The organism is Pseudomonas sp. NFPP04 (genome assembly GCF_900113815.1).
GTDB lineage: Bacteria > Pseudomonadota > Gammaproteobacteria > Pseudomonadales > Pseudomonadaceae > Aquipseudomonas > Aquipseudomonas extremorientalis.
Map to the genome: position 1 here is coordinate 1 of NZ_FOQS01000012.1, position 57671 is coordinate 57671.

Below are 57671 nucleotides of genomic sequence, written 5' to 3' on the forward strand. Positions count from 1 at the left end.
AACTGGAACCGACTGGAGCGCTATGTCGAAGCGGGTTATTTACCCATCGACAACAACGCCGCTGAAAGAGCGATCAAGCCGTTTGTGATCGGACGCAAAGCTTGGTTGTTCAGTGATACCGTCAACGGCGCCGCCGCCAGCGCAAAGATTTACAGCTTGGTCGAGACCGCCAAGGTCAACGGCCAGGAGCCCTATACGTGGCTGCGCCACGTACTGGAGCGGTTGCCATATGCCTCGACGGTCGAAGACTACGAAGCCTTGCTGCCGTGGAACTGCTCACCGGAGATGCCACGGTAAACCGTTGACTCACCTTGGGATAGGTGGGTTTATGGATCGCTTACAATCTTCTGACTCACAGAAACCATCTGGATCTGTAGTCCCTTCGAAAAGTGATCCACCGGTGGCGACATCTAATCTCACGCTGTCAGCCAACGAAAATAGGGGTCAGAGCATGGTTTCAATAATGGTGGTCTGACCCCTTTTTCCCCGTCGGACCCCTTTTTCCTCCAAAGAAAGGCCTGCGTTTCCCAAGACACCAAAAACGCAGCGACCTCAACCAAACAGCATCCTTTGCCAATGATCCTCACCCACAATGGCAATCGAAGCTCCTGCCTCCCGCAACTCCACTGCCTTCATGATCTTCGTCCCATAGGTACTATGGCGCCACTGCTCATTACCCACGCTTCCGACCACTAGGTAGTGCACCTTCTTGCTCACACCGCCCCCAATCAAACCGCCTCGTTCTTCGACCAGCGCCTGACAATCCTTGCGCGGCCCAAAGCTCATGACACCCGTAAATACAAACATCCGGCCATCCCACACCAAATCAGGGGCTGGTGAATTGAAGGGCAGGTCCGTAGGAGTAACGGCAACTGTGCCGCCGACCTTCGCTCTCTCAATGTCCACTCCAGAAAAACCACGCAGAATGTTAAGCAACTCCTGGGACTCATCCACGTCTAGCGCATCGTCCTGAAGCATGCACGCCAAACGCGAATACAGCAGATTGATCACCGGATCGTTCAGATGCGCGAGATTGTGTTCCAGCCATTGCTTTAGAAAAACCGCTTCCGATATGTTCACCACACCATCCGCAGTAATTCCAGCGGCCAACCCCACCAAGGCGTCGGCGGCGCGACGATCGATACGGGCACGGTTGAAGAATTTACTGTTTTCGAACTCGTGGTATAGATCCATTACGGGTTTTCCTTGGGGTGGGAACTGGCTTGATATCGACGCTTTAGTAAGTCGACGTGGTATTCAACGCTAGCACCACTGCGCGCACATATCCCATATTGAATCTGGAAAATAGATCTGCCCCCTTTCCAGTTGACTCGCTGAATATGACGATTTTTTGCGATTGACAGCCCTGAATTTATGGTGGCCTTATGCCAACATTGATGTATTGTTGCTCCTAGACAACGCGCCTCAAGGAGTGAAACGCCATGCCAAAAAAAACAAAAGAAAGAAAAGAAAAGCTTTCAATTTATCTAGCAAAGAATGGCAAGAGCGATGATTTAGAACTGCTCAAGATTGAGAATGCAAAACCAGCAATTTCCTTAGAAATACAAGGCATAGAGAAAGCAAATCTATATATAAAAAAAGAGCCACCAATACACTCTCCGCCTTGGACTCAAATTTTTACTTCCCGGCAGGAAGTTTCGGCCGATGATTTCGGTAACAGCAGTAGTGTCGGCGCAGCCTTAGTTATAAGTATTTCTCAGCAGAAATTTATAATTACGTTCGGCACTGGCTTTCATCTTTTAAACGAGGAGACTATAGAGAGAGACTTTGGCCTTAGAGTGACCCTAAACTCCGTAGATCCAGACAAACTTAGAAGCCTAGACAAATCAAGTTACGACCACAACCCGTTAAACTCAAGGACACAAAGTACAAAAGAGGTGGATATATTCGACCTGCGAATGGACTCTGAGATAGAAATACTGTCTACAGTTACGGGCAGTTCAACAGTAGAAATTTTCGGAAGCCACATCACTGGCAGAGATGCTTTTACAGTTATAACACCCTTAGATCTTGACCATTTGAGCCTGATTTTGCAAGAAGCTCTAATTAGGTATAAGCAAAAACTGCCTGAAATTTTCGAATGGGTCGAAAACATAAACCGTGTCCGAGATATCGACGATGTAGAAATTCTAGATATAGAACTTGAGACCCTACTAAACGGGCCAAGCCTTGATAATTTTTGGTTAGGCGAACCAGAGATTGTCGATTGGGAAACCCAGATAGGTTATTCATTTGACCTTTATCCTAGGACCGAACGACATGTCGTACTCGAACTGAAGCATCTACTAGACCACCTGAAATCCAAATCCTTGCCACTATCTATCGAATCACTGAAACACACTCAAGTCCACATAAACGATAATTTATACAAACCCGTAAAGAGCTGGCCCGCCTACAAATGTCTTTATGCAGAGATATCGTATAGCGGTGAAAGCTACATATTACGCAATGCTACTTGGTACAAAGTGAATGCCAGCTTTGTAAAAACAATAGATAACCACTTGTCATCTTTAACCATATACAGTGACCCGCTTCCTCGCTATGAAGAGGATAGAGAGGAGGATTATAATTTAAAACTGGCTTCAGATCCTGCTTTCGAGTTGCTAGACAAGAGAAATATAAAAATTGGTGGCGCCTACGACAAATTGGAATTTTGCGACGTTATAAAAAACGGAAAAGAACTAATACATATAAAATACTATAGAAGCTCTAGCACTTTAAGCCATTTATTTTCGCAAGGCTGCGTATCTGCAGAAGCATTCGTTCGAGACGCTGACTTTAGAAAAAAACTTAACTCAAAACTGCCAAATTCTATAAAGCTGGCAGATCCTGAGCCTCGTCCAGACCCTAGCACTTACAAAATAGTGTATGCCATCGCAACAACAAAAAAACTGCCGTTAGAACTACCATTCTTCTCCAAAGTAACTTTAAAGAACGCATTAAAAATACTAAAAGGGCTTAACTATCAGGTTGAAATAGTTGCTATAGACGTAGATCCAAACTTATTGATAAAGAAAAAATGTAAACCTAGGTAACTAGCAAGATTTACATACATTTTGCTTTCTGTTGCACCTATGAGCCCACCACGCTAATCTACCTCAATCGCTGCCAATTCAGCGATCGGGCCTGAGAACCCGGCAAGATGCAGGCGCACCAAGCGCCCCAAAACCCGATTTGCAGGCGTTTTTTTTCGCCCACCATTTCGTGCAATGGCGGCTGTGCGTGGGAGACCTTCGGGTCTGCCGGGTTCCTGTATCTCCGGTTTCTCAGCCTGCGCACAGCTGCCACCCATTCGCCTGAGAACGAACGTGGTAGCTCTCACCAGATATGGGAGTTTTACCAATGACCGCTACAAGTCCGTCTGCGTTAACCACCCTCGGCGTCACCCCCTTCTCCTTTCACTCCGACCAACCTCTGTTCCGCGTCAATAGCGGTGTTTCCCTGCATGAAGCCTTGCACCATGTTTCCGACCTGCTCCATGTCGCCAAGCTGCTCGCAGAAGAGGCGGCGATGACGCGGGAGACGGACCGTTATGCCTGGGCTTCGCATTATTTGCAGGAGATGAGCAAGGCGGTGATTGATGACGTGGTGAAGGTGTTGGAGTCACCCGGCAATAGCGCGCAGTAGACCTCACTGAAAAGGCCTGTCCTCGCCATGGTGCAGTCCAACTTGTGGCGAGGTTCGTTATCGCTCTCTATAAAGCCCCATCCAGCCCCCAACAAAAAAGGCACTTGCCGCGAACGCCAAGTGCCTTTCTCACACCACCTGAAACCCAATCACCGCGCCAACATAAACGTCTCATACTCCAGGTCTTCCAGCGCCGACGACAACCGCGCCAGCCCCAGCAATACGCACACCAGCAACGACAACGTAAACCCGTAGCCGAAGAAACTGGGCCCCAGGTGCATGCTGAGCAGGGTCAGGGCTGCGTTGAGTACGGCAAACAGTACGCACAGCTCCAGGACCACGCGGCGTTTGTCGAGGTAGAAGAACACGTTGAGCAACGCCATGAAGACCACCTGGATGCTCACGCCGATCAAGTCGATGTAGAACAGTGGCAGGTAGTAGCTGGAGATGCCGATCCACTCCAGCAGGCGCGGGGCGAAGAGGAACAGCAGCACCACGGTCAGGCCTTGGACTTTGCAGATTTCCAGCAGGCCCTGGCGGATGGAGAGGGTCATCTCGGTTTTCAGCGAGCCGATGTGCTGCAAGGTCTCGCCATCGCGGATGGCACGGAACAAGCGGTCGTACCACTCGGCAAAGTCGGTCTCGATACGCACCAGGAACACGGCCATGCCGGGGATGATCGCCAAGTAAGCGATGAAGATCGGCATGTCGTACAGGATCGAGGCGCGCAGCGGGCCTATGACTTCGTTGGAAGTGCCTGGGTTGAACCAGAACAGGATTTTGTCCACCCAGATGCCGAAGTTGTAGAAGAACCCGGTCACCAGCAGGCTGAGGAACACGTTGCGACGATTGAGAAAATCAAACGCAATCATTTTCTCGGCACGGTACTCGCGCAGGATGTCGTACAGGTACAGGAACAACAGGCTGCCGTGCCCGATCAGCAGCGCCAGCAACAGGCCGGGCATCTTCAGGAAGCTCAGCAGGTAGGCGCACGCGACCATCAGCGAGTAACCCACTACCATCACCAGCAGGATGCGGTTGTATTTCTTCATCCCCGAGAGAAAGATGATCACCAGCCACAGGTTGCACAGCACCACGAAGTTCGACAGCACCAGCACGCGGTAGACCAGCGGTTGATCGAACAGCAGCGCCAGCACGATAACCCCCAGCACCCCGGCACCGACCGTCACCATCAACAATATGCCCAGCAGGTTGGGCAGGATCTGCTCGTAGTTGTGCTCGAACAACTGGTCGGACACGAAGCGGGTGAAGAACAACTGCAGGCCACCGGTCAGGATCAATGAGCTGGCCATCAGGTACGTCACCGTGACCAGAAACTGCCCCACCAATGAGTTGGGCAACAGCAGGCCCAGGCTGATGATGCCCACCAGCATTACGCTGATGATCGACAGCACCCACGGGCCGGAGCTGATCAGGCCTGCATACACATAGGCGTGCAAGGTGGCGGTGTATGAGTCGCGCGAGAGGATCTTGCGCAGTTCGAAGCCAATACCGGCCATTTAACTATTCTCCATGGCGGCCTGGTACAGGTCGCGGTAGCGCTGCAGCATCAGGGCTTCGGTGTAGTAACGGTTGACCCGCAGCAAGCCGGCGGCCTGTGCAGCCTGCCAGCGCTCGGGGCTGCGCAGTAGTTCCAGGATCGCGGCGGACGTCGCCTGTGGGTCGGCAATCGCCACCACCTTGCCCGCCACGCCCAGGTCGCGGTCTTCGGCGCTGCCGCCTTCGATCAGTTCGCGGCATGAGCCGACGTCGCTGCTGACGACCGGCGTACCGGCAGCCCAGGCTTCGAGGATCACCAAGGGTTGTGCTTCGCTGATCGAGGTCAGCACCATCAGGCCAAGCTTGGGCAAGATGTCCTGGATGCGCTGGAAACCCAGGAAGTGCACTTTGCCTTCAAGCCCCAGGCTCGCCATCAAGCTGCGGCATTCACTTACGTATTCCGGGTCTTCTTCCTCGGGGCCGACAATCCAGCCTTCGGCATGCGGCATGGCGCTGATCACGCCGCGCATGGCACGCAGGAATGTTTTCACGTCCTTGATCGGCACCACGCGCCCGATCAACCCAACCACCGGTGCAATGCCCGGCTCACGGGTTTCCATGGCGCGGGACCACTGCGACAGGTCGATGCCATTGGCGATCAACGCCGTGCGGCTCGGATCGGCACCGTCCTTGATCTGACGCTGACGGTTGCCGTCATACAAGGCAATGATCTTGTCGGCGCTGTTGTAGGCCAGTTGGCCGATCCGTTCGAAGTAGCGCACCCACAGGGTCCGGATATACCCCGAGCCCCCGTCGAGGCTGCGGTTGAGCGCCTGCCCGGAGGTTTCGGCAATCCAGGTGGCCTGGGCCAGATCGATCTTGCGCTCCTTGGTATAGATACCGTGTTCGCTCAGCAGATAAGTGCATTTCCAGCGGTGCTTGAGGATGCAGCCCAGCAGCCCGGCGTAACCGGTGGAAATCGAGTGCAGCACCCGCGCGGGCGGCATCTTGCGCGAGGCCTCGGCGAGCATCAGCAACGGCGACTGCAACGAACGCAGCGTCCAGAAATAGTTGACAAAAGACGGGTCGGCGCAGTGCTGGCGGTAGCCTTCGCTGAGGGTTTCCCAACTGGCACGGCTGCGCAGTACATCATCCAGGGTCATATGGCCCTCGGCGATGCAATTGAGCAGGCGCTCACCCAGTTCCCGCTCGGGCGGGTCCGGGTGGTGCAAAAAGCGATACAGGTCGGCCAACTGCTGCGGGTCGGCATCGCGCGGCGTGCCACGGGTATCGGCGGGGTGCGTCGCGTCTTCGAGGAACACCTCTTCGATGTGCACCACGTTCACCGGCACTTCATAACGCCGCGAGGTGTACGCCGAGCGCTGACCACCGATGAACATCACCGAAAAAGTCAGCTCCGGCAGGCCGAGGATCATCTGGTGAATCCAGCTCGATACGCCGCCGCGCACGTAAGGCCAGGTGCCTTCCAGCAGCAGGCAGATGTCGGCCGTCGGGGTGGCTTCCTTATGATTCATTCCAGCTCCTCACCAACTCAGCAAAGGGTGGCCGCTGACGGGTTTCTTCCGGCAGCCTGGCGAGCAGCCCGGGGATTTCGTGATAGCGACCCGCTTCAAACGCCAGCTCGGCATGGAAAGGCAGTAATTGAGCCTCACCCAGACCGTTTCGCTCAGCCTCGTGCAAGAGGGCCTCGGCTCGCTCGTTTTCACCGCGCTCCAGGGCAATACGGCCGGCCAGCAGCAACAGCTCACCGCCCTCACCGGCCGCCAGACCTTGCTCGGCATGCTCGCTGGCCTGGTTCAGCACGTGTTCGAGCACACTGCCTTGGGCCAGGCCGAGGTAGGCCAATTCCCAATACCATCGCGCCAGCATGCTGTGCACCGGGCCGGCAGTTCGGGGGCTGACGCCGGCCAACTGTTCCAACGCCATCTGAATGTGCAGGTTGATGTCACTTTCCTGCTTGTCGAGCATCGAGTACGCCAGGAGACGCACGTCATCACTGGGGTCACCCAAGGCCAGCTTGAGGATGGGTACCGCGTCCTTGCCAGGCATGCGGCGAGTCGCCAGCAAAGCGGCCAGACGCTGATCGGGATCGGGCGCGTGGCGCAGCACGTCCTGCAAACCGCCATCGGCGAAAATCGGCGTGCGTGTCTGGGCCTGCGCACGGAACGGCAGGCTTGGGATACCGACCGATCGCCACGCCTGCTGGTCGCGTTTACGCGGCAGGTACAGCGCCGGGAAGATCGACGCAACCACGCCCAGGGTGCCGATCACCGGCACAAAGAACGCCAGGCTGAAAATGAACAGTGGGCTCCACGGCAAAGGCGCCCGGTAGCGCGCCGGCAACAGCAACCATACGGCGCCGCACAGCATCAGGCAGGCCAAGCCATGGCTGAAGGTGAACACCAGCAGTTGGTGCATCTGCGGCGCATCGAGCCACAGACTGGCCCAACTGCCCGCCTCCAGCAGCACGGCGCCGCTAAACAGCCACTTGCTGATCATTCAGGCCACACTCGTTGTAGAGGAAGTTACGCAGCCCGTTGCGATCACAGCCAGGCTCCAGGTTGAAAGGCATGGCCCGCACACCCAGGCTGTCCAGGTCCGTGTCGATACCAAAGTGCTCGTGCAACAGCATGCCAATCCGCGCCAGGTAACCTTCGGTACCTTCCGGGCTGGTCAACGGCAACAGCACCAGCAGCAGGCGATGTTCGCGGTTGTTGCGCACCGCCAGGTGCAAGTCCAGGCCACGTTGGCTGCGCTCCATCAGACGCGACAGTTCCTCGTTGGCGCGCGTCATCTCGAACGCGAACAACCCGGCGGGCAATGTGTGCTGTTCCACGTCCACCAACGACCGCTTGAGCTGCAACGAAAACTGCTGGGCGTGCGCATCGGGCAGGCTCAGCACTTGCGGATCGCGGCGCAACAGGTCGGCAATGTGGCCGGCCAGCAGCGACAAGAGGCTCAAGGTGCGGTCCTGGAACGCAAAGAACGGCATTTGCCGAACCGCCAGGATCGCCAGCAAGCGGCCTTCGGCATCGATCAACGGGATGCAGGCCTGCAGCGCGGAAAACTGCGCGGCGTTACCGGCGTCGATCAGTTCCTGGCGTACGCTCACCAGTTCGCCGCGTTCCAGGCATAGCCGGATCAAACCGTCATCGGTTTCCAGCGGCCCCATCACGCCGATCATCGCCAAGGCCTGGGGCAGTAGGTTTTTCTCGCTGTCGTCGACGCGGTACAAACCCGCCACACGCAATGCACCGTATTGGCCGAGCATCGCCACGATCGGCTCGGCCAGCTCGCTCAATGCGTCGCCTTCGACCGGCATGCCGCGCAGTTTTTCACGCAGGCCCAGCAACGAGCTGCGCAGGCTCTGGTCACTGCCGGCCACGCGCTGCTCCAGCAGGTCATGGGACACCCGCAGGATCTGGTGGGCACGGGTGAATTCGTCGAGGCGGTACTGACGGTATTCGTTAGCCATCTGCAGACGCTCCAGGCGGCGCACCCACAGGTCGCGAACCTCACCCACCAGCATCCCGCACACCAGCACACCGACGATGAACGAGGGCTCAAGCTGGGTATAACCTGCATGCCCGGTGTAGCGCAGGGCAAACAGCGCCGCCACCAGCAGCACGGCGCTGAACAGGCCGCGCACAAAACCGTAACGCACCCCCAACAGCAGTGGCGCCAGGATTGGCCAGGGGAAACCACCGTGCATTTGCAACGGGTCTTCGGGAGTCAGCCAGAAGCCGAGGCCAATGGCCAAGCCCGTTACCAGGAGTGTTTCCAGCCAAGACACCGGCCCGCTGGCGCGAGGCGCCAGGCTGTAATCCATGTGTGGAGAATTCATTGCGTTCACTCGAATCGAAGGGCGCCAACCAGTTTGTCGATTACCGTCTGAGCATTGCCCGCCAGGCTTTCACGGGACCAACCGGCGCGCGCGCCGCTTTTGCTCCAGAGCACACGACCACTGTTGGCGTCCAGCACACGCAGGCTGATGCCCACCGCCGGCTCGCCATCCAGGCCGTTCTTGTACTGCCACTCTTCGACGCTGCCGGCGATGACGTAATCGAGCTTTTGCTCACGTGCCCATTCCAGGGCACCGGTCAGGCGCTCGTTGTCGTCCATCAGCGCCTGCTCACCCTGGGTGCTGGTCGGATAAACACGCGGTTGCAGGCCATGGCTGCTGAGTACGCTGAGCAGGATCTGCTCGCTGCGCTCACCGGCTTGCGGGGTCTGCGAATAGTTGATCATCGGCACGATGCCCCACTGCGCGTTACGCGGCAGGTCAGGGCTGTTTTCACTGGTGAAGCTGGAGCAGCCGGCGACGAACAGCACTGTCAGGGCCAGGCTCAGGTTACGAATTGCTTGCATAGGTTTTTCTCCCGTAGATTCTGTAATCAGCGCCCGAAACGCACGCCGTAGCTCATGCCCAGTGTGCCGCCGGACTTGCCATCCCCGCCTTGTGGCGCAGATTGGTAGCCGAAGGTGAGGGCCAGTTCGTCGTCACCCAGCACTTCGAAACCAATGCCCGTGTTGACGCCGTAGTTGAAGGTTTGGTCGGTCCACTGCCAACCCGCCGTCATGTCCACCAGCCAGGTGTATTGCGGCTTGCTGCGCACCAGCGCACCGGGGATGCCGCGACGCCAGGACGTACCGACATAGAGTTGGCCGTAGCGGCTTTGCAGGAGGTCGCCCGACGGGATGGTCTGCAACTCGATCGGGTCACCCGGCTCAGGCGGCGCGACATCAGGCACTCGAATCGGGCCTTTGAAGTCGCTGGAGAGGTAATCCAGGTTGCGATCCTTCACGTTGTTCTTCTGGTAATCCACACCACTGCGCACCGTCCAGTTAGGCCCGGCGAATTCCAGCGTGTGGTTAAGCTCCAGCTTCAGCGCATGACCGCTGCCCAACGAGTCGCCGGCACGGGTCGAGAACGAGCGCTGCGCCACTTCCCAGCTCAACTGGTCCCGCGCAGTCAGGCCGTGACGGCCGCCGACCCAGGCGCGGTCCTGCTGGCCGAAAGCCCGCATCAGGCCGCTGTCGTCGCTCTTGCGATGCCAGTCCAGGCCGGTCTCGATCTGGTGGCTGTTGCCCAACTGCCACAGGCGCGACAGGCCCAGGCCGTTACGGTCGTCGTCCTTGCGTTGGCTGGTGTCGGCGAACAGCTTCCAGCTGCCGTTTTCCACCGCGCGCACCAAGGTCAGGGCCGCGTTGCTCTCGTCGCCGATGCGCGAAGAGATGACGTCGTCGCCTTTATAGTTGCCGTGTTCCATCTCGACATCGGCGTACCAGTTGTCACCCAGGTTATGGGCGATTTCCAGGCGCGGCGAGTCAAACGACAAGCCACCGAAATCCTGTTTCTGATACGACAGCAATGCGCCTTGCGGGGTGGCTTCGTGGATCTCCACCGCCTGGCGACGCAGTTGCTCGTTCACCGAATCCGGCTGGTCGTCGCCCAGTGCGGACAGGCTGGTGTCCAGTGCCTCGTTGGTACGCCCCAAACGGCTGAGCGCCTGTGCGCGCTGCGCCGGGTTCAGGTCGCTGCTGGCCAACAGGGTTTCGACCTGGGCTTTATTGCGGCTGCGCAAGGCTTCCTGGATCTGCTCGTAACGGTCGACCTTGAGCCCTTGGGTGCGTGCCCAGGCCAGCCAGTCGTCTTTCTGCGCTGGCTGGTTGGTCGCATCCAGGCGGGCCAGCAGGCGTTCGAACCACAGCTGTTTCATCGACGGCGAACCGTCTTTCCACTTCAGCAATTCTTGCTGGGCCTTCTGCGGCGAGTAGCTGCTCGACATCAAGCGCAGCCAGATCGCATAGCGTTGGGACGAGGGTTGCAGGTTGTCGGCCTCGGGGCTGCGCAGCAACTTCAAGCGCAGGCGCTGGGCGGCGTCCTGGTAGCCGGATGTGTCCAGTGCATCGGCATACGCGGCCTGCACCAGCCAGTCGTTCGGGCTGAGCTTGAGGTACATGCGATACCAGGCCAACGCCTCGGCATCGCGCCCCAACAGCTGGCTGGCGCTGGCGAACGGCAGCCAGAGCAGGCGGTCTGCCCGTGCATAGGCACGCCATTTGACCAGCAGGAGTTTGAGTTTTGCCGTGTCGGCCTGGTCGACATACAGCCAGGTCAAACGCTCGCGGAACAGGTTGTCATCGGGGTAGCGCGACAAGCCCAGCAGATAGAGACGCTCGGCCTCGGAGGGATCGCCCTGCTCCACCGCCAAGGCACCGCGTACCGCCAGGACCTGGGCTTGCTCGTAGGCCTGCGGGTATTGCCTGGCGTCTTCCAACAGGGTAACGACCTGATCCCACTCGTGCAGCTCCTGGGCCAGTTGCAGCGCCTCGACCAACCGTTGCGGATCCTGGGCGCGGTGCCAGCTGTCGACCATCAACTTCAAGGCACGCTGCGGGTCACGGGTGCGATACAGAGTGATCAACTGGCTCTCGTCGCCACTGGTCAGCTTGCCGTTGAGGGACAGCAGTTTTTCCAGGGAGACGCGCAAGTCTTCGTCGCGCTCCAGGTCCCAGGCGAGCGCCGCACGGGTGCGCCAGTATTCCGGGTCATCGATGGATGAGTCGTCCGACTTGACCACTTCCCAGGCCGCCGGCTCATCAAACAGCTTCATTTGCGTGCTGGCCCAATCGACCAATTCGGCGGTGGTCAGCGTGTAGCGTTTTGCATAGTCCTTGTAGAGCTTGCCTTTGGCCGCGAACTGCCCGGTGTTTTCCAGGTTGTGCAGCAAGCGTGTCCAGGCCAGGCGATGGGCCGGGTACTTGCGCAGGTAGGTGCGCAGCCATGCCTCGGCTTCAGCCGGTGTACCACGGGATTCATGAGCGTAGATCAACGCATCCAGCTCGATGTCCGTGAGCGCACGCTGCTGCATGATGTCGGCGAGCAACGGGATCGAGCGGGCGAAGTCGAATTGCAGGCTGGCAAGGCGCCAGGCGTGCTCGCGGGTTTTCGGGTCCTCCTTGAGTTTGAGCAAGCGAATCCAGTAATCCAGCGCGGCTTCGTTATCACCGCGCCACTCACCGAGCTTGGCCATTTGCCCCAGCAACTCGATGTCATCCGGGTAATCGATGACCAGCTCCTGACCGGTTTCCCACGCACCCGCCAGATCATTGATAGACAGGCGCACCTGGAATTCTTTGACCAGGATTTTGCGGTTGCCAGGCTCCAGGTCATGCCACTGCCGGAGCACGCGCTGGGCCAGGTCGAACTGCCTGGTCGCAACGGCGATATCCACGCCTTGCTCCAGCCACGCCACGTCGGTCTGCGGGTTCGTCAGCCGGGGCAGCTCGTCAGCCAGCACTTGCGCGGCCTGCTCGTCACGGCCGGCCGAGAGCAGGCTGTTGAACGCAAGTTGCGCGTACTCCCGTCGTTCGGCCGGTTGTTGGGCGTCACGCTTGAGTTGCAGATAGATGTCTGCCGCGTGCGCAGGCTGCTCACCCGCCAAGTACCACTGCGCGGCTGATTTGAGCGCCTCGGTGCGCTGCGCCGGGTCACGCCCTGCGATCTCTTCGAAGACACTGGCGGCAAACGCCGGCGCCTGCAGGGTCAACGCCAGCTTCGCCAGGCTTTGCAGCTGGGCCACCGGCAGCTTGCGATGATCGAAGCTTTGCAGACGCTCGACCAACGCATGCTGCGCAAACAGGTCGTTGCCACTGGCTGCGATCAGCGCGTCCAGCTCCAGGCGATAGTAGGCCTGGATCTCCGGCTGCGGCTTGGGCCAGGCGTCCACGTGTTGGCGCGCCTTGGTGTAGTCACCCAGGCGAATCAGCAAGTCGACCAATTGCAAACGCAAATGGTCGTCATCCGGGTGCGCCGTCAGCAACAGCTCGGCATAGTTGGCCGACACGGCGTCGGGTTCGCGCCCGTCGGGCTGGAACACTTCTTCACGCTGGAAGGTTGCCCACAGCAGGCCACCCACGGCGACAGCGACCACCGCCAGTGCCCATGGGTTGAGCAGGCGGCTGCTTTTAGTTGCAGAGGAGTTGACCATTACTCACCTGCTTCATGGGAAGTTGAAAAGTCCAAAGGCCAGCCGAAGCCTTGCCAGCGAATCGTTGCCCATCGACTTCCACGCGGCAGGCGGTTGCCGAGCGTACGGTGAAGGTCAGGTCGAACTGACCGGCGAAGGAAAAGCTCACGCGCCGATCGTCCAGGTAACGCCAATCGAGCAACGGCACGTTGGCCTCCTCCAGCGCAGGGCGGGGATCTCTGTCCGCACGCAATGCGAGCAATGCCTTGTCGCTGCTCAGGGCCACATAGCGCCCTTGCGGCAAGTCACGTACACCCGCGACACCTTGGGATTGGAGCAAGTCCGGCCAGCCCATTTGTGCATCCAGGCGCACGGTACGCAGAGCGTCCATCCCGCGAATCTGCCAGGCGCCGTCCGCCGTTCGGGCCAGGCTCGACTGGTAAAGACCATGCAGACGGTCGACGTAGTCGCTCATCCATAACGACATCGGCTGTTGCTCGCGCAAGTAGCCGTAGATCTCGTGCATGGCCTTGATCGAGGCTTGCTTGGTGCTGGAATAGAAGTGGTAGTAGAGGTGCAGCCCGCGCAGGCGACGCGGACTGTCGGTCAGTTCGAACGTCTCGATCAACTCACGGAAGCCGTAGTACGGGCCTTTCCACAGGTTGGTGTAGAGGTTTTCGTTGATGATCGGCGCGTAGTACTGCAACCCCCCAGGCGTCGGCCGCAGCAACGGGTTCAACCCGGTCAGGGACGGGTTGGCCTTGGTCATGATGGTTTCGGCGCCGTTGACGTTTTTCAAGCCCGCGTCATAGGCCAGCTTGATGGTGCTGGCGGATGGCAGCGCATCGCCTGGCCAGAACACCATCTTCACCGGCTTCTGTGGCGTAGTCAGGTTCTGATTGATGTAATCGCGCGAGCCAAAAATCTCCCGACGAAAATCGATTTTTTCGTAGCCGGCGATTTTCATGTTCAAACCGTATTCCGGGTTGAAATTTTCGCGCTTCTCGGCCTTATCCGGCTGCATGAAAAACGGGTGGCTGTAGGTGTGCGTGGCCACTTCGACTTTAGGGTTGGCGAAGATCTCGCGGGCAATCGGCTCCAGCTCGCGGGCCAGGAAGGGGAACGCGCCACGCGGCGAGATCTCGCCCTCGATGATCGACACCGACGTCAGGAACGGGTTGGGCTTGATGTAGTCGTCCAGGGTATGACGACCTGCATAGGGAGTGCCGCGCACTTCGGCGCGGGAGGGAAATCCGTCGCCATCGATATGCACGGTCGCGATGCGCCGGCCATTTTCGGTGGTGGTGTCCGGCCGAGGTTGCGCCGGCAGACGCAGGCTGGCCTGAAGGAACGCGAAAGGGTCGAGAATCCAGCGGCTACGCTCGTTGTTGATTTCGAGCAGGTAAGGCGCCAGCGCAAGTCCCCCCCATTTACCGACCACCACCGGGTTGAAAACGGCGCCATTGGCACCGCTCAAGGACAACGCCGGGGTTGGGCCGTTGGGCAATACGCAGACCGCTGCCAGGTCACGGGAGCGAGGCACCACCGGTGCCTCGAATGCGCCCAGCAGGGCCTTGTCCTGGTGGGTGATGGTCAACACCTGAGTGGCGGGCGGCGCATCCAGCTTGAGGCCCAGGCGCTTGAGCAACAATTTGTCTTCAACCGGCAGACCACTGAAAAACGCCACTGGTACCTGCTCGTCCAGACGGGCATTGATAAAGCGATTGAACGCCGATGCATCCTGCGGCGGGCCGCTGGTCATCCAGGTGACCACACCCGCGTACAAGCCACTGAAACCGTAGAGCGGCAGGTCACTGTCGGCGGGCAGGTAATCGACTCGGTAACCGAGGTACTCCAACAAACCACCCAGGTTGCTATGGCCAGCGGCATCTTCCAGTGCACCTTCACGCGGGTCGTAGATCATCGCGATACGGCGCGGCTGGACCTCGATGCTGCTGATGCCCAGGGTGTTGAGGTCCGGGGTACTGATGTAGGGAATGAACCCCTCTTCGCGCAGACGCTTGGCGAGCGTGCGCGCCTCCTCACGACGCTCGGGTGGCAAGTAGTCGATGGCCACCAGCGGCACGCCCTTGGCGCGCAGCGGTTGCAGGTGGGTTTCGAGCCACTGGCGATCGGACTCGGACACCGGGCGATAGCGTTTGGCGGAAGCATCCCAACCGGCATGGATCGACTCGACCGCCACGGCGGCGGCAACGCCGTCCAGCTCAGGCAACACTTCGAAACCACGGTTGAAGAACAGCTTCAGGTTCGGCTGACGCTTGTGCAGCTCACGCAGCAAGCTGGCCAGGCCGACGCGCTGGTTCTCGCGCGAAGCCTCGGGCATCAGTTGGAAACTGTCGAGGGTGTCGAGGAACAGACCCGCATAGCCTTGCGCTTCCAGAGCCTTGGCACGTCCGAACAGATGCTCGCGCCAGACCGGCGACGTGAGATCCATCACCTGGCTGTTCCAGGCGTGATTACGCACAGGGGAAACCGCGTGGCTCAACCCGGCTTTCTCGACCTCAGCCTTATTGCCGTCAAACTCACCGATGGACAGGTAGGCAAACGGCTGGCTGCCCAACGCCCGCAAGGTTTTCACATCGCCAGGGGTCATGTGGCCCGGTTCGACCACGGCCCAGTCGAACTGCGCCAGTTCCGGCAGCGGTGGTTGCTCGGCATACCAGAAAGCCACGCTGTTCGGTTGGGCCAAGGCAGCAGCGTGCACAGTCGGCCCGCCGACGAATAAGGCAAAAGCAGCCAACAGCCGCTCAGCGATCGCGCGGATACGCGTCCTGCGGAAAACGATTTCCATAATTCACTCTTGAAGATGACTGAGCCAATACTGCGTAGACGTCGGGCGAAGTGACCGGCGAACTACAAGCTGCGCAACAGCTGCGCCAAACCCTGGCCAATGGAGGTCGGTTGCGGGAGTGCAAAGCGCTCCAACAGACGGGCGTTATTCGCGCGCGAATGACGGATGTCGCCTTGACGTGAAGCTTGGTACGTCACGTTCAACGCAGTACCGGTGGCACGGCCCAGCTCAGCGATCAGGTCGTTGAGACTGGTCGAACGGCTGAGCCCTACGTTGATGGCTTCAGGTGCCGGTTCGCGGGTCTCCACCGCCTGGACGAGGATGCTCACCAGGTCCTGCACGTAGACGAAGTCGCGGGTTTGCTCACCGTCACCAAAGACGGTAATCGGCTTACCTGCCAGCGCACGCTCGGTGAAGATGCTGATCACGCCGGAGTACGGCGAAGACGGATCCTGGCGTGGGCCGAAGATATTGAAAAAGCGGAAGATCACTGGCTCCAGGCCGTGCTCGCGACGGTAGAAGTCCAGGTAGTACTCACTGGCCAACTTGTCGCTGGCATAAGGCGTCAGTGGCGACTTGGGCGTGTCTTCGGCGATGGCCGTGCCTTCGCCGTTGTTGCCGTAGGTAGCCGCGCTGGAGGCAAACACCACACGCGCCACACCGGCCTTGAGCATGCTTTGGCACACGTTGAGAGTGCCGACGAAATTGGCCTGGTGAGTGGCGACAGGATCGTCTACCGAGGCCTGCACCGACGCAACCGCAGCCAGATGCACGACTGCGCTGCAATCAACCATGGCTTGCTCGACCACGGCGCTGTCGGCGACATCGCCAACCAGCAGTTCCAGATCAGGATTACCGGCGGGCAGGTTAGCCACCTTACCGGTCGACAAGTTGTCCAATACGCGAATCTTGTAGCCTTTGCCCAGCAACGCATCTACCAGATGTGAACCAATAAAACCTGCACCACCGGTGACCAGAATTCGTCCTACAGCCATGAAGTTTACTTCCTAGAGACTCGAGCGCAGGCACCGACAAACGAGCCTGCTAATTAAAGGTGACAGTGTTTTAGGGCTACCCTGACCAACGTCGCCTGGCCATCCGAGTCCAAGCCGCCTTATCCCTGAATCTTGAAGAACCACAGCATGGGACGAATGCGCGTTACTAATGTCACTTTAATGGCTTAGAGCCATCAACATCGCGGGAATCATGGTGGATCCAAAAGAGACTGTCAACAAATTGTCTAAGATGCCGCCAAACGGCAAACCCGAGTCAAGCTTGCCACTTATTTGACGCTACTAATAGGGCGCAGTCTTTTTTTCACCCTTTCAGGTATCACGTCTACTGCACCCATATTCGTGGCCCAGGCTGGGTGGTCGAGACGACTTACGTGACGATTGCTGGCTCCTACTTCATGGGCGGCTACACGGTGTTAGACGATGAAAGCTGGCAGTTCCTGCCCGGTTTTTCAGCGTTGGGCAGTGCTGAGGCGCGACTGCCTGCGCAGGTACACCATTTGCGCCGTCACGCCGATCACCAGCGCCAGCGCAATGCCCGCCTGCGCACCCAGCAGCACCGGCGATTTCAGGTCAGTGACGAAGGGGTGACCATCGGGAACGCGGCGCAACGTCTCGGACACGGTGGGCACCATCAGGAAAAAAGCCGTCAGGCTCAGCAAGATCGTCTCCACATACACCCGGGCTCGCCCCAGCCAGGCCACGCGCCCTACCCCATAGCCCGCCAACAGCAGCGCAATCGTAATGATGCCGATGGCGTTGCTGACGGGCTGATGCGCGACCAGGAACACGGTGAGGCCACCGATCATCATCGACACGAAATACAACAACCCCGGCACTGACCGAGGCACGATACGGCCATGCCGGATAAACATGTAGGCGGCCAGTGGAATGGCCGGCAGGCTGCCGAGGGTGTGCAGCCAGCCGAGAGCGGAGATTCCGAACATAGTGGGGTTCCCATGTGGTTGGATGATGTGCAAAAACGGTCAGCGCGGGAAAGGCTCATCCCGATGGCGCCGGCGCGCTATGATCTCGGCGGTCAGCTTAGTGAGGGCGGGGTCGAACCGACATGATGAATCCCTTGGAAAACTTGATCATTCATCCGCAATTGCAGCTGGAAGGGCTGGCCAAGGGCGACCTGCTGTCCCAGGTACTGGCGCAGATCCGCCTGACGGGTGATCGGGTTTATTCCTGCACACTGACGGAGGCACAGCCCCTCACGCTGGATGAAAGAAGCGCGCACATCTGCGTGCTCCAGCACGGCCGGTTGCATCTCTACGTTGCTGATCAGCCTCCCGTAGCGCTGGAGCAAGGCGATGTGATCCTGCTGCCCCACGTTCCAACGGGCATCACGCTAACCGCCCTGAATGGGCCGGCAACCGTAGTCATCTGCCGCTTCTGGTTCGACGCGAGCAGTTTCCAGGCCATGCTGTTCGCCCTGCCTCGGCTGATCCACATCCAGCAAGCCGACGCCGCCGCATGGGCGGAAGGCATTCTGCATTTCATGTTGCTCGAAGCCCACGACACGCAACCGGGCGGGGCATTAATGATTTCGCGCCTGATCGACCTGGTGGTGATTCGCATCCTGCGCACCTGGGTGCACCAGGGCGTCGCTTCCGGATGGTTGGGTGGGTTGTCGGACGCGCGTATCGCCCGCGTGCTGAAAGCCATTCACGAAACACCGGGCAGGCAATGGCGCATCGACAACCTGGCTGAGGTGGCGGGCATGTCGCGGTCGAATTTCTGCGAACGGTTCAGCGCCCTGGTCGGCCGCTCGCCGCTTCGGTATCAGAATGAATGGCGGCTGACCCTGGCGAAAACCATGCTGGCCAAACAGGACGGCCGCATCGGAGAAGTGGGTTTTGCGATTGGCTATGAGTCCGAAGCGGCGTTCAGTCGCGCCTATAAAGCTTTTTTCGGCCGCTCGCCTAGGGATGACAACGCCCGGCCGGGCTAGGCCGGGACGTGTGTATCAGTGCCCGGCGCTTTGCCCGCCGTCGACATGCAGAATCTCGCCGGTCACAAAACCGGCGGTTTCCAGGTAGACGATTGCCTGGGCGATGTCACTCACTTCCCCCATGTGCCCGACCGGGTGCAATTGCCCGAGCGCCGCGTGGGTTTCTTCGCCGTGCATCGGCGTCTTGATGATGCCCGGACTCACTGCGTTCACACGGATTCCACGCTTGGCGTATTCAATCGCCAACGATTTGGTTGCCGAATTCAAGCCGCCTTTGGTGAGGTTGGCGAGTACCGACGGCACGCCATCAATGGCGTGGTCAGCCAGGCTGGTGGTGACGTTGACGATGTGGCCGGCGTGGTTCTTTTCCATCTCGGCAATCGCAAGTTGAGTGATGTAGAAGAAGCCATGGAGGTTCACCGCAAGCACGTTGGCGTAGTCCGCCTGGGTGTAGGCGGTGAAGGGTTTGGCGATGAAGATGCCAGCGTTGTTGATCAGGCTGTCGATGCGCCCGAAGGTGGCCAGGGTGTCGCGGATGATGCGCTGGGCCGTGGCCGGATCGGCGATGTCGCCGGCGACGGTGAGGATGTCGGGGTCGGTGGACGGCTGGATCGAGCGCGAGGTGGCGACTACGCGGTAGTCGAGGGCACGGTAGGCCTGGACGACCGCGGCGCCGATACCTTGGGAGGCGCCGGTGATGATGACGACTTTTTTCATGAGGATGCTCCGGTAGGGATTCAGGCTTGGGATTTGCGGTATTCGGTGGTGGTGATGCCGGCGTAGCCCCAGTTATCGGTGTCGACTTCTTCGATGACGATATGGGTCAGGTCCGGGCGTTTGTGCAGGACGCGTTCGAGGGTTTCGGTAAATTCGGCGATGACCTGGGCTTTTTGCTCGGGGGTAACGCCGTCACGGGTGATGCGCAGGCTGACAAAGGGCATGGCGAGGACTCCAGTGGCCGACCATCGGGGTGATGGGCGAGCAGTGGGGCCAATTTAGGCTTGCGCTGGAAGGGGATAAAGGTGGGCCCGGTTACTTCATTAGTGATCCGATGTAACAAGTCCGCCTTGCATAGACGGGCATAAAAAAACCCCGAACCAGTCGGGGTTTTTTCGCCTGACACTCAGGCGCGACACAGGATCAATTAAAAAACGTTGATCGGGTAGTCGGCGAACAGACGGATTTCGTTACCGCCTACGTTGTAGTTGCTGGCGTTGTTGGAAACGCGCAACCAGGACGCACGCGCACGCAGGCTCAGGTCTTTGGCCGGGCCGCTCTGGACCACGTACTTGAACTGGTTCCAGATTTCACGCTCGGTGCCGTCGCCGCGGTTGGTACCGTCGTCGATGTTGGTACCCCGTACGTAGGCAACGTTGTAGGTCAGGCCCGGCACGCCGAAGGTGGCGAAATCGATGCCGTAGCCCACTTGCCACGAACGTTCGTCCTTGCCGTTGAAGTCGGACCAGTAGGAGTTGGCCAGCAGGATGGTGTTGCCACCGTCGCCGATGCCGCCAGCATTGCGGTAGCCGCCGTACAGGTAGCCGGTGTCGCCGGTGCTGCGCTGGTGAGCCACGGTGAAGCTGTGCGGGCCAACGGCCCAGGTCGCGCCCAGGCTCCAGATTTTGTTGTCGCGAGCATCTTCACTGCCTTGGTTTTCCAGGGCGAAGCTCTTGTCCAGCTTGGTTTTGTAGCCGTTGAAGTCAAAAGTCAGGGACTGCTTCTCTGGCAGCGCCAGCACGTAGTTGACGTTGACGTATTGCTTCTTCAGCACGTCCTGCATGTCGGAGGCATACAGCGCAGCGGACAGGCTTTCGGTGAATTTGTAGCTACCGCCGATGTAGTCGATGCTTTTCAGGCGACCGCTGTCGGTGCCTTCCATGCTCTTGCGCGCTTCTTTGGTGAAGTGACCCGCGTCCAGTTGCAGACCGGCGATCTCTTTGGAAACGATCGAGGTACCGGTGTAGGTTTCCGACAACAGACGGGAGTTGTCGTACTGCAGCACAGGCACGGCCGGGAACTGATCACCGTACTTGAGCACAGTGTTGGAAACGCGGAACTTGACGGCAGCGCCGCCCTTGGCCAGGTCGTGTGGTGCCGAGCCAGGGTTGTCGGCAGTGCCATTACCCGGTTTGAAGAAGTCGATACCGCCCGCGCCGGCGCGACCTTTACCACCGTCCAGGCGGATAGCGTATTGGCCGATCACGTCCACACCCACACCGACGGTGCCCTGGGTGAAACCGGACTCCAGCTTGCCGATGAAGCCTTGGCCCCACTCGGCTTTGTCTTGCTTGCCGTTTTTGTAGTCGCGGCTGATGTAGGCGTTACGTGCGGCGATGTTCAGGTGGCTGTCTTCGATAAAACCCTTGGACTGGTCCTGGTCGTTTGCCATTGCTGTCGATGCGCTCAAAATCCCCAGAGCGATCAGACTCATCCGTTGCTTCAACATTTTCTTGTATTCCTTATTCCTGGTTGAGTACGCGCTGTGACACCAGGCTCCGTAATGCTTTTTCTGGTGTCGACTGAATCCGGAAAAAAGAAGGCCCGCGGACGACTGAACATGCCGCGGGCCTTTTTTATTGGATGAGTCATGGCGGTTAGCCACAGGCGTTGGGCGCAATCCTAGTCGCGCCCGGAACTATGTGTCAATTTCGCGAATCGTCTGTATTTAGGCGAAATAATTCTAAGCCAGGGCTTACAGCCACATCGAAAGCGACAAAAAATCACATCCGAAACGACAAAAAACACATCTCGTAACACATTTAAAAGCCGATACGTTTGGCAATGGATAACGCACGCAAATGCAAAGCATTACCATTAACGTGCTGTTTTTCTCCTAAACCATTCGGATACATTCCTTAATGCCTGCCCCTCGCCTGACGCCCATCACCCTTGGGCTTTCCGTTCTGCTGTCTGCCGGTTTTGCCTGCGCGGCCACCACGTTGCCCGAAACCTCGATCAGCGCCGAAGCTGACGAAGACGACCCACGGGTCAAGGAAACCAGCACCGCCACCCGCACCGCTACGCCGGTGCGTTATGTGCCCCAGGCCATCGACTCGGTAAAGACCGAAAGCCTGCGCGCCTACGGCACCAATGACCTGGGCCAGGCGTTGAGCGGCATTCCCAACGTCAGCAGCGGCGCCGATACGCGCTTCGACAGCCTGCGCATCCGCGGTTTCGACGCGAGCAACGACTTCTACCTGGATGGCATCCGCGATGACAGCCAGTACGTGCGCGACCTGCATAACATCGAGCGCATCGAAGTGCTCAAGGGGCCGGCAGCCGTACTCTACGGGCGAGGCGGTCAGGGAGGGATCGTCAACCGTGTGAGCAAACTGCCTGGCGCCGGCCACAAGTCGAGTATCGAGGCCCAAGGCGGCAGCAACGATTTGCGCAGTCTGTATGCCGACCTCAGCACCGACCCCACCGATGACATCAGCCTGCGCCTGAACATGGGCAACCAGGACAACAACAGCTGGCGCGATGGCGTCAGCGGCAATCGCCAGCTGCTTGCACCGTCCATGAGCTGGCAGCTCACGCCGGACCTGAATTGGCTGGTGCAATACGAATACAGCCGCTACAACCGCACGCCGGACCGTGGCGTTCCCGGGGTCAACGGCCGGCCGGCGGATGTGAGCCGCAGCACCACTTACTTCGACAGCCGCGACTACATCGACGACAAATCCCAGTCCCTGCGCTCCAGGCTGTCCTATGAGCTCAACGACAACTGGCAACTGCGCCAGACCCTGGGCGTATTCAAGCTCGACAGCGATTTCGACAACACCTACCAGACCGCCTACGTGCCTGCGACCAACAGCGTGACACGCCAGCGCTGGCAGCAAGACCTGACCACGCGGAACCTCTTCAACAATGTCGAACTGGAAGGCGGCTTCAGCACCTTCGGCCTGGAGCATCGTTTGCTCACCGGCCTCGAGCTGGGCAGCCAGCGCCGCGATCCCAAGCTCTACACCGCCACCGCCGTCAGCCGTGGTGGCCAGGCCGTGCCGAGCCTGGACCTCAACCAGCCCAACCGCCACCTGAGCCATAACGGGCGGATGAGCGTGTCGAGCAACAACCACACCGAAGTGGAAAGTCGTGCGGTTTATGTACAAGACCAGCTGCGCCTGAATGATCAATGGCAGCTCCTGGCCGGCCTGCGCTACGACCGTTTCGAAGTGGACACCAAGAACAAAATCCTCAACACCCAACAGGCCGTCGACAGCCACAGCACCAGCCCGCGCTTTGGCGTGGTCTGGACGCCGCTGGAACATCACTCGTTCTATGCCTCGTGGAGCAAGACGTTCTCCCCGGCCGGTGGCGGCCTGATCGGCATCACCCCTAACGCCGCCGGCAGCGTCAACGACCTGAGCCCCGAGCTGACCAAACAGAAGGAAATCGGGGTCAAGAGCGATTGGCTCGACGACCGCCTGAGCACCACCCTGGCGGTGTACGAACTGGAGCTCTACAACCGCCGCACCAGCGACCCGCTGGACCGCACCATCACCCTGCTCAGCGGCTTGCAACGCTCACGCGGCGTGGAGCTGACCGCCACCGGCAAGATCGTCGGCAATTGGTACGTTCGCGGGGGAATCGGCCTGCAGGACGCCACGGTCGTGAAGGACAACAACGGCTTTGAAGGCAAGCGCGTCAGTGATGTGGCCAAGCGCAACGGCAGCCTGTTCATCACCTGGAAACCCGAGATGGGCTGGTACGCCGAAACCGGTTTGACGCTGGTGGGGGATCGTTACGCCGACAGTCTCAACACCGTGGTGCTGCCGGGTTATGGCCGTTGGGATGCCTTGGCGGGGTTCCGCCAGAAAGAATGGGACGTGAGGGCGGCGCTGAACAATATCGCGGACAAAACCTACTATGCGTCGGCGACCAGCGTGGCGCAGATCCAGCCGGGAGAACCGCGCAGCGTGGTGGTGACTGGGACCTACAGTTTCTGAATCGAATACATCCAACGGGTGTAGGAAGGGGCTTGCCCCCTCCCACATTTGTGCTCGGTGTTACTCAGTTTTTCAGCAGGTCGCACAACACGTGCACTTCATCCTCGCTGAACAGGCCTGCCGGGTAGCGTTCATTCATCACGCTGCGCAAGTCAGGCTGGCGCCTGATCCGTCGCGAGCCGTTTTCCTTCAACCAGAGCGCCAGTGCGGGAATCGCGTCGCCGCTGACCCGCAAGGGGTGGGCCGCACGCGTGTACATCAGGTTGATATCGGCATTCATTTCAGCGCTCTCTCCTACTGCGTGAGCGGCTAACTTACTCAAGGTTTATGACAGAACTGCGCAGTCATCACCTTGGGCCACTGTGACAGCACCGATACAAGAGCTATGCCAATGCCTCGTGTTTATAGGTATTCGGACACAAAAAAGCCCGCGACCTTGCTGGGCCGCGGGCTTGCTGTGGGCACCGGAACCGGTTGCGCCCGGCTATCGCCTCGATGCTGTTACAACTGCACTCACTCTTTGTGCGGTGCCGGCTGCTGCTGTGTCAGACAGTGGATATTACCGCCACCCAGTAACAGTTCGCGGCCCGGCACCATCACCACTTCGTGCTGCGGGAACAGGTCCTGCAGGATCGCCTTGGCCTGGCTGTCCAGCGGGTCGTCGAAGCTTGGGGCGATGATGCCACCGTTGACGATCATGAAGTTCACGTAGGAACCGGCCAAACGCACTGACGGATTCCGCTCCTGGGAGCCGTCAACCGGGTCGACACCGGCGCATTCTTCCTCCGTGGCGTACAGCGGCCCGGGAATCGGCATTTTATGCACTATGAACGAGCGACCCTGGGCGTCGGTGCTGCTTTGCAGCACGTCCATTGCGGCGTGGCAGCGCGCGTAGTTCGGGTCTTGTTCGTCATCGGTCCAGGCCAGCAACACTTCGCCCGGGCGCACGTAGCAGCAGAAGTTATCCACATGGCCGTCGGTTTCGTCGTTGAACAGGCCATCCGGCAACCAGATGATCTTATCCACAGCCAGGTTGGCGCTCAGCACCGCTTCGATCTCGGCCCGGCCCAGGTGCGGGTTGCGATTGCGGTTGAGCAGGCATTCTTCGGTGGTGATCAGGGTGCCTTCGCCGTCGACATGGATCGAACCGCCTTCCAGCACAAAACCTTCGGTGCGGTAGCGCGGTGCGCGTTCGATCTCGAGGATCTTGCCGCCAACCTGGGAATCGCGGTTCCACGGCGCATACAGGCCACCGTCAAAACCGCCCCAGGCGTTGAAGTCCCAGTTCACGCCGCGCACTTCGCCGCTGTTGTTGATCACGAAGGTCGGGCCGGTGTCGCGCACCCAGGCGTCATCGCTGGACATCTCCACCACGCGGATATTCGGCACATCCAGGCGTGCGCGGGCGTTTTCGTACTGGCCGGCAGATACGGCAACGGTCACCGGTTCAAAGCGTGCGATCGCCTTGGCCACGGCCACATGGGCAGCCTGCGCCGGCTTGCCGCCCAGGCGCCAGTTGTCCGGGCGCTCGGGCCAGATCATCCAGGTTTGCGTCTGTGGCGCCCATTCGGCAGGCATGTAGAAGCCATCGGCGCGAGGGGTGCTGTGCAGGGTGGTCATGGCGATCAGGACTCCGAATGGGGTAAAGGCCGACTTTATAACGGATAAAAATCGGCTTTAAAAGCGACAAAAGATCATAGCTGATGAGTATGACAGTAGTTAACCGATAACAATCGATTAATCACACCTGCTCATCCAGCACCTTCGACAGCATGTCGACAAAGAAGTCCACGCTGCGCCTCGACGTGACCATCGGCGGCTTGATCTTGAGAATGTTCAGATAGTCGCCGGTAGGCTGCATGAAAATCCCCAACTCCCGCAGGCGATCACACAGCAAAGTGGTTTCTTCGGTGGCGGGCTCCAGGGTTTGCCGGTTACGTACCAATTCCAGGCCGAGGTAAAATCCGGAACCGTGGACGGCGCCAACCAACGGATGGCGCTCGATCAGAGCTTCCAGGCGTGCCTTGAAATGCGCGCCAACCACCTGGGCGTTTTCCCACAGTTTTTCTTCTTCCATCACATCCAACACGGCCATGCCGATGCGGCAACTGACCGGGCTGCCCCCCGACGACGAGAAGAAGTAGCCCTCAGCCTCCAGCGCCTCGGCGATTTCACGCCGGGTGATGACCGCACCCAGGGGCTGGCCGTTGCCCATGCCCTTGGCCATGGTGATGATATCGGGCACCACACCCTGCTCTTCAAAGCCCCAGAAGAAATGCCCCATGCGGCCGTAACCCACCTGCACCTCATCAGCGATGCACACGCCGCCCTGGGCGCGGACAAGCTCATACACCCGCTGCAAATAGCCCGGCGGCAACGAGATGCCGCCGGCATTGCCGTACACCGGTTCACAGATGAAACCGGCCAGCTGGCGTTGGCTCGCGGCGATTTTCGCCAGGTTGTGCTCCACACTTCGTACGTAATCGGGCGCACTGTCCTGCCCGCGAAACTCGCCGCGATAGGTATTCGGTGCGGTCACCGGGTGCACCCAGTCCGGGCGGCTGCTCAAGGCCTGGGGGTTGTCAGCAATCGAGGTGGACACCGCATCCGCCGCCACCGACCAGCCGTGGTACGCCTCCAGCACGCTGAGCATGTCGCGCCCGCCGCTGTAGGCCCAGGCCAGGCGTATCGCCAAGTCATTGGCCTCGGTGCCGCTGTTGACCAGGAACACCCGGTCCATGCCTTCTGGTGCCAGCGCGAGCAAGCGCTCGGAAAACTCGGCAATCGCCGCGTAATGAAACCGCGAGTTGGTGTTGAGCAACGACCACTGCCGCGCCGCCACCGCCGCCATGCGCGGGTGGCCATGGCCAAGCACCGCCACGTTGTTGAGCATGTCCAGGTAGGAACGACCCTGCATGTCGATCAGGTGGTTGCGCCAGCCACGCTCGATGCGCGGCGGATCGACGTAATAGTGCTTTTGCGAACGGGCGAAACTGGCGTCGCGGCGGGCCAGCAGGGCCTTGGGGTCCAGCTCGGGCTCGGCGTCGCAAGCCAGCCCCAGCAGCGCGGCCGGCGATGGGCAAAGCGCTTGCCACGCCGCTGCCCGGGACGGTGCGCAGAATAGCGGTGCGGGCAAGTCAACACGGCAAAGCTGCACTGTCAGCGGGCCCTCGGCCTCACCGATCACCTGGCCCTTGAGTACCGCAGCCCCCGGCTGCAACAGCGGCTTTACACCCCATAGCCGCACGGTCGCTTCGCTGTTATGCACATGAAGTTCATCATTGGCTCCTCGTCGTACCACACCGGCAAACGGCGCTTCGACGGAAGTCCCCGATGGCACGTGCAGCTCAACGTGCAACGCAAACGTCTCCGGCTCGGTCGCACTGTCGGGCCGGGTACGCGACAAACGGTATTGCCCATAGCGGCTCGCCGCCAGCCCATGTACCGCCGCCGCATCCTGCAACAGGCGTTGATCGATGCCGGCTTGCTCCCAGTTGCCCGCCTCGAAATGCGGGCTGAGCACACCCAGGTCGATCAGCGCGAACTCGCGGCCTACCAACCCCGGCAACAAGGGCGCAAAACCTTGGCTGAGGATGGGTGCGGGTGCCTGGCCAACACGGCTGAGAATCGCCGCTTCCATCAGCTCAAACGGCACCGAGGTCGCTACATGGAAGATTTCCCACTCATGCTCGGCGTTTTTCAGCAGGTAACTGTTATGCGGATCCAGCCGTTGTTGCTGCTCGCTGCTCAAGACCAGCACCGCCGCCCGGGCGACGATCAGCGGCCATAACGCCTGTAATTCTGCGGGTTGCAAGGGCGTCACCGCATGACAAGCCTGGATTGCCGGCAAAATCGCAAAGGGATCGCCCTCGGCATGGTGCAGCAGGGCGGCGCAGGTCACCGACAGGTCGGCAATGCGCCAGGTGTGCACCAGATCGCCAAAATCGATCACGCCCTGAAGTTGCCAGTGGCGTTGCGCATCACGCTGCCACACCACATTGTCGTCGGTGATATCCATGTGCACGGCTTGCCTCGGCAGGTGGTCGGCCAGGGAGCGCATGCGGTTCCGGACCTGCTCAGCCACTTGTTCCAGTGCTTCGCGGTGGGGCAAATCTTCCAGGGTGGCCAGTAGATGCTTGATCAATTCCAGGGCATGGCGCGGGTCCCATTGCAACGTACGCTCCAGGCCCGGATGTTCGAACGACGCCAGCGCCTGGCTCATCCGACCGCACAGATCGCCGAAGCCTGCGATCACCCTGTGCCCCAAATGCGCTTGATGGGTCAACGGCTGGCCGTCGATGTAATCCAGCACCCGCACATGCAAGGTTTGGCCGTCGAGGGTCAGGGTCAGCAGTTCCTCACCGGTCAGAGCCTTGATGACCCTGGGTGCGCGCACAGCCTGCAAGGTGTTGAGCGCCGCGTGCTGGGCCTGAAGCTCAACGGCAGCGTAGTCGCCCCGGCAGATTTTCAGAACGAACCGGCCACGGGCACTGTCAACTTTGTAGTTGAGATCCTGCTGGCTGCCCAATGACTGCAAGGTGCCCGTGAGGCCATAATGCTGCTCGAGCAGTTGAGCCGCCTGATCGGGGCTTACTTGCGGGCAGGGTAGACTGGCGCGATGGATCAGGGTGGCGAGCAGCATGGGGGTGGCCTCGGTTTTTTAGGGGTGTATATCGCCATTGTTCAGGGGGCTTGCGCAACCCCCTGCGCAAACCACGCTTGCACCGCCCGGCGGCACAACTCAAGCTATGCTCCATTCACTTAATGTCCGTCTAAGGAAAAGGCCCTCCGACATGCGCATTCTCATCACCGGTGGCGCCGGTTTTATTGGCTCCGCCTTGATCCGCCACCTGATTCAGCACACCGAGCACGAAGTGCTCAACCTGGACAAACTCACGTATGCCGGCAACCTGGAATCGCTGACCAGCATCGCGTCCAACAGCCGCTACGAGTTCGTCCAGGCCGATATTGTCGACCAGGCCACTGTCAGTGCCGTACTGAAGCGCTTCGAGCCCCAGGCGATCATGCACCTGGCGGCCGAGTCCCATGTAGACCGCTCGATCGATGGCCCGTCGGACTTCATTCAGACCAATATCGTAGGCACCTACAGCTTGCTGGAAGCCACCCGCGCCTATTGGCAGACGCTCGACGAGCCCGCCAAGCGTGCGTTCCGCTTCCATCACATCTCCACCGATGAGGTGTACGGCGACCTGCATGGCGTGGACGACCTGTTCACTGAAACCACACCCTATGCACCCAGCTCACCGTATTCGGCCAGCAAGGCGGCGTCCGATCACCTGGTCCGCGCCTGGCAGCGCACCTACGGCTTGCCGGTGCTGCTGACCAACTGCTCGAACAACTACGGGCCATTCCACTTCCCCGAGAAGCTGATCCCGCTGGTGATACTCAATGCCCTCGCGGGCAAGCCACTGCCCGTCTACGGTGACGGTTTGCAGGTGCGCGACTGGCTGTTCGTCGAAGACCACGCCCGCGCATTGCTCAAAGTGGTCACCGAAGGTGTGGTCGGCGAGACCTACAACATCGGCGGACACAACGAGCAGAAGAATATCGACGTGGTACGCGGCATCTGCGCCCTGCTCGAAGAACTGGCGCCACAGCGCCCGGCCGGTGTCGAGCAGTACACCGACCTGATTACCTTCGTGAAGGATCGCCCGGGCCATGACCAGCGCTATGCCATCGATGCTGGCAAGATCGAGCGAGAGCTGGGTTGGACCCCCGAAGAAACCTTTGAAACAGGGCTGCGCAAAACCGTGCAGTGGTACCTGGATAACCTGGAATGGTGCCGCAGGGTCCAGGACGGCAGTTACCAGGGTGAACGTTTGGGCAACACCGACCTTAAGGATCTGATTGCATGATGAAGGGAATCGTATTGGCCGGCGGCTCCGGCACGCGTTTGCACCCCATTACCCTGGGCGTGTCCAAGCAGCTGCTGCCGGTGTATGACAAACCGATGATCTACTACCCGATCTCGGTACTGATGCTGGCGGGGATCAAAGATATTCTGGTGATATCCACACCGGTGGACTTGCCGCAGTATCGCAACCTACTGGGTGATGGCAGCCAGTTTGGCGTACATTTCAGTTATGCCGAACAGCCAACCCCGGATGGCCTGGCCCAGGCCTTCATCATTGGCGAGGAATTCATCGGCGATGACCCTGTGTGCCTGATCCTGGGTGACAACATCTTTCATGGTCAGCACTTCGGCGAGCAATTGCTCCGCGCCGCCAAGCGGCCGACGGGCGCTACTGTCTTCGGCTACTGGGTCAAGGACCCGGAGCGCTTCGGCGTGATCGACTTCGACAGCGAAGGCCGTGCGCTGTCCATCGAAGAAAAGCCCGCGAAGCCCAAGTCCAGCTACGCAGTGACCGGCCTGTACTTCTACGACAACGACGTGATCAAGATCGCCAAGGCAGTCAAGCCGTCGCCTCGAGGGGAGCTTGAGATTACCGACGTCAACAACGCCTACCTCAAGCGCGGCGACCTGCAGGTTGAGCGCTTTGGCCGTGGCTTTGCCTGGCTGGATACGGGGACGCACGACAGCTTGCTGGAAGCCTCGCAGTACGTGCAGACCATCGAACACCGCCAGGGTTTGAAAGTGGCCTGCCTGGAAGAAATCGCCTACGAAAATGGCTGGATCGACCGCGACCACCTGCTGGAACGCGCCAAGTATTTCGGCAAGACCGGCTATGGCCAGTACCTGTTCTCGCTGGCCGGAGAGAACAAGTGAACGTTGTTGAAACCACTTTGCCCGGCGTACTGATCCTCGAACCCAAAGTGTTCGGCGATGAACGCGGCTTTTTCTACGAAAGTTTCAATGCCCGCGCCTTTGAAGCGGCCACTGGGCTCAAGCGTGACTTCGTGCAGGACAATCATTCGCGCTCACAAAAAGGCGTGCTGCGGGGCCTGCACTACCAGCTCGAACACACCCAGGGCAAACTGGTGCGCGTCATCGCCGGGGAAGTGTTGGACGTGACCGTGGACATCCGCCGCAGCTCGCCGAACTTCGGCCAATGGGTCGGCGTGCGGCTGTCAGCACAGAACAATCGCCAGCTGTGGGTGCCGGAAGGTTTCGCCCATGGTTTCGTGGTAGTGAGCGATCACGCCGAGTTCCTGTACAAAACCACCGATTACTACCAGCCCAGCGCCGAACGCAGCATCCTGTGGAATGACCCGACGCTGGCCATCGATTGGCAGCTGACCGAAGCGCCACAGTTGTCCGCCAAGGACCAGGCAGCTAAACCCTTGATGGAAGCCGACCTGTTCCCATGAAGATCCTGATCTGTGGCCAGCACGGCCAAGTCTCCCGCGAACTGCAACAACGCCTCCAGGGCTTGGGCGAACTCATCGTCCTGGGCCGCGACCAGCTTGACCTGGCCAATGCAGAACAGATCCGTCAGCAAGTGCGCGCCCACCGCCCCAGCCTGATTATCAACGCAGCGGCTCACACCGCTGTCGATCAGGCCGAAAGCGAACCGGACGCCGCATTTGCCATCAACGCCATCGCCCCCGGCATTCTCGCCGAGGAAGCCAAGGCCCTGGGCATCCCGCTGATCCATTACTCAACCGACTACGTGTTCGACGGCAGCAAACCGGCGCCTTACACCGAAGCCGACACGCCCAACCCGCTGGGCGTCTATGGCCAGAGCAAGCTGGCCGGCGAGCAGGCGATTGCAGCCGTAGGGGGTCAGTACCTGGTTCTGCGCACCAGTTGGGTCTACTCCAACCACGGCAAGAACTTCCTGCTGACCATGCAACGCCTGCTGCAGGAAAAACCGCAGATGCGCATCGTCGCCGATCAGATCGGCGCACCGACCTGGGCCGGTAGCATCGCCGACAGTACGCTTGCGTTGATCGAGCGCTGGCAAGCCGGCACAGCGGGGGAATGGGGGGTGTATCACCTGACCGCCCAAGGTGAAACGTCGTGGTTCGGTTTTGCCGAGGCCATCGTCGAGCATCTGCGCAAGCAGGGCAAAGCCTGTGCCGAGCTGGAAGCCATCCCGTCCAGCGCCTACCCGACGCCCGCCCAGCGTCCCTTGAACTCACGCCTCGATTGCAGCCGCTTGCAACAACAATGGCACGTCAGCCAGCCGCAGTGGCAAGACGCATTGCGCGAGTGTCTTGCACAGCAGCACTAGGCATAATGCGCCTGTACCCACAGGCGCACGACTCCCATGACTCCACCCCTCCCGCACAGACCCCGCTGGCGCAGCCTCGCCCTCCTGGCGCTTTGCCTGGCGCCGCTATTGTGGCCGCTGGAGCATCTGGCCGAGCGTTATTACCGCAGCGAACTGGCCGGCCAGAACCGCCAGACCCTCGACCTGTACGTCGCCAACCTGCTCGGCACCCTGCACCGCTATGAAGTGCTGCCGCAAATCCTCGGCGACCTGCCGGCCCTGCGCACTGCATTGGACGCGCCCAACGTCAGCACCAACCTGGTCAACGCCAACCTGCTGCTCAAGGAGGTCGCCGCCCAGGCCGGGGTGGAAGTGATGTACCTGATGGACACCACCGGCAAGACCCTCGCGGCGTCCAATTGGGATAAACAAGACAGCTTTGTCGGGCGCAACTTCTCGTTCCGCCCGTATTTCAGCGAAGCCATGGCCGGGCGCCTGGGGCGGTTTTTCGGCCTGGGCACTACATCGGCCAAGCGCGGTTATTTCTTCGCCGCCGCCGTACGTGATGGCGATAAGATCATCGGTGTACTGGTGGTCAAGGTCGACCTGGACCACACCGAAAGCCTGTGGGGCAACACCCCGGAACAACTGCTGGTCACCGACCATAACGGCGTGGTGATCCTGACCTCGCGCCCGCAATGGCGATTCCGCGCAACCCGTCCGCTGACCGCTGAAGAACGCCAGGCCATCATCGCCATCCAGCCCTACCCGACCCGCGACCCGCAGCCGTTGAGCCTGAGCAGCACCGCGTGGCTGCGCCAATCCACCGCCATCGCCGAAACGGGCTGGAATGTGGAAATCCTTGCGCCACGCTCGTTGATCAACCGCCCGGTGCGCACCGTGGTTGCCGTCGGCGGCGCGACGCTGCTGGTGCTGATGTTGCTGCTGGGCCTGATGATGCAACGTCGCCGTCACTACCTGGAGCGCATTGCGTTCGAAGCCAAGGCCCGCCGCGAGCTGGAAGCGCGGGTAGTCGAGCGTACCAGTGACCTGGAGGGCCTCAACCGGCGCCTGAAACAGGAAGTGCTGGAGCGCGAACACGCCCAGCAGGAGTTGGTACGAGCCCAGGACGACCTGGTGCAAGCGGGTAAACTGTCGGCGCTGGGCACCATGTCGGCGAGCATCAGTCACGAACTTAATCAGCCCCTGGCCGCCATCCGCAGCTACGCGGAAAACGCCGAAATCCTGCTCGACCATGAACGCACCGATGACGCCCGCGGCAACCTCAAGCTGATCAGCGAACTGACCGGGCGCATGGCCTCGATCATCGCCCACCTGCGCGCTTTTGCCCGTCGCGACCGCCATGCGCCCGAAAGCGTGGCCCTGCAACCGGCGCTCGACGATGCGCTGGCGTTGCTGGCCAAGCGGCGACGGTCGATGGAGGTGGAACTGATCCGCGACTTGCCGGAGGCCACCCTGTGGGTACAAGCCGGCGAAACCCGCCTGCGCCAGGTGCTGGGCAACCTGCTGGCCAACGCCCTCGACGCCCTCACCGAAAAAGGCCCGCCGCGCAGACTCTGGCTGAGTGCAGAAACCACCGAACAGGGCGTCAACCTGTACATTCGCGACAACGGCCCGGGTTTTTGCATGGAGGCCCTGGGGCGCGCCAGCGAGCCGTTCTACACCACCAAGACACGCACCCAGGGCCTGGGCCTGGGGCTGGCGATCTGCGAGACCCTGATGCGTGCCTTCGGCGGCGAATTGCTGTTTGCCAACCACAAGGAAGGCGGCGCGCTGTTAACCTTGAAATTGCGTGCCGGCTCGCCGGGCGTCAGTCTGCAACCGTCCGAGGACCGCAGTGTATGAGTATCGATAACCAGATTCAGGTGGTGTTGATCGACGACGATCCACACCTGCGTCAGGCGCTGTGCCAGACCCTGGACCTGGCCGGGCTGAAAGTCCTGCCCCTGGGCGAAGCCAGCGGCCTCACCGCACGCCTGTCACGGGACTGGCCGGGGGTGGTGGTCAGTGATATCCGCATGCCCGGCATGGACGGCCTGGAGCTGCTCGCCGAACTGCACGGCCAGGACCCGGACCTGCCGGTGCTGCTGATCACCGGCCATGGCGATGTGCCGCTGGCGGTGCAAGCCATGCGCGCCGGTGCCTATGACTTTCTGGAAAAACCCTTCGCCAGCGACGCCCTGCTCGACAGCGTCCGCCGTGCCCTGGCTCTGCGCCGCCTGGTACTGGACAACCGCAGCCTGCGCCTGGCCCTCAGCGATCGTCAGCAATTGAGCACGCGACTGGTCGGGCATTCGCCGCAAATGCTGCGCCTGCGTGAACAGATCGGCGCCCTGGCTGCGACCAAGGCCGATGTGCTGATCCTCGGCGAAACCGGCGCCGGCAAAGAGGTGGTGGCGCGTGCGCTGCACGACCTGTCGAGCCGCCGCAGCGGGCCGTTCGTGGCGATCAACGCCGGGGCGCTGGCTGAATCGGTGGTCGAAAGCGAGCTGTTCGGCCACGAGCCTGGTGCCTTCACCGGCGCGCAGAAACGCCGCATCGGCAAGTTCGAGTTCGCCAACGGCGGCACCTTGTTCCTCGATGAAATCGAAAGCATGAGCCTGGACGTGCAGGTCAAACTCTTGCGCCTGCTGCAGGAGCGTGTGGTGGAGCGGCTGGGCGGCAATCAACTGATCCCGCTGGATATCCGCATCATCGCCGCCACCAAGGAAGACCTGCGCCAGTCCGCCGACCAGGGTCGCTTCCGTGCCGACTTGTATTACCGACTCAACGTCGCGCCGCTGCGTATTCCGCCGCTGCGTGAGCGGGGTGAGGATGCCTTGATGCTGTTCCAGCACTTCGCCGATGAAGCCAGCAGTCGTCACGGCCTGCCGCTGCACGAACTGCAACCGGGCCAGCGCGCCCTGCTGCTGCGCCATAACTGGCCGGGCAATGTGCGCGAACTGCAAAACGCCGCCGAGCGCTTCGCACTGGGGCTGGAACTGGCACTGGATGCCACGCCGGACAACCCTGCCGCCGGTGTGTTGACGTCCACCTCGGGTGGCCTGAGCGAACAGGTCGAGCAGTTCGAAAAAAGCCTGATCGCCGCTGAGCTGACCCGCCCCCACGGCTCCATGCGCAGCCTCGCCGAAGCCCTCGGCGTACCGCGCAAGACCTTGCACGACAAGCTGCGCAAGCACGGCCTGAATTTCGCCAACCAAAGCGGCGATGACGAATGACCGCTCCCACTCGCCAAGAGGCCCCCATGAACCGCGACAGCCGTTACCTGGAATCCATTCTTCACCACGACATCCCCCTCACCCGGGAAATGGGCCTCAAGGTGCTCGACTGGCAACACGGGCGGCTGGAACTGCATCTGCCCTTGCACGCCAACATCAACCACAAGAGCACCATGTTCGGCGGCAGCCTGTATTGCGGCGCAGTGCTGGGGGGTTGGGGCTGGCTGCACTTGCAACTGCGTGAAGAAGGCATCGAAGACGGGCACATCGTGATTCAGGAAGGGCAGATCAGTTATCCGCTGCCGGTCACGCGGGATGCAACGGTGGTGTGCCAGGCGCCGGAGGAGAAGGTGTGGAAGCGCTTTTTAGCGACGTACCAGCGCTATGGCCGCGCGCGCATCACGCTGGAGACGTGGGTTGTGAATGAAGGCAGCGAGGAGCGTGCAGTGGCCTTTACCGGGCAGTACGTCCTGCACCGCTGACTGCCACCCCCCTCCCACCTTCAGCCTCAGGATCTGGCCAGGGTCAGCAAGCGCTCGCGCCACGCAGCCTTGGCCGGCAACGCCAAAAAGAACGGGTTCAACAACGATGCCCGCGCCGGGTAGCTGAACGGCTCACCGCTCAGCTCCAACACTTCGCCCCCCGCGCCTTCGAGTACGCCCTGGGCTGCCGCCGTGTCCCACTGCGAGGTCGGCGCCAGGCGCGGATAGCAGTCCGCACTGCCCTCGGCCAACAAACAGAACTTCAGCGAGCTGCCGATATTCGTCAGCTTCAACGCGCCCAGGCCTTCGCTCAGCCCGCCCAGCAAGCGCTCCTGCTCCGCGCTGGTATGCCGACGACTTGCAACTACGGTGAACGACTCGCCCGCTGCCGGTGCTTCACGCACCTGGATCTGCTTGGGCGCTTCATTCACATCGGATCGCCAGGCACCCAAGCCGGCGCCACCGAAGTAGCAACGGCCGTTGGTGGGCATCGAGACCACGCCGAACACGACGCGGCCCTGTTCGATCAGGGCGATGTTCACGGTGAATTCTTCGCTGCCGGAGATGAATTCCTTGGTGCCATCCAACGGATCTACCAGCCACCAGCGCTGCCAGCCGGCGCGCACGCTCTGGTCGATATCGGCATCTTCTTCGGACAGCACCGGAATGCTCGGGTCCAGCGCGGTCAGGCCGGCCAGGATCAGGTGATGAGCGGCCAGGTCCGCGGCCGTCACCGGCGAATCATCGGCTTTGGACGTAACGGCCACGTCAGCGCGCCAGTACGGCAAGATCACTTCACCGGCCTGACGGGCCAGCTCGATCACCGGGGCAATAAACGGGTGGCCTAAAAACAGTTCGCTCATGCGTTAAACGCTCCTCGCTGGGTCAACAGGTCTCGTACCAGGTACAGCGCGGCCAGGGCCCGACCTTCGCTGAATTGCTCATTTTGCGCCAGCATCGACAGCTCGCGCAGGTTGACCCGGTCCACACGCATCGGCTCAGGTTCATCGCCTTCCAGGCGTTCTTCATAGAGGTCGGTGGCCAGTACCACCTGGATTTTCTGGCTCATGTAGCCAGGCGACAGCGACAGTTCCGTGAGGTGCTCCAACTGCCGTGCGCCGTAGCCCGCCTCTTCCTTGAGTTCGCGATTGGCCGCCGCCAGTACGTCTTCACCGGGCTCGATCAACCCCTTGGGCAACGACAGCTCATATTCGTCGGTGCCGCCGCAGTATTCTTCCACCAGCAACGCATGGTCTGCGTCGATCATGGCCACAATCATCACCGCGCCGTAGCCGGCACCGCGACCCACCAGGCGCTCGTAGGTCCGCTCAACGCCATTGGAGAAGCGCAATTGCACTTCCTCCACGCGGAACAAACGGCTACTGGCGACTATTTCGCGGGCGAGGACGGTGGGTTTCTGGCGCATGAGCGGCTCCTTGGCGTGATCGGGTTACTATACCGTGGCTTTTCCGATTGTCTGTGTCGGATATCTTTACTTACATGAGACCGCCCCATGCCCTCTTTGCCCTGGCACGCCATCGACACTGTCCTGCTGGACATGGACGGCACCCTGCTCGACTTGCATTACGACAACCACTTCTGGATGGAACACCTGCCCCAGCGCTACGCCGAACTGCATGGCGTGAGCCGCGCCCTGGCCGAGATGGAGTTGCAGCCGCTGTTCGAGCGTAACGCCGGACAGTTGCAATGGTATTGCCTGGACTTCTGGAGTACCGAACTGAAGATCCCGGTGCGCGAACTCAAGCTGGAAACCGCGCACCTGATCGCCCTGCGCCCGGATGCCGACACTTTCCTCGCGGCAATCAAACGGGCCGGCAAGCGCGTGATCCTGATCACAAACGCTCATCGTGATTCCCTGTCATTGAAGCTGGAACGCATTGAACTGGCGCCGTATTTCGAGCGGTTGATCAGCTCCCACGATTACGGTTTCGCCAAGGAGAACCCGCAGTTCTGGGATGCCCTGCAAGCCGATATCGGCTTCGACCCGGCAAGGAGTCTGTTTATCGATGACACCTTGCCGATCCTGCGCAGCGCCCAGGCGTTTGGCGTGGGGCATTTGCTGGCGGTGAAAGAGCCGGACAGCAAGAAGGGGCCGAAGGACACGGCGGAATTCGCGGCGGTCGACGACTACCGAGATCTCATTGCCGGACTCTGACCCCATGTGGGAGGTGGCTTGCCCCCGATTGCTGTGCATCAGAGCCACATTCAGTCACTGACACACCACCATCGGGGGCAAGCCCCATCCCACCTTTCGTCCTGCGTTTTACTCAGGAATACGCAGCGTCTGCCCTGGGTAGATTTTGTCCGGGTGCGACAACAGCGGCTTGTTGGCTTCGAAGATCTTGTTGTACTGGTTGGCGTTGCCATACACCGCCAGGGAAATCGCGCTCAGTGTGTCGCCCTTTTTCACCACGACGAAACGGGCGGCAGCCACAACAGGCCCGGAAACAGTAATCTGGTCATCCACACTGGCCACACCGGCAATGTTGCCCAGCGCCAGCAGGATCTTCTCTTTCTCTTCCTGGGTGGCGACTTCACCGGTCACGGTCACCTTGTCGCCATCCACCGTGGTCTGCACATTCGGATTACCCAGGCCCACTTTGGCCACGTGCTCCTTCAACTGCTCACTGGCGTTTGCATTACCCGGCGTCAACAGGTCGACAATCTTTTCGCCGGCTTCCTTGATAAAGCTGAAAATGCTCATAGTGCGCGCTCCTTGTTAATTGATTTCCAGATGCCCAAGACTAGACCAGTCCTACCGACTTGGGTTCCAACCCGGCAAAAGACCCAAACGCGCTAGAATCCCCCCGCCATTGGAATAAGCCCAGGAGCGAAGATGGACATCAAACAGTTGAAATTCCTGATCGCCCTCGACGAGACCCGCCACTTCGGCCAGGCGGCCGCGCGTTGCCACATCACTCAACCGACCCTGTCGATGCGCTTGCGCAGCCTTGAAGAAGAGCTGGACCTGCCTTTGGTCAATCGCGGCCAGCGCTTCGAGGGCTTTACCGCCCCCGGTGAGCGCGTGCTGGCCTGGGCACGCACGGTGCTGGCGGCGTATGACGGCTTGCAGGCCGAAGCGGCCGCCTGTCGCGGCAACCTCGTCGGCACATTGCGCCTGGGCGTGGTGCCGTTGTCGAGCTTCGATCCCTTGGCGTTGATGCAGCAACTGCACAAAGAACACCCGAACCTGCGCTTCGAGCTGTCGGCGCTCAGCTCCGAACAGATCCTTGAGCAACTGGCGAGCAATCGCCTGGACCTGGGCGTGTCTTACCTGGAGCGCCTGGACACCGAGCGCTTCGACTCGCTGGCCTTGGGCGAAACCCGCATGGGCCTGCTCTACGACCAACGCTTCTTCAGCTTTGGCGACACGCCGTTGAGCTGGGAAGCCCTGATCGAACTGCCCCTGGGCATGCTCACCAGCGGCATGCACTTTCGCCAATCCATCGACCACAACTTCCATAGCCGTGGGCTCAACCCGCAGCCATTGTTGCAGACCGACGCCGTCCATCAGTTGTTGCAAGCCGTGCATGGCGGCTTGTGCTGCGCCGTGATGCCTTTGGACGGTGGCCTGGATGCACTCACCGAGCATCTGCGCCTGCAGCCGATCGAAGACGCCCATACACTCGCGCGCCTGGGCTTGATCATGCGCCGCAGTGCACCGCGCTCGGCGCTGGCAGAGGCGTGTTTCGCGCTGTATCAGAAATCGCAAAACGAGTCTTGATCGACGTCATCTATCGGAAGATCAGTACTGGCGATTAGACGCGACGCTTTGTCGCGCCTAGTCTAAACACTGATCAATCCGCCGGTGGTACTGCCCCATGAAGGCCAAGCGCCCAGTCTGCGCGGCGCCCGCTCTTGAAACGCCAGCGCCCGCCGCCAGCCAGAGCTACGAGTATTGCAATCTCGAACATACGGAATTCGCCAGCACAGCCCTGGCCGAGGAAGTGGCGTTGGCGATTGCCTACAACGACATCAGCCAAGCGGTAATGCTGGTGACGCCGACAGACCTGGAAGACTTTATCGTCGGCTTCAGCATAGGCAGCGGCATTATCGCCGACGTTAGCGACATTTATGATCTAAAACTCAGCGGATCGGGCTCGGCTCAATACGCTCAGGTGCAGATCTCCAGCCGCGCCTTCTGGAACCTCAAGCAACAGCGCCGGCAACTGGCCGGCACCAGTGGTTGCGGTCTGTGCGGTGTAGAGGCGGTAGAACAAGCATTGCCTGACCTTGATGTACTGCCGGGCGCGCCTTTGCCGCCTGCCGAATGGCTGGATGGCCTGCGCCAACGCATCAGCGCGTTCCAGCCCTTGGGCCAGTACAGCGGCGCCGTGCATGCCGCCGTATTTATGAACGGCCAGGGCGAATTGTTGCTGGGCCGCGAAGACATTGGCCGACATAACGCCCTGGATAAATTGATCGGTGCATTGATCCGCCAAAAAATTCCGACCGAAGGCGGCCTGGCGATTGTTACCAGCCGTTGCAGCCTGGAGTTGATCCAGAAAGTCCTGCGCGCGGGCATCCAGACCCTGGTCAGCCTGTCGTCACCCACCGGCCTCGCCCTGCAATGGGCGCGCCGGCATAACCTCAATCTCATCCACCTGCCGCAGAAAAGTGCGCCGCGGGTCTACAGCCCTGCGATGGAGAACCAGCCATGAGCCAGCACCACCAAGCCGACCAAACCCCGACCCCGCGCTACAAGCCCTACAAAGGCCCGGCCGGCGGCTGGGGCGCACTGATCAGCGTGGCGCAAGCCTGGCTGACCAGCGACAACGCGCTGAAAAACCTGCGCATGATGCTCAAGACCAACCAGAACGGCGGCTTCGACTGCCCGGGCTGCGCCTGGGGTGACTCGCCGGAGAGCGGCATGGTCAAGTTCTGCGAAAACGGCGCCAAGGCGGTCAACTGGGAAGCTACAAAGCGCCGTGTGGATGGTGCATTTTTCGCCAAGCACAGCGTCACCGCCTTGCTGGAACAGAGCGACTACTGGCTGGAATACCAGGGCCGCCTGACCGAGCCGATGCGCTATGACGCCGAAACCGACCGCTACACGCCCATCAGTTGGGAAGCGGCCTTCGACCTGGTCGGCAAGCACCTCAACGCCCTGCCCAGCCCTGACATGGCCGAGTTCTACACCTCGGGTCGCGCCAGCAACGAAGCGGCCTACCTGTACCAATTGTTCGTGCGCGCCTACGGCACCAACAACTTCCCGGACTGTTCGAACATGTGCCACGAAGCCAGCGGCGTTGCCCTGGCGCAAAGCGTGGGCGTCGGCAAAGGCACCGTGACCTTTGATGACTTCGAACATGCCGATGCGATCTTCGTCTGGGGCCAGAACCCCGGCACCAACCACCCGCGCATGCTCGAACCGCTGCGTGAAGCGGTTAAACGCGGCGCTCAGGTGGTGTGCATCAACCCACTCAAAGAGCGCGGCCTGGAACGCTTCCAGCACCCGCAACACCCGCTGGAAATGCTCACCAACGGCGACAAGCCAACCAACACCGCCTACTTCCGCCCGGCGCTGGGTGGCGACATGGCCATCCTGCGCGGCATGGCCAAGTTCCTGCTCCTGTGGGAGCGCCAGGCCCAGGCCGAAGGCAAGGAGGCCGTGTTCGACCACGACTTCCTCAACGAGCACACCGCCAACGTGCTGGAATACCTGGGCAAGATCGACGATACCTCCTGGGATGAGATCGTCGAACAGTCCGGCCTGACCCTGGTCGAGATCGAGCAAGCCGCGCGCATGTACGCCAAAGGCAAGAACGTGATCATGTGCTGGGCGATGGGCATCACCCAGCACCGCCATTCGGTGCCGACCATCCAGGAAATCGCCAACCTGATGCTGCTGCGCGGCAATATCGGCCGCCCAGGCGCCGGCCTGTGCCCGGTGCGTGGCCACAGTAACGTGCAGGGCGACCGCACCATGGGCATCAACGAACGCCCTCCGGTGGCGTTCCTCGATTCCCTGGAGCGTCGCTTCCAATTCCAGGTGCCGCGTGAAAACGGGCACAACGTAGTGGAAGCCATCCACGCCATGCTCGAAGGCCGCTCCAAGGTGTTTATCGGCCTGGGCGGCAACTTCGCTCAAGCCACGCCGGACAGCCTGCGTACCTTCGAAGCCCTGCGCAATTGCGACCTTACCGTGCAGATCAGCACCAAGCTCAACCGTAGCCATTTGATGCACGGCAAAGATGCACTGATCCTGCCGTGCCTGGGCCGTACCGACATCGATATCCAGGCCGAAGGCCCGCAAGCGGTGACGGTGGAAGACTCGTTCAGCATGGTCCACGGTTCCAATGGCCAGTTGCAGCCGCTGTCGAAACTCATGAAATCCGAACCGGCAATCCTGGCCGGTATCGCTGCCGCGACCCTGGGCAGCAAGCCGGTGGACTGGAACTGGCTGGTGGCCGACTACAGCCGCATCCGCGACCTGATTGCCGACACCATTCCCGGCTTCAAGGACTTCAACGAGAAGATCAAGCATCCAGGCGGTTTCTATCTGGGCAACTCCGCGGGCGCGCGCCGCTGGAATACCCCGTCGGGCCGCGCCAACTTCCGCCCGAACATCCTGCCCAAGGACTTGATCCACGAACGCACCCACGCGACCGGCCGCGTACCGGACCTGATCATGCAATCGATGCGCTCCCACGATCAGTACAACACCACCATCTACGGCCTGGACGACCGCTACCGTGGGGTCAAGGGCCAGCGTGACGTGCTGTTCGTCAACGAAGCCGACATCATCCGCCTGGGCTTCAAGCCGGGGCAGAAGGCCGACATCGTGTCATTGTGGGAGGACGGTCGCGAGCGCCGTGTGAAGGGCTTTACCTTGCTGGCGTTCGATATTCCGGCGGGGCAGGCTGCGGCTTACTACCCGGAAGTGAACCCGCTGGTGCCGCTGGAAAGCACCGGGGATGGCAGCCATACACCGACGTCGAAGTTCGTGGCGATCCGGTTGGAAGCGGCGAGTGACAATGGCTTGATCATGGCGCGCTCGGCCTGATCAGGACCGTTGTGGTGGGCAGACTTGTATTGGTCCGCTCGCCACAGGGAATTACCCGCAAAAGGAATTTCGGGCACAAAAAAGGCCGCTTTTGCATAAAAGCGGCCGTTCCGAAGTAGCTAAAGACTCGCAAAACAGACTTAAGTTCCCGAGTAAAAACAGTAACTTATAGAATTGTGTACAACTCGTGCTACTGGTCGGATTTCTATTGTCACAATCCAGATACAGCCTCAGGATCGCGCCGTCATCCTCTTGAGGTCTCCCTAATGAAGTTCTCCTCGATTCTCTTGTTGTCCCTTGGCCTGGTCAGTGGCGCAGCCATGGCCGGTGGCACCACCGAAGCCGGTGTGGGCGGCGCATTGGGCGGGGTTCTGGGTTCGGTCGTTGGCCAGCAGCTAGGCGGCAACACCGGTTCGACCATCGGCGCAGCCTTGGGTGGCGCGGGTGGTAGTGCGGTGGGCGCCGACAAGCGCAGCCGTGGCGAAGCCGCTATTGGCGGCGCATTGGGCGCAGCCGGCGGCAACGTTGTGGGCCGCAGTGTCGGCGGCAGCACCGGCGCACTGATCGGTTCAGCGGCCGGCGGTGGTGCCGGTGGCGCACTGGGCAACTACATGGGCAACAAGAGCGATGACGACGACCGTCGCAGCCGTGGCCGTGATCACCGCCGTTATGACCGTGACGACCACCGTGGGCGCGGTCATGCCTATGGGCATCGCAAGAACAAGCATCACTACCGCGACTGATAGTTGCTGAGTGCAGGAGCCGGCTTGCCGGCTCCTACAGGGTGATCAACCGCTGCAATGCCTCGCGCAGCCGCCCCGGAATCGTCACCGGCTGGTTCGTCCCCCGATCCACGAACACATGCACAAACCGCCCCGCCGCACAGGCGTCTTCTTCGCCCGCCTTGAACACCGCCAACTCGTACTGCACTGAGCTGTTGCCCAGCTTGCCCACCCGCAGGCCGATGTCGATGCGCTCGGGAAAGGCGATCGACGCAAAGTAATCACACGCCGAACTCACCACAAACCCCACCACATCGCCTTCCTGAATATCCAGACCACCTTGCTCGATCAGGTAGGTATTCACTGCCGTGTCAAAGAAGCTGTAGTAGGTCACGTTGTTCACATGGCCATACACATCGTTGTCGTGCCAACGCGTGATGATCGGCTGGAAGTGAGGGAAATCGGCGCGTTGCGGTACGGTATCAGGCATCGGGTCATCTCGTGAAAGTGAGTTACAGGTCATTCAAATGGGCCTGGGCCCACTCGCGTACCTCGGCGTACGGATACTCTTCCAGCACAGCAAAACCCGGAATACCTCGCGCCTTCAGCTTGGTAAACAACGGCACGCTGATGCCCCCGAGGAAACGCGTCAGGCGTTCCGCGCCAGGCAGTTGCCCGGTGTGTTCATGATGCCTGTGGATAAAATCGCCGCACAGCTCCATGAAGTTCTTATCCACAAGTGGCGGCAAGCCCGGCGGCGAAGGAAGGCGCGCAACATGACCGTGGCACACCGAGCAATGCCCACAACGCTGCGGTGCATTTTCATCGCCAAAGTACTGTGCCAGGCGCTGCCCCAGGCAGTGTTCGGTGGCAAACAGATCGAGCATGGCGTGAATCCGCGCGACTTCTGCCACCTCGTGCTGCTTGAAGCCTGTGTATAACTCAGCGCTCAACACCTGTGGATCGAAATCGGTCTCCAGCAGGCTGTAGACCTCGGTCATTTGCTTGCTTTCCAGTTCGATCAGGCCCTGCTCCTGGAAATAATCCAGCGCCTTCACCACCCGATTGCGCTCGGCGTTGTGCTGCTGATACAGCACGTCGAAATCCACTGTCGCCCAGCTCCTCGCGCGCTTGCAAACCTGGATGATCGCCGCGACAAACTGCTGCCGCTCACCGGAGAAACGTGCAAGCAAAGCCTCAGGTTCGACCAGGTATTTGAAACGGTACTCGGCATAAAACGCGTAACGCGGCGCGATCACGCCCTTGAGCTCCAACTGCACCAGCAGCGTCTTCAACGGCAGCTCGCGGATATTGCTGAGGTCCGACAAGGACCTGAGCAAAAACTCCCACTGCCCATCGCCCCGTGCGGCCTGCAACTCTTCCAGCACCCGCCGGATACCTTCCTGCTCTGGCGTATCGCCGTACACGAAATTTTCCAGCACATTGAGGCTGTCGCGATTGGCCAGCACCAGGCAGTCGGATGGCTGCCCATCACGCCCCGCCCGGCCAATCTCCTGGCTATAGTTCTCGATGGATTTGGGCAGGTCAAAGTGCACCACGTTGCGGATATCACTCTTGTCGATGCCCATGCCAAACGCGATGGTGGCGACGATGCAATTGGAGCGTCCACCCATGAAGCGCTGCTGGATGCCCTCGCGTTTATCGTGGGGCAAACCCGCGTGATAGGCCTCGGCCTGGATGCCGTTGCGATTCAGGTGCTCGGCAATCTGCTCGGCGGTTTTCTGCAAGGTAACGTAGACAATGCTCGGCTGGTCGACGCGCTCACTCATCCACTGCACCAGCCGGCGACGCTTGTCCGCACCGCTGACCGGCTCCACCAGCAGGTTGAGGTTGGGCCGGTAGAAGCCCGTGGTGACCACATCGTCCGGGGCAATGGCGAACTTGGCCTGCATGTCGGCAATCACCTTGGGCGTGGCTGTCGCCGTCAGCAGCAGTGCTTGTGGGATATTGAACTGACGCTGGTAGTCCGGCAGTTTCAGATAGTCCGGACGGAAGTTGTGGCCCCATTCGGAAATACAGTGGGCCTCGTCCACCACCAACAACGAGATCCGCACACTTTGCAGGAAGTTACGGAAGCGCTCGTTCTTCAAGCGCTCCACCGAAATCATCAGGATCTTGAGTTCGCCCGACCGCGCACGGGCCATGACCTCATTGGCCTCATCGCGGTTCTGGGCCGAGTCGATACTGCCCGCCGCAATGCCATGGCGCTGCAGGAAACCCAGCTGATCCTGCATCAACGCCAACAGCGGCGATACCACCAGCGTCAGGTGCGGCAGCAATACCGCCGACAGCTGGTAACACAGGGACTTGCCCGACCCGGTAGGGAAAATAGCGGCCGCCGAACGCCCGGCCAGTATGGCGCTGACCGTTTCTTCCTGGCCCGGACGAAACTGTGGATAACCAAAGACCTGTTGGAGGGTGTCGTGCATAGGCTGTCACTCCATTGACCGCTGAGGGAGTCAAAAACATAGATCAGCGATCGAGAATAGGTCGGGGATAAACGCTACAAACTGATACAGAGAAAACCAGCAGGCCGACGCAAAAACGAAGACATTAACATGCCTGATCACAAGCGCCCGACCCGGAGTCGTGAATGTCGCACAAGCCAGTATTCCCATCGCTACGCCTGAGCCTGCTCACATTGCCGCTGTTGCTGTTGGGGTGCGTGACCCCACCCTCCCCAAAGCCCGCCGAGCCGGATACACAGCGCTTTGAAACCCTCGAGTACCTGGCGCAAAAAGCCCTGCCCGTCGTCAAGGCATCAGCACTCTACGCACGGGGTGGCACAGGCCAGGGTGTCAAAGTGGCACTGATCGATTCAGGCCTGAACCAGGACCTGCCTGAGTTCTACGGTCGCGTGGCCGACCCGGGCTACGACTTTGTGCGCCACCAGCCGGGAACCCTCGATATCAAGGGTCACGGCACCCAGATGGCCGGTATTCTCGCCGCCAACAAGAACGACCAGGGCATCCACGGCATTGCGTTTAACGCCCAGTTGATTCCCATGCGCTTCGGTGATGACAAGGAGCCTTTTTATTTTGACAGTGAAATTGCCCAGGCCTGGACGCTCGCACACACAAAGGGCGCACGGATCTTCAGCAACTCATGGGCCAATCCCATCGAAGCCAACACCAACGAAGTTTCCATCTATGAACGCTTGATGGGGGACTCATTGGACGTGGCGAAAAAGCTGGTCGCCGAGGGTGCTGTTTTCGTGTTTTCCACCGGCAATGAGGTCAAGCGTGAGCCGCTTGCCGAGCCCGGCCTGCCGGCACTGGTGCCTGAACTGGAGAAGGGCTGGATAGCCGTCATGGCACTCAAGAGCGACGGCACCGCCATCAATCTCAAGTCCAACTATTGCGGCCTCGCGGCCCGCTGGTGCATCGCGGTACCGGGAGGTGACGGTGGAGCAGGGCTGTTGACCACCAACAAGGACGGCAGCTACGGACCTACGGCCGGCACTTCGCCAGCCGCTGCGCTGGTCAGCGGCGCCTTGGCTGCCTTGCAAAGTCGCTTTCCCGAAATGACGCCGCAACAAGTGCGTGACCGCCTGCTCAGCACCGCCAATCGAACAGGCATCTACGCCAACAGCGAAGCCTATGGGCGTGGGTTGATGGACCTGGACGCTGCCTCGCGCCTGTAATCGCGCCCAAACAAACAACGCGCCCTAAGGCGCGTTGTCGGTAGAGCATTTGTCGCTGTGTATCAGCGGTTCTGCACCCGCTCGATCGCCGTGTCATACACCGGGTTAGCCTTCTGCTCCTTGGCTAACTGGTAGTGACGCAACGCATCCGGGAACTGCCCCGCCGCTTCGTAGATCCGCGCAATGTTGTAGTAAGCGCCCGCTCGCACCGTCGCAGCGTTCGCGCCCGTGGCGAGGGCGATAGCCTTGCGATTGGCCCAGATCGACTCGGCGGTGTTGCCGGCCTTCTGATACGCCAGGCCCAGGTTGCCGTAGGCCTTGCCGAAACCATTGTCCAACTCGATAGCCTGGCGGAACAGGTCGATAGCCTGGTCCAGCTTGCCGGCCTGGTAAGCCGCTTCACCTTGCACGTTCAGACGTTTTGCATCGGCTTGCGCAGAAGAGCTCACCGCCACAGCGGTAACGGCCACGCTGTCATCCAGCAACGGTTTGACTTCGTTAAGCACGTTCGCCGCGTTCACCGTCACGCCACTGAAGGTGTTGATGTCCTGGAAGTCGCCACTGCCGGTCATGCGGAACACGGTCCACAGGTTGCCGCTGCGGTTTTTCGGCACGTAGTAGGTACGCACCAGCGATTGGCCCATGTACACGAATACCTTGGCTTCGCTGTTGGACAGCTGGCGCGAGCCTGGATTGCCGCCGTTGGTGAAGTCATGCACGGCATACACGTAGCTTTCGCCGTAGTGTTTTTTCTGCAGGGTGATAGTTTCCGGGCCGTAGCTGTCGACGTCATCCACGTCCAGTTCAGCGTCGGTGCCCGTCTTGTTCTCGAAGTAGATATTGTTGCCAGGGAAGATCATGTGGGAATCGAGGTCTTCCGGGGTCTTGCCCCAGGTCAGTACCACACGCAGGCCGTCGAGGTTTTCCATCACCGGGCTGATGGCATACGTCATGCCGGCGCATGGGCACTTCACCACCAGGTTCGAGTAGCCGGGCTTCTTGATGATCAGAAGATTGGTGGCATCGTCTGCGGCTTCGCTGGTGAGGGTCACTTGCCCCTGGGCGTTGGTACGGCCCACTACGTTCTGCGCACCGTTGCGTTGCAGCAACACCTCGGCGTCGGCGATTTTCTGGTCCTTGACCACCGCACTGAGCACTTCAATCGGCAATTGCGCCGCCTGGACTGAAAACGCGACCGCACACAATGACATTGCCGAAGCAACACGCAGCAAACCCATGCTTAACTCCCTTTAAGTAGCGGGCGGAATCGCCCTGCAAGATTTTGCGGTGAAACATACTCCGAAATGCGTGGGCTGGCGGATTATTTATACAGAATGTGACGTGGTTTTTATCCCGCCTGCCTGTTGAAGCATTGCGCTACAATCAAGCCTTGCTACCCAAGAGTACGCTGCCATGAGCGAACCGACGTTTGAGCAAAAACAGGATCATTACCACAAGATCCGCCGTTCCAATTACCTGGCCAGCCTGCGCCTGGAAGGGTTCGACACCCAACCGGCCGACGTCGACAAGCCCTTGCCGACCCGTGAAGCCGTCCTTGCCAAGTACCGCAACACCCCACGCTGATGCTCGACAAATACGGGGTGGGCCAGGATCCGTACTGCTATCCCGGTAGCAGCGTCCTGCGCAACCGCCTCGATCTGCACGACGAAACCCGACTGCACCAGGCCGAGCGGGAATTATCCGAAATCGCCGTAGGCAACCTCCCTCTCTTCCCGCCGCCCTACGACCTCGAACGCCTGCAACACATACACCGCGTCCTGTTCGGCGACCTCTACGACTGGGCCGGTGAACTGCGCAGCGTCAACATCCAGAAGGGCGACACGCTGTTCTGCACCCCGGAACGCATCCCGCCGGAAGCGGCGAAGATCATCCGGCAAATGGAGGCAGCGAACTGGTATGTCGGGGCGAGCCAGGCCCAGCTGGTGAAGCAGATTGCCGAAGCCTACGGCGACCTCAACGTCATCCATCCCTTCCGCGAAGGTAATGGCCGAGCACAACGGATCTTTTTCGAGCAGATCATCGTGAATGCCGGATTTTCAGTGAACTGGTGGCTGGTGAAGCACGCGGCGTGGATACCGGCGAATATTGATGCGGTGGCCTGTGATTATCGGGGGTTGGAGGCGATTTTTGAGCGGTGTGTGAGTAGGCCGGTCGGCAACTGACACACCCCAGCCCCCCCATCACATCACTTGCCTGTTTTGCTGTTAAGTCACTGCAAGCCACAAATCCCGGAAAGCCCTGTAAGAAACCTCCAAATACCACGACATCCTCTTCTGAAACTGCTTAAAACTCCTGCCCACCCCTCTATAAAACTCACCTTTCTCTGACTGAAACTGGCGCCCTTTCAGCAGCCCCGGCAAATACAAGTGAACATTGAAAGGACTCAACATATCGGCCACGGCTCAACAGCTCCAGAGTGGCTAAGACGATGAACGAATACATCGAATGGATTTATCTGCTCCTCCTCATCGCACTGGCCGCCATAATTGACAGGTCAATAAGGCTACCAGTGCTCAGAAGATGGTTTGGACTCTGCCTCTTGGTCACCGGCCCAATACTTCTGTTGTATGCCACCTCATGGATCAGAGGTGCTCAGCTTGGGAGCCTGCCGATAATCGCCTTCGTGACAGGCATCGGGTTATTGAGCACTCAGAATATCTATTGCAAAGTAAAAGCCAATCACCCACTCCTGCGTGCCCCCACCATGAACCTCGCCCTCAACTTCCCCGAAGACCCCGTGATGCAGCAACTCCTGCAGCTCTTGCACGAAGAAATCGGCCTGCCCAAACACAAGACGATCCGCCTGCAAACTTCGATCAACTTCGACCTGGGCTGCGACGGCAGTGAGGCCAAGCACCTGATGGAAGCGCTGGAGCAGGAATTCGCCCTCGACTTGGGTGACTACGACACTTATCGTTACTTCAACCCGCCGGTGTTTGATGTGTTCCTCAAGCGCCGGGCCAAGGGGCGCGGCGAAAAAGTGCCGCTGACCATCGGCATGCTCTACCTGGCGATCAAGACCCACAGCTGGGACACGCAGACGCTGGAAAACCTGAGCTGAGCGAACACAAACTCCAGGCACACCGGTACTCAAATTGTGGCAGGGGGCAAGTCCCCTCTCACATTCGATGAGCGTGCTCAAAACAACAAGGACCTTACATGGACGTAACAATGGGCCTGCTGGCCGCCCTGCTCTGGGGCGGCACGGATTTTCTCGTGGGCCTCAACGCCCGCGCCGTGGGCGTAAAACGCGCGGTGTATTTCGGCCAGGCGCTGGGCTTTCTGATCATGACCCTGCTGCTGGTCATCCTCCCGACCTTCCTGTTCAAAGCCCTCGACGCCGCGCTGAGCGTCTGGCTGCTGGGCATCGCTGCCGCCCTGTTCACTGTCTCCGGAGCTCTTGCACTGTCCAAGGCCTTCGCCCTGGGCAAAGCCGCCATCGTGGCGCCGCTGGTGACCTCCTACGGCGTGGTGACCACACTTCTGTCCTGGGCCAGCGGTGAACACATCAGCCCGACGCAACTGGGCTGCATCGCCCTGTGTGTAATCGGCGTGATCCTCTCCAGCATCCATAAGGACAACGGCGTCCCCCACAACAACCCCAGCCAGTCGATCGCCTACGCCATGCTCGCCGCCCTGCTGTATGGCACCAGTTTCTGGCTGCAAGGCCGCTACACACTGCCGGCGCTGGGACCGATCACCATGCTGTGGCTGGGTTACCTGGTGGGCCTGTGCGTACTGCTGGTGATGGTGTTGAAGATCAAGGACGGCTTGAAAATCCCACCGCTGAAAAACTGCGCGACGCTGACCGGGGCGAGCTTGATGAACCTCGGCGGGTTCTCGGCGTTTTCATGGGGGGCGATGGCGGGGTCGGTTTCGGTGGTGACGGTGATCAGTACGTTGTCGGGCGGGATTGCGGCGATCCTGGGATTCATGTTTTTCAAGGAGCGGTTGTCGGCGGTGCAGGTGCTGGGGGTTGTGCTGGTACTGGTCGGCGCAGTGGTTTTACATATCGCCGACTAATCCGACACGCACAAAAAAGCCGCCTCACAAGAGGCGGCTTTTTCACAACGACTGAATCTTACAAATTGGGACCCGCGGCCTTGATCGCATCGCTCACTTCAAACTTCTTGAAGTTCTCGATGAACAGACCGGCCAGCGCCTTCGCCGCTTCGTCGTAGGCAGCCTTGTCGGCCCAGGTGTTACGTGGGTTCAACAGGCCGGTCTCAACGCCCGGTACGGCCAATGGCACGTCGAGGTTGATGGTGTCGAGGTGTTCGGTTTCAGCACCGACCAACGCGCCGCTCTGGATCGCTGCAATCACGCCGCGAGTGGTCGGGATGTTGAAGCGCTTGCCGACGCCGTAGCCGCCGCCGGTCCAGCCGGTGTTGACCAGGTAGACCTTGGAGCCGAAGCCACGGATACGCTTGATCAGCAGTTCAGCGTATTCGCCAGCCGGGCGCGGGAAGAATGGTGCGCCGAAGCAGGTGGAGAAGGTCGACTTGATGCCGCCGCCGGAACCCATCTCAGTCGAGCCTACCAGTGCGGTGTAGCCGGACAAGAAGTGGTAGGCCGCTTGTTCTTCGCTGAGGATCGACACCGGTGGCAGTACGCCGGTCAGGTCGCAGGTCAGGAAGATCACCGCGTTTGGCTCGCCGCCCAGGTTCTTCTCGGAACGCTTGGCCACGTGCTCCAGCGGGTAGGCGGCGCGGCTGTTCTGGGTCAGGCTGACGTTGGTGTAGTCGGCGTGCCCAGCTTCGTCGATCACCACGTTTTCCAGCACGGCGCCGTGCTTGATGGCTTTCCAGATGACCGGCTCGTTCTTCTCGGACAGGTCGATGCACTTGGCATAGCAACCGCCTTCGATGTTGAACACCACGCCTTCGCCCCAGCCGTGTTCGTCGTCACCGATCAGGTAACGGCTTTCGTCGGCGGACAGGGTGGTCTTGCCGGTGCCCGACAGACCGAAGAACAGGGTCACGTCGCCTGCTTCGCCGATGTTGGCGGCGCAGTGCATCGGCAGTACGTCGGAAGCCGGCAGCAGGAAGTTCTGCACCGAGAACATGGCTTTTTTCATTTCACCGGCGTAGCGCATGCCGGCGATCAGGACTTTTTTCTGTGCGAAGTTGAGGATCACGCAACCGTCGGAGTTGGTGCCGTCACGCTCTGGCACGCATTCGAAGTTGGCCACGTTGAGCACTTGCCACTCGTCACGACCGGCCGGGTTGTACTGGGCCGGGTTGATGAACAGGCAACGACCGAACAGGTTCTGCCAGGCAGTCTGGGTGGTCATTTTCACAGCCAGGTAGTGGTCTTCGGAAGCCCCTACGTGAACGTGGGAAACAAAATGCTCTTGCGCGTTGTTGAATGCCTCGACGCGAGCCCAGAGGGCATCGAACTTGTCGGCCGGGAACTTGCGGTTGATCGGGCCCCAGGCGATGGAAGCCTGGGTGGATGGCTCTTCAACGATGAAACGGTCGACCGGCGAACGGCCAGTACGGTGACCGGTTTCGACGACCAGCGCGCCAGTATCGGCGAGCACGCCTTCACCACGCTGCAGGGCTTCTTTAACCAGATCGTCAACACTCAGATCGGTGTATACGGCGTTGTTGGCTTGCGTCATGAGGTTCCCCGTCGGCCTATGGCCGAGTGCTCCAAACGTTTTGTAGTAGAAAGTTGCGCACTACTACCGCGAAAAAAGTGGGCCGGATTATGCCAGAAAAGCCCAAAAAGAGTAGGGCCCTCCCGTCAGAACTGCGCTAATCCGGCGTTTGTCAGGTGATTTACCTGTGCTTAAACGTTTTAGTGGCGGGTGTCGGAAGGGGTGTCGATGCCTGCGCCGGCGAACAATTGCGCTACATCGGCCGCATCGAACAGGTAGCGCTCGTTGCAGAACTGGCAGTCGATCTCGATATGGCCACCGTGCTCCACCACCAGGTTTTGCGCATCTTCCAGGCCCAGGCTGGCCAGCGCATTGGCCGAACGCTCACGCGAGCAACTGCAGTTGAAGCGCAGGCCCTGTGCGTCAAACAGTCGCACGGCCTCTTCGTGGTAAAGGCGGTGCAGGATGGTTTCGTTGTCCAGGCCCAGCAATTCTTCAGCTTTCAGTGTGTCAGCCAGGGCGATGATGTGCCGCCAGCTTTCTGCGCGATCATCGTCGTCTTTGATACGGTCAGCCGGCAATTGCTGCAACAACAGGCCGCGGGCGCGCTTGCCGTCGGCGTTAAGCCAGAACTTGGTGCCCACCTGCTGGGACATGACGAAATAGTTGGTGAAGCAGTCCGACAGGGTTTCGCCATCCAGATCGACGATGCCCTGATAGCGCTGGCCTTCGGTCGGGTCGATGGTAATTGCCAGCACGCCGTTGGCCATCAGGTCGGACAAGGTGGCATCCGGCGCGATCTGATCGGCTTCATAACGGGCCAAGCCACGGATTTCACGCTCGCTGGAGCATTCGATCATCAGCATCGGCACCGGGCCTTCGGAACGCGCCTGCAGAATCAGCAAACCGTCGAACTTCATGGTGCCCACCAGCAACGCTGCCGCGGCCATCAGCTCACCGAGCAGTTGCGCGACCGGCTCCGGATAAGGGTGCTTGGCAAGGACTTCGGCATAGCTGCGCTCCAGCGAGACCAGTTCGCCGCGGGCGTCGCTCTCGTCGAAGATGAAGCGTTGGGTGAAGTCGGTATCCGGTAGATCAGTCATAGGTCTGGGTATCTGAATTGATGACAAAATGATTACAAGGTTTATAGAATTAAACGCTTTAGCACCGTTTTGGTGCGGTTTCTAGAGCCATGAGGGACAGTTTATGAACAATCCGGGTTTGTTCCAAGCCAAGTGGAACCTCGGGCGATGGGCCGTCTGCAATCTACTCGCTATCGGGCTGCTGTGTTTTTGGCTGTGGCCCACCGGCCAGATGCTGTGTGTGATGTTCGACGAGTGGCTGTTTCACCTGCTCAATGACCCGCTGGCGAGCAGTTCCACATGGCTGCACGTGTGGGCTGTCGCCAGTTTGCGACCGTTCGATGCAGTGGTCGGGGTGATTCTGCTGATGCTGTTGATTCGCGGCGATTGGGTGTTCAAGGCGGTGCAAGTGCGCCAGGCCTTGTTAGGTTTTATCGGCATTCTGTTGCTGTTGCTGTTTATCCGCATGCTGTTTTCCAAACTCGCCGCGCACATGGGCTGGCAACACAATAGCCCGTCCATGGTGATCAGCGGGGCGATCCAGATGAGTGACTACTTCCCGGGCCTGGAGAAGACCTGGGAGTTGAAGGACCGTTCGAGTCAGAGCTTCCCGGGGGACCATGCGTCGGTGCTGCTGATCTGGGGGATGTTCATGACCGTGTTCGCCAAGCGCATCGGCCAGGTGCTGGTCATCTGGGCCCTGACGCTGCTGTTCATGATGCCGCGCCTGGTGGCGGGGGCACATTGGGGGCAAGACGATTACATCGGCGGAGTGTTGCTGGCACTGTTGGCGTTGGGCTGGGGGTACTACACACCGTTTGCGGCGAAGGTATCGGGTGGGTTGTTGCGGGTAACGGCGCCGGTGTTCGGGCTGGCTGCTCGTTTACCCATAGTGGGGCGAATGAGCGTCGTTAGAACACGGCAATAATCTGTGGCGAGCGGGCTTGCCCCGCTCACTACAAAAGCCCGTTCGATTGAGGCTAGTCATCGTTGACACTGCCGCGAAACTTGAACAGGTCGCGGCGTTGTTTCTTGCTCGGTTTGCCATCGGTGGTCATGCCAGTGGCACCGGCCTTGCGCATCGCCGCCGCATTTTCACGCTTGGCGATGCTGGCTTCGGTTTCGGCGTATAACGCTTGCGCTTCAGATGCGCCACGACGAACGATGGAAAGCGCCTGAACCACGACCGTCTTTTCATCAAACCCTGCACGAATCTGAAACTCATCACCGACACGTGGCTCTTTGCCCGGCTTGCAGCGCTCGCCACGATGATGCACCTTGCCGCTCTCGATGGCGGCCTTGGCCAGGGCACGGGTTTTATAGAAACGCGCCGCCCACAGCCACTTGTCCAGACGGACCTTTTCTTCCTCTTCCTGCTTTTGAGCCACTTGAATTCCTCGCTCTGAAAAATGTCGCAACTTTACCGTTGAAACCCTTCGACGCATAAATCCCCAGGCTCACCTAAGATACGCCAGGTAGCACCCTGTTTTCGCGAGGATATGTTGTGACCGAATTCCCCCTTTCACTCACCTCGCCCAACCAGCGCTGCGTGGGTTGCCAGCAAAGCGAGCCCCTAGGGTTCGATTTTGCGTTCGCTTACCAGCCTATCGTAGACCTGCGGGACCATTCGATCTTTGCCCACGAAGCCCTGGTGCGTGGCACACAAGGCGAAGGGGCGCTGTCGGTGCTGAACCAGGTCAACGAAGGCAACCGCTACCGCTTCGACCAACGCTGCCGAACCCAGGCGATCGCCGGTGCGGCAACCTTGGGAATGCAAACTCACCTTTCGATCAACTTCATGCCCAATGCCGTGTACCGCCCGGAACTGTGCATCCGTAGCACCCTGGAGGCGGCTCGCGTACATAATTTTCCGTTGAACCAACTGATTTTCGAGACCCTGGAAAGCGAGCATGTAGATAACTATCGCCATTTGACGAATATTCTGCGTGAATATCGCGAATTCGGCTTCAAGACCGCCATCGACGATTTCGGCGCGGGCTATTCGGGGCTGAACCTGCTGGCCGACTTCCAACCTGACCTGATCAAACTCGACATGGCGCTGATCCGCGATGTTGATCAGGACCGTGTCCGTCAGGTCATCGTCCAGGGGATTGTCACAATCTGTGAGCAGTTGGGGGTTACTGTCATCGCCGAAGGCATCGAAAGTGCCGGCGAACGGGACTTTCTCTCCGACTGTGGAATATTTCTGATGCAAGGCTACTGGTTCGCCAAGCCTGCATTTAAAGCCCTGGCCGAGATATCCCCTCAGGCCTGGGCAAATTGATCGGTTATCCATATTGAAGACATTTGACCATTTGACCGTTGTGGGTCTGCGTGAGTGGGTGGCACTTCCCGACTTGGGAGTAGCAGGCCTGCGCGCGAAGATCGACACCGGTGCCAGCACCTCGAGCCTGCACGCCACCGACATTGAACCGTTCGAGCGCGACGGCGAGCAGTGGGTGCGTTTTACCGCACACTTGGGCAGCGTCGTGCAACTGCGTCACCGCCGCTGCGAAGCGCCGCTGGTGACGATGAAAACCATCAAGAGCTCCAATGGCCATGCGCAGGTGCGCTATGTCATCAGCACCACGCTGGCGCTGGGTGATCGGGTATGGCGGGTGGAGTTTACCCTGGCCTGCCGCAAGGCCATGCGTTACCGCCTGTTGCTGGGTTCCAAAGCCTTGATTGACGGCCATTTGGTGGTCAATCCCGGCATCAAGTACGTACAAGACAAGCCGGTGTTCCCGGTCTCTACCCTATCTGCCCCAGGTGCTGCATGAAGATTGCTGTGCTGTCGCGAAACCCGCGTCTGTATTCCACCCGCCGCCTGGTTGAGGCCGGCACCGAACGTGGCCACGAAATGGTGGTGATCGACACGTTGCGTGCCTATATGAACATCGCCAGCCACAAGCCGCAGATCCACTACAGGGGCAAGCCGCTGGAAGGGTTTGATGCCGTGATCCCGCGAATCGGCGCTTCGGTGACGTTTTATGGCTGCGCAGTGCTGCGCCAGTTTGAAATGATGGGGGTGTTTCCTCTCAACGAATCGGTAGCCATTGCCCGCTCGCGGGACAAGCTGCGCTCGCTGCAGTTGCTGTCGCGCCGTGGTATCGGCCTACCGGTGACTGGCTTCGCCCACTCCCCCGACGACATCCCCGACCTGATCGACATGGTCAATGGCGCGCCGCTGGTGATCAAGGTGCTGGAAGGCACCCAGGGTATCGGCGTGGTGCTGTGTGAAACTGCGACGGCGGCGGAATCGGTGATCGAGGCGTTCATGGGTCTCAAGCAGAACATCATGGTGCAGGAATACATCAAGGAAGCCGGTGGCGCGGATATCCGCTGCTTCGTGGTGGGCGACAAGGTGATTGCGGCGATGAAACGCCAGGCCAAGCCGGGGGAGTTCCGCTCCAACCTGCACCGTGGCGGCAGCGCCAGCCTGATCAAGATCACCCCGGAAGAACGCATGACCGCACTGCGGGCGGCCAAGGTGATGGGGTTGAGTGTGGCGGGTGTGGATATATTGCGCTCCAACCATGGGCCACTGGTGATGGAGGTGAATTCATCACCGGGTCTGGAAGGGATCGAGACCACCACCGGCAAGGATGTGGCGGGGATCATCATTCAGCATCTGGAGAAGAATGGTGGGCCAAATATGACCAGGACCAAGGGCAAGGGCTAGAGAAGCAGCCAGCACCCTCAAGCTTTAAGCTGCAAGGACAGGCAAAACAATCCGCCTTTCTCTTGCAGCTTTAAACCGGGAGCTTGCAACTGTGCCTATACCGCATCCCTGGGCAACATCAGCCCAAGCGGCAAGCGTACCCGCG

52 protein-coding genes (1 of these 52 running past the window's edge) are annotated in these 57671 nt (G+C 60.1%); 26 read left to right on the top strand and 26 right to left on the bottom strand.

What is annotated here, in order from left to right; translation table 11 throughout:
• A partial coding sequence (locus BM017_RS22355; RefSeq protein ID WP_139216872.1) for a transposase domain-containing protein occupies window positions 1–297 on the top strand: 297 nt, incomplete at its 5' end.
• A 255-nt stretch (window positions 298–552) separates the two neighbouring features.
• Here BM017_RS22355 and BM017_RS22360 read toward each other — a convergent pair.
• Window positions 553–1194, bottom strand: a complete 642-nt coding sequence (locus BM017_RS22360; RefSeq protein WP_092248447.1) for a BRCT domain-containing protein — start codon at window positions 1192–1194, stop codon at window positions 553–555.
• Between the two features lie 248 nt (window positions 1195–1442).
• Between BM017_RS22360 and BM017_RS22365 the strand changes: the two genes are divergently transcribed.
• Together BM017_RS22365 and BM017_RS22370 are read left to right on the top strand one after the other, a co-directional pair.
• Window positions 1443–3056 (top strand): TIGR04141 family sporadically distributed protein, encoded by a 1614-nt coding sequence (locus BM017_RS22365; protein ID WP_092248450.1) that lies wholly within the window; start codon window positions 1443–1445, stop codon window positions 3054–3056.
• Window positions 3057–3363: 307 nt separating this feature from the next.
• On the top strand, window positions 3364–3648 hold the full coding sequence (locus tag BM017_RS22370; RefSeq protein WP_092248453.1) for a DUF3077 domain-containing protein: 285 nt from the start codon (window positions 3364–3366) through the stop codon (window positions 3646–3648).
• A gap of 149 nt (window positions 3649–3797) precedes the next feature.
• Here BM017_RS22370 and pelG read toward each other — a convergent pair whose 3' ends face one another.
• From pelG to BM017_RS22415, 9 genes are all read right to left on the bottom strand, one after another.
• A complete protein-coding gene (pelG, locus tag BM017_RS22375; protein ID WP_092248456.1) occupies window positions 3798–5168 on the bottom strand; it encodes an exopolysaccharide Pel transporter PelG in 1371 nt (456 codons plus the stop codon).
• On the bottom strand, window positions 5169–6683 hold the full coding sequence (pelF, locus tag BM017_RS22380; RefSeq protein WP_092248458.1) for a GT4 family glycosyltransferase PelF: 1515 nt from the start codon (window positions 6681–6683) through the stop codon (window positions 5169–5171). It abuts the gene before it with no gap.
• Window positions 6673–7668 (bottom strand): HEAT repeat domain-containing protein, encoded by a 996-nt coding sequence (locus BM017_RS22385; RefSeq protein ID WP_071492456.1) that lies wholly within the window; start codon window positions 7666–7668, stop codon window positions 6673–6675. Before BM017_RS22385 ends, pelF begins: the two co-directional genes overlap by 11 nt.
• A complete protein-coding gene (locus BM017_RS22390) occupies window positions 7646–9013 on the bottom strand; it encodes a PelD GGDEF domain-containing protein (protein ID WP_071492457.1) in 1368 nt (455 codons plus the stop codon). Before BM017_RS22390 ends, BM017_RS22385 begins: the two co-directional genes overlap by 23 nt.
• A 5-nt stretch (window positions 9014–9018) precedes the next feature.
• Complete coding sequence (locus tag BM017_RS22395) at window positions 9019–9537, bottom strand: penicillin-binding protein activator LpoB (protein ID WP_071492458.1); 519 nt, start codon at window positions 9535–9537, stop codon at window positions 9019–9021.
• A gap of 26 nt (window positions 9538–9563) precedes the next feature.
• Complete coding sequence (locus tag BM017_RS22400) at window positions 9564–13163, bottom strand: tetratricopeptide repeat protein (RefSeq protein WP_092248461.1); 3600 nt, start codon at window positions 13161–13163, stop codon at window positions 9564–9566.
• Window positions 13141–15954, bottom strand: coding sequence for a bifunctional glycoside hydrolase/polysaccharide deacetylase family protein (locus BM017_RS22405; RefSeq protein ID WP_092248464.1), 2814 nt, complete (start codon window positions 15952–15954; stop codon window positions 13141–13143). Before BM017_RS22405 ends, BM017_RS22400 begins: the two co-directional genes overlap by 23 nt.
• A 62-nt stretch (window positions 15955–16016) precedes the next feature.
• Window positions 16017–16949 carry an SDR family NAD(P)-dependent oxidoreductase gene (locus tag BM017_RS22410; protein WP_092248467.1) on the bottom strand — a complete coding sequence of 311 codons (933 nt, stop codon included), beginning with the start codon at window positions 16947–16949 and terminating at the stop codon, window positions 16017–16019.
• Between the two features lie 470 nt (window positions 16950–17419).
• Window positions 17420–17914 (bottom strand): hypothetical protein, encoded by a 495-nt coding sequence (locus BM017_RS22415; protein ID WP_071492462.1) that lies wholly within the window; start codon window positions 17912–17914, stop codon window positions 17420–17422.
• Between the two features lie 122 nt (window positions 17915–18036).
• Here BM017_RS22415 and BM017_RS22420 point away from each other — a divergent pair, with 122 nt between their 5' ends.
• Window positions 18037–18924, top strand: a complete 888-nt coding sequence (locus BM017_RS22420; RefSeq protein ID WP_092248470.1) for an AraC family transcriptional regulator — start codon at window positions 18037–18039, stop codon at window positions 18922–18924.
• Between the two features lie 15 nt (window positions 18925–18939).
• Here the strand turns inward: BM017_RS22420 and BM017_RS22425 are convergent, their stop codons facing one another.
• The 3 genes from BM017_RS22425 to BM017_RS22435 all read right to left on the bottom strand — a co-directional run bounded on the left by BM017_RS22425 (window position 18940) and on the right by BM017_RS22435 (window position 21370).
• Window positions 18940–19641, bottom strand: a complete 702-nt coding sequence (locus BM017_RS22425; protein ID WP_092248473.1) for an SDR family NAD(P)-dependent oxidoreductase — start codon at window positions 19639–19641, stop codon at window positions 18940–18942.
• Window positions 19642–19661: 20 nt separating this feature from the next.
• Window positions 19662–19865 (bottom strand): tautomerase family protein, encoded by a 204-nt coding sequence (locus BM017_RS22430; RefSeq protein ID WP_016979078.1) that lies wholly within the window; start codon window positions 19863–19865, stop codon window positions 19662–19664.
• A gap of 203 nt (window positions 19866–20068) precedes the next feature.
• Window positions 20069–21370 (bottom strand): OprD family porin, encoded by a 1302-nt coding sequence (locus tag BM017_RS22435; RefSeq protein ID WP_071492465.1) that lies wholly within the window; start codon window positions 21368–21370, stop codon window positions 20069–20071.
• A 412-nt stretch (window positions 21371–21782) separates the two neighbouring features.
• Here BM017_RS22435 and BM017_RS22440 point away from each other — a divergent pair, with 412 nt between their 5' ends.
• Window positions 21783–23870, top strand: coding sequence for a TonB-dependent receptor (locus BM017_RS22440; RefSeq protein ID WP_092248476.1), 2088 nt, complete (start codon window positions 21783–21785; stop codon window positions 23868–23870).
• 64 nt (window positions 23871–23934) lie between these two features.
• Here the strand turns inward: BM017_RS22440 and BM017_RS22445 are convergent, their stop codons facing one another.
• From BM017_RS22445 to BM017_RS22455, 3 genes are all read right to left on the bottom strand, one after another.
• On the bottom strand, window positions 23935–24150 hold the full coding sequence (locus tag BM017_RS22445; protein ID WP_071492466.1) for a hypothetical protein: 216 nt from the start codon (window positions 24148–24150) through the stop codon (window positions 23935–23937).
• Window positions 24151–24383: 233 nt separating this feature from the next.
• Complete coding sequence (gene aguA, locus BM017_RS22450) at window positions 24384–25490, bottom strand: agmatine deiminase (RefSeq protein WP_092248479.1); 1107 nt, start codon at window positions 25488–25490, stop codon at window positions 24384–24386.
• Between the two features lie 121 nt (window positions 25491–25611).
• Window positions 25612–28512 (bottom strand): aminotransferase, encoded by a 2901-nt coding sequence (locus tag BM017_RS22455; protein WP_092248482.1) that lies wholly within the window; start codon window positions 28510–28512, stop codon window positions 25612–25614.
• 151 nt (window positions 28513–28663) lie between these two features.
• Here BM017_RS22455 and rfbB point away from each other — a divergent pair, with 151 nt between their 5' ends.
• From rfbB to BM017_RS22490, 7 genes are read left to right on the top strand one after another with little or no spacing between them, the layout of a single operon-like run.
• The gene (gene rfbB, locus BM017_RS22460) at window positions 28664–29746 is read left to right on the top strand and encodes a dTDP-glucose 4,6-dehydratase (protein WP_092248485.1); all 1083 of its coding nucleotides are present in this window, start codon (window positions 28664–28666) and stop codon (window positions 29744–29746) included.
• Window positions 29743–30618: a glucose-1-phosphate thymidylyltransferase RfbA gene (gene rfbA / locus BM017_RS22465; protein WP_092248488.1), complete on the top strand. Its 876-nt coding sequence runs from the start codon at window positions 29743–29745 to the stop codon at window positions 30616–30618. The genes rfbB and rfbA overlap by 4 nt, the downstream gene beginning before the upstream one ends.
• A complete protein-coding gene (gene rfbC / locus BM017_RS22470) occupies window positions 30615–31160 on the top strand; it encodes a dTDP-4-dehydrorhamnose 3,5-epimerase (protein WP_092248491.1) in 546 nt (181 codons plus the stop codon). Before rfbA ends, rfbC begins: the two co-directional genes overlap by 4 nt.
• Window positions 31157–32026 carry a dTDP-4-dehydrorhamnose reductase gene (gene rfbD / locus BM017_RS22475; RefSeq protein WP_092248493.1) on the top strand — a complete coding sequence of 290 codons (870 nt, stop codon included), beginning with the start codon at window positions 31157–31159 and terminating at the stop codon, window positions 32024–32026. The genes rfbC and rfbD overlap by 4 nt, the downstream gene beginning before the upstream one ends.
• A 36-nt stretch (window positions 32027–32062) precedes the next feature.
• Entirely contained in the window at window positions 32063–33871 is a 1809-nt protein-coding gene (locus BM017_RS22480) for a sensor histidine kinase (protein ID WP_092248496.1), read from the top strand.
• Window positions 33868–35244 carry a sigma-54-dependent transcriptional regulator gene (locus BM017_RS22485; protein WP_071492474.1) on the top strand — a complete coding sequence of 459 codons (1377 nt, stop codon included), beginning with the start codon at window positions 33868–33870 and terminating at the stop codon, window positions 35242–35244. The genes BM017_RS22480 and BM017_RS22485 overlap by 4 nt, the downstream gene beginning before the upstream one ends.
• A 26-nt stretch (window positions 35245–35270) precedes the next feature.
• On the top strand, window positions 35271–35726 hold the full coding sequence (locus BM017_RS22490) for a YiiD C-terminal domain-containing protein (RefSeq protein ID WP_092248499.1): 456 nt from the start codon (window positions 35271–35273) through the stop codon (window positions 35724–35726).
• A gap of 26 nt (window positions 35727–35752) precedes the next feature.
• Here the strand turns inward: BM017_RS22490 and cysQ are convergent, their stop codons facing one another.
• On the bottom strand, window positions 35753–36589 hold the full coding sequence (cysQ, locus tag BM017_RS22495) for a 3'(2'),5'-bisphosphate nucleotidase CysQ (protein ID WP_071492476.1): 837 nt from the start codon (window positions 36587–36589) through the stop codon (window positions 35753–35755).
• A complete protein-coding gene (gene nudE, locus BM017_RS22500) occupies window positions 36586–37152 on the bottom strand; it encodes an ADP compounds hydrolase NudE (RefSeq protein ID WP_071492477.1) in 567 nt (188 codons plus the stop codon). Before nudE ends, cysQ begins: the two co-directional genes overlap by 4 nt.
• Window positions 37153–37239: 87 nt before the next feature.
• Between nudE and yrfG the strand changes: the two genes are divergently transcribed.
• Entirely contained in the window at window positions 37240–37902 is a 663-nt protein-coding gene (gene yrfG / locus BM017_RS22505) for a GMP/IMP nucleotidase (RefSeq protein ID WP_092248503.1), read from the top strand.
• Window positions 37903–38010: 108 nt separating this feature from the next.
• Here the strand turns inward: yrfG and lysM are convergent, their stop codons facing one another.
• Entirely contained in the window at window positions 38011–38451 is a 441-nt protein-coding gene (gene lysM, locus BM017_RS22510) for a peptidoglycan-binding protein LysM (protein ID WP_071492479.1), read from the bottom strand.
• Between the two features lie 132 nt (window positions 38452–38583).
• On the opposite strand from lysM, the gene BM017_RS22515 reads away from it, so the two are divergent.
• From BM017_RS22515 to BM017_RS22530, 4 genes are all read left to right on the top strand, one after another.
• Complete coding sequence (locus BM017_RS22515; RefSeq protein ID WP_092248505.1) at window positions 38584–39471, top strand: LysR family transcriptional regulator; 888 nt, start codon at window positions 38584–38586, stop codon at window positions 39469–39471.
• A 97-nt stretch (window positions 39472–39568) separates the two neighbouring features.
• Window positions 39569–40408 (top strand): formate dehydrogenase accessory sulfurtransferase FdhD, encoded by an 840-nt coding sequence (gene fdhD, locus BM017_RS22520; RefSeq protein WP_092248508.1) that lies wholly within the window; start codon window positions 39569–39571, stop codon window positions 40406–40408.
• On the top strand, window positions 40405–42753 hold the full coding sequence (locus BM017_RS22525; RefSeq protein WP_092248511.1) for an FdhF/YdeP family oxidoreductase: 2349 nt from the start codon (window positions 40405–40407) through the stop codon (window positions 42751–42753). Before fdhD ends, BM017_RS22525 begins: the two co-directional genes overlap by 4 nt.
• A 266-nt stretch (window positions 42754–43019) precedes the next feature.
• On the top strand, window positions 43020–43496 hold the full coding sequence (locus BM017_RS22530) for a glycine zipper domain-containing protein (RefSeq protein ID WP_058424794.1): 477 nt from the start codon (window positions 43020–43022) through the stop codon (window positions 43494–43496).
• 34 nt (window positions 43497–43530) lie between these two features.
• Here BM017_RS22530 and BM017_RS22535 read toward each other — a convergent pair whose 3' ends face one another.
• Both BM017_RS22535 and BM017_RS22540 read right to left on the bottom strand, forming a co-directional pair.
• A complete protein-coding gene (locus tag BM017_RS22535) occupies window positions 43531–43965 on the bottom strand; it encodes an acyl-CoA thioesterase (RefSeq protein WP_092248513.1) in 435 nt (144 codons plus the stop codon).
• Window positions 43966–43987: 22 nt separating this feature from the next.
• A complete protein-coding gene (locus BM017_RS22540) occupies window positions 43988–45925 on the bottom strand; it encodes a RecQ family ATP-dependent DNA helicase (RefSeq protein WP_092248516.1) in 1938 nt (645 codons plus the stop codon).
• A 164-nt stretch (window positions 45926–46089) separates the two neighbouring features.
• Between BM017_RS22540 and BM017_RS22545 the strand changes: the two genes are divergently transcribed.
• A complete protein-coding gene (locus tag BM017_RS22545) occupies window positions 46090–47139 on the top strand; it encodes a S8 family peptidase (RefSeq protein WP_092248519.1) in 1050 nt (349 codons plus the stop codon).
• 62 nt (window positions 47140–47201) lie between these two features.
• Here BM017_RS22545 and BM017_RS22550 read toward each other — a convergent pair whose 3' ends face one another.
• The gene (locus tag BM017_RS22550; protein WP_092248522.1) at window positions 47202–48377 is read right to left on the bottom strand and encodes a tetratricopeptide repeat protein; all 1176 of its coding nucleotides are present in this window, start codon (window positions 48375–48377) and stop codon (window positions 47202–47204) included.
• A 175-nt stretch (window positions 48378–48552) separates the two neighbouring features.
• Between BM017_RS22550 and BM017_RS22555 the strand changes: the two genes are divergently transcribed.
• The 4 genes from BM017_RS22555 to BM017_RS22575 all read left to right on the top strand — a co-directional run bounded on the left by BM017_RS22555 (window position 48553) and on the right by BM017_RS22575 (window position 51183).
• Complete coding sequence (locus tag BM017_RS22555; RefSeq protein ID WP_016979054.1) at window positions 48553–48723, top strand: YhfG family protein; 171 nt, start codon at window positions 48553–48555, stop codon at window positions 48721–48723.
• A complete protein-coding gene (locus tag BM017_RS22560; RefSeq protein WP_092248525.1) occupies window positions 48723–49322 on the top strand; it encodes a putative adenosine monophosphate-protein transferase Fic in 600 nt (199 codons plus the stop codon). Before BM017_RS22555 ends, BM017_RS22560 begins: the two co-directional genes overlap by 1 nt.
• 266 nt (window positions 49323–49588) lie before the next feature.
• On the top strand, window positions 49589–50221 hold the full coding sequence (locus tag BM017_RS29415) for a DUF1493 family protein (RefSeq protein WP_256575670.1): 633 nt from the start codon (window positions 49589–49591) through the stop codon (window positions 50219–50221).
• A gap of 98 nt (window positions 50222–50319) precedes the next feature.
• Window positions 50320–51183, top strand: coding sequence for a DMT family transporter (locus tag BM017_RS22575; RefSeq protein ID WP_256575404.1), 864 nt, complete (start codon window positions 50320–50322; stop codon window positions 51181–51183).
• Between the two features lie 58 nt (window positions 51184–51241).
• On the opposite strand, the gene BM017_RS22580 is transcribed toward BM017_RS22575, so the two are convergent.
• Complete coding sequence (locus tag BM017_RS22580) at window positions 51242–52783, bottom strand: phosphoenolpyruvate carboxykinase (protein ID WP_092248534.1); 1542 nt, start codon at window positions 52781–52783, stop codon at window positions 51242–51244.
• A 179-nt stretch (window positions 52784–52962) separates the two neighbouring features.
• On the bottom strand, window positions 52963–53865 hold the full coding sequence (gene hslO, locus BM017_RS22585; RefSeq protein WP_071492491.1) for an Hsp33 family molecular chaperone HslO: 903 nt from the start codon (window positions 53863–53865) through the stop codon (window positions 52963–52965).
• Window positions 53866–53968: 103 nt separating this feature from the next.
• Between hslO and BM017_RS22590 the strand changes: the two genes are divergently transcribed.
• A complete protein-coding gene (locus BM017_RS22590; RefSeq protein WP_092248537.1) occupies window positions 53969–54772 on the top strand; it encodes a phosphatase PAP2 family protein in 804 nt (267 codons plus the stop codon).
• Between the two features lie 52 nt (window positions 54773–54824).
• On the opposite strand, the gene BM017_RS22595 is transcribed toward BM017_RS22590, so the two are convergent.
• Complete coding sequence (locus BM017_RS22595) at window positions 54825–55232, bottom strand: RNA-binding S4 domain-containing protein (RefSeq protein ID WP_092248540.1); 408 nt, start codon at window positions 55230–55232, stop codon at window positions 54825–54827.
• A gap of 116 nt (window positions 55233–55348) precedes the next feature.
• Here BM017_RS22595 and BM017_RS22600 point away from each other — a divergent pair, with 116 nt between their 5' ends.
• The 3 genes from BM017_RS22600 to rimK are packed head-to-tail and all read left to right on the top strand — an operon-like array spanning window position 55349 to window position 57526.
• Window positions 55349–56128, top strand: coding sequence for a S6 modification regulatory phosphodiesterase RimA (locus BM017_RS22600; RefSeq protein ID WP_092248543.1), 780 nt, complete (start codon window positions 55349–55351; stop codon window positions 56126–56128).
• Window positions 56129–56159: 31 nt separating this feature from the next.
• Window positions 56160–56624: a retropepsin-like aspartic endopeptidase RimB gene (locus BM017_RS22605; RefSeq protein WP_371322030.1), complete on the top strand. Its 465-nt coding sequence runs from the start codon at window positions 56160–56162 to the stop codon at window positions 56622–56624.
• Window positions 56621–57526, top strand: a complete 906-nt coding sequence (gene rimK, locus BM017_RS22610; RefSeq protein ID WP_010214091.1) for a 30S ribosomal protein S6--L-glutamate ligase — start codon at window positions 56621–56623, stop codon at window positions 57524–57526. The genes BM017_RS22605 and rimK overlap by 4 nt, the downstream gene beginning before the upstream one ends.
• A gap of 95 nt (window positions 57527–57621) precedes the next feature.
• On the opposite strand, the gene BM017_RS22615 is transcribed toward rimK, so the two are convergent.
• A protein-coding gene (locus BM017_RS22615) for an ATP-binding protein (RefSeq protein WP_071492496.1) crosses the window boundary here: on the bottom strand, window positions 57622–57671 show its 3' portion. The gene runs 1264 nt beyond the window's last position; 50 of the gene's 1314 nt are visible here — the last part of the coding sequence; the start codon falls outside the window, past its right edge — the gene reads right to left on this strand; it ends in the stop codon at window positions 57622–57624.

Bases quoted from the DNA above. Each gene is read 5' to 3' on its own strand.
- BM017_RS22360 (WP_092248447.1), bottom strand. From the start codon at position 1,194: ATGGATCTATACCACGAGTTCGAAAACAGTAAATTCTTCAACCGTGCC.
- BM017_RS22365 (WP_092248450.1), top strand. From the start codon at position 1,443: ATGCCAAAAAAAACAAAAGAAAGAAAAGAAAAGCTTTCAATTTATCTA.
- BM017_RS22370 (WP_092248453.1), top strand. From the start codon at position 3,364: ATGACCGCTACAAGTCCGTCTGCGTTAACCACCCTCGGCGTCACCCCC.
- pelG (WP_092248456.1), bottom strand. From the start codon at position 5,168: ATGGCCGGTATTGGCTTCGAACTGCGCAAGATCCTCTCGCGCGACTCA.
- pelF (WP_092248458.1), bottom strand. From the start codon at position 6,683: ATGAATCATAAGGAAGCCACCCCGACGGCCGACATCTGCCTGCTGCTG.
- BM017_RS22385 (WP_071492456.1), bottom strand. From the start codon at position 7,668: ATGATCAGCAAGTGGCTGTTTAGCGGCGCCGTGCTGCTGGAGGCGGGC.
- BM017_RS22390 (WP_071492457.1), bottom strand. From the start codon at position 9,013: ATGAATTCTCCACACATGGATTACAGCCTGGCGCCTCGCGCCAGCGGG.
- BM017_RS22395 (WP_071492458.1), bottom strand. From the start codon at position 9,537: ATGCAAGCAATTCGTAACCTGAGCCTGGCCCTGACAGTGCTGTTCGTC.
- BM017_RS22400 (WP_092248461.1), bottom strand. From the start codon at position 13,163: ATGGTCAACTCCTCTGCAACTAAAAGCAGCCGCCTGCTCAACCCATGG.
- BM017_RS22405 (WP_092248464.1), bottom strand. From the start codon at position 15,954: ATGGAAATCGTTTTCCGCAGGACGCGTATCCGCGCGATCGCTGAGCGG.
- BM017_RS22410 (WP_092248467.1), bottom strand. From the start codon at position 16,949: ATGGCTGTAGGACGAATTCTGGTCACCGGTGGTGCAGGTTTTATTGGT.
- BM017_RS22415 (WP_071492462.1), bottom strand. From the start codon at position 17,914: ATGTTCGGAATCTCCGCTCTCGGCTGGCTGCACACCCTCGGCAGCCTG.
- BM017_RS22420 (WP_092248470.1), top strand. From the start codon at position 18,037: ATGATGAATCCCTTGGAAAACTTGATCATTCATCCGCAATTGCAGCTG.
- BM017_RS22425 (WP_092248473.1), bottom strand. From the start codon at position 19,641: ATGAAAAAAGTCGTCATCATCACCGGCGCCTCCCAAGGTATCGGCGCC.
- BM017_RS22430 (WP_016979078.1), bottom strand. From the start codon at position 19,865: ATGCCCTTTGTCAGCCTGCGCATCACCCGTGACGGCGTTACCCCCGAG.
- BM017_RS22435 (WP_071492465.1), bottom strand. From the start codon at position 21,370: ATGTTGAAGCAACGGATGAGTCTGATCGCTCTGGGGATTTTGAGCGCA.
- BM017_RS22440 (WP_092248476.1), top strand. From the start codon at position 21,783: ATGCCTGCCCCTCGCCTGACGCCCATCACCCTTGGGCTTTCCGTTCTG.
- BM017_RS22445 (WP_071492466.1), bottom strand. From the start codon at position 24,150: ATGAATGCCGATATCAACCTGATGTACACGCGTGCGGCCCACCCCTTG.
- aguA (WP_092248479.1), bottom strand. From the start codon at position 25,490: ATGACCACCCTGCACAGCACCCCTCGCGCCGATGGCTTCTACATGCCT.
- BM017_RS22455 (WP_092248482.1), bottom strand. From the start codon at position 28,512: ATGCTGCTCGCCACCCTGATCCATCGCGCCAGTCTACCCTGCCCGCAA.
- rfbB (WP_092248485.1), top strand. From the start codon at position 28,664: ATGCGCATTCTCATCACCGGTGGCGCCGGTTTTATTGGCTCCGCCTTG.
- rfbA (WP_092248488.1), top strand. From the start codon at position 29,743: ATGATGAAGGGAATCGTATTGGCCGGCGGCTCCGGCACGCGTTTGCAC.
- rfbD (WP_092248493.1), top strand. From the start codon at position 31,157: ATGAAGATCCTGATCTGTGGCCAGCACGGCCAAGTCTCCCGCGAACTG.
- BM017_RS22480 (WP_092248496.1), top strand. From the start codon at position 32,063: ATGACTCCACCCCTCCCGCACAGACCCCGCTGGCGCAGCCTCGCCCTC.
- BM017_RS22485 (WP_071492474.1), top strand. From the start codon at position 33,868: ATGAGTATCGATAACCAGATTCAGGTGGTGTTGATCGACGACGATCCA.
- BM017_RS22490 (WP_092248499.1), top strand. From the start codon at position 35,271: ATGAACCGCGACAGCCGTTACCTGGAATCCATTCTTCACCACGACATC.
- cysQ (WP_071492476.1), bottom strand. From the start codon at position 36,589: ATGAGCGAACTGTTTTTAGGCCACCCGTTTATTGCCCCGGTGATCGAG.
- nudE (WP_071492477.1), bottom strand. From the start codon at position 37,152: ATGCGCCAGAAACCCACCGTCCTCGCCCGCGAAATAGTCGCCAGTAGC.
- yrfG (WP_092248503.1), top strand. From the start codon at position 37,240: ATGCCCTCTTTGCCCTGGCACGCCATCGACACTGTCCTGCTGGACATG.
- lysM (WP_071492479.1), bottom strand. From the start codon at position 38,451: ATGAGCATTTTCAGCTTTATCAAGGAAGCCGGCGAAAAGATTGTCGAC.
- BM017_RS22515 (WP_092248505.1), top strand. From the start codon at position 38,584: ATGGACATCAAACAGTTGAAATTCCTGATCGCCCTCGACGAGACCCGC.
- fdhD (WP_092248508.1), top strand. From the start codon at position 39,569: ATGAAGGCCAAGCGCCCAGTCTGCGCGGCGCCCGCTCTTGAAACGCCA.
- BM017_RS22525 (WP_092248511.1), top strand. From the start codon at position 40,405: ATGAGCCAGCACCACCAAGCCGACCAAACCCCGACCCCGCGCTACAAG.
- BM017_RS22530 (WP_058424794.1), top strand. From the start codon at position 43,020: ATGAAGTTCTCCTCGATTCTCTTGTTGTCCCTTGGCCTGGTCAGTGGC.
- BM017_RS22535 (WP_092248513.1), bottom strand. From the start codon at position 43,965: ATGCCTGATACCGTACCGCAACGCGCCGATTTCCCTCACTTCCAGCCG.
- BM017_RS22540 (WP_092248516.1), bottom strand. From the start codon at position 45,925: ATGCACGACACCCTCCAACAGGTCTTTGGTTATCCACAGTTTCGTCCG.
- BM017_RS22545 (WP_092248519.1), top strand. From the start codon at position 46,090: ATGTCGCACAAGCCAGTATTCCCATCGCTACGCCTGAGCCTGCTCACA.
- BM017_RS22550 (WP_092248522.1), bottom strand. From the start codon at position 48,377: ATGGGTTTGCTGCGTGTTGCTTCGGCAATGTCATTGTGTGCGGTCGCG.
- BM017_RS22555 (WP_016979054.1), top strand. From the start codon at position 48,553: ATGAGCGAACCGACGTTTGAGCAAAAACAGGATCATTACCACAAGATC.
- BM017_RS22560 (WP_092248525.1), top strand. From the start codon at position 48,723: ATGCTCGACAAATACGGGGTGGGCCAGGATCCGTACTGCTATCCCGGT.
- BM017_RS29415 (WP_256575670.1), top strand. From the start codon at position 49,589: ATGAACGAATACATCGAATGGATTTATCTGCTCCTCCTCATCGCACTG.
- BM017_RS22575 (WP_256575404.1), top strand. From the start codon at position 50,320: ATGGACGTAACAATGGGCCTGCTGGCCGCCCTGCTCTGGGGCGGCACG.
- BM017_RS22580 (WP_092248534.1), bottom strand. From the start codon at position 52,783: ATGACGCAAGCCAACAACGCCGTATACACCGATCTGAGTGTTGACGAT.
- hslO (WP_071492491.1), bottom strand. From the start codon at position 53,865: ATGACTGATCTACCGGATACCGACTTCACCCAACGCTTCATCTTCGAC.
- BM017_RS22590 (WP_092248537.1), top strand. From the start codon at position 53,969: ATGAACAATCCGGGTTTGTTCCAAGCCAAGTGGAACCTCGGGCGATGG.
- rimK (WP_010214091.1), top strand. From the start codon at position 56,621: ATGAAGATTGCTGTGCTGTCGCGAAACCCGCGTCTGTATTCCACCCGC.